This window comes from Paenibacillus sp. YYML68 (genome assembly GCF_027923405.1).
In the GTDB taxonomy this organism is placed as follows: Bacteria; Bacillota; Bacilli; order Paenibacillales; family NBRC-103111; genus Paenibacillus_G.
Window position 1 is genome coordinate 4,167,550 of sequence record NZ_BQYI01000001.1, and the last position, 57,671, is coordinate 4,225,220.

50 protein-coding genes (1 of these 50 running past the window's edge) are annotated in these 57,671 nt (G+C 54.1%); 22 read left to right on the forward strand and 28 right to left on the reverse strand.

The window, feature by feature from the left end; translation table 11 throughout:
• Window positions 1–67: 67 nt before the first annotated feature.
• Window positions 68–448 carry a globin domain-containing protein gene (locus PAE68_RS18585; protein WP_281889448.1) on the reverse strand — a complete coding sequence of 127 codons (381 nt, stop codon included), beginning with the start codon at window positions 446–448 and terminating at the stop codon, window positions 68–70.
• 560 nt (window positions 449–1,008) lie between these two features.
• Between PAE68_RS18585 and ylbJ the strand changes: the two genes are divergently transcribed.
• The 3 genes from ylbJ to PAE68_RS18600 all read left to right on the forward strand — a co-directional run bounded on the left by ylbJ (window position 1,009) and on the right by PAE68_RS18600 (window position 5,863).
• Complete coding sequence (gene ylbJ, locus PAE68_RS18590; RefSeq protein ID WP_281889449.1) at window positions 1,009–2,268, forward strand: sporulation integral membrane protein YlbJ; 1,260 nt, start codon at window positions 1,009–1,011, stop codon at window positions 2,266–2,268.
• Window positions 2,269–2,369: 101 nt separating this feature from the next.
• Complete coding sequence (gene glgP, locus PAE68_RS18595; protein WP_281889451.1) at window positions 2,370–4,940, forward strand: alpha-glucan family phosphorylase; 2,571 nt, start codon at window positions 2,370–2,372, stop codon at window positions 4,938–4,940.
• 110 nt (window positions 4,941–5,050) lie between these two features.
• Entirely contained in the window at window positions 5,051–5,863 is an 813-nt protein-coding gene (locus PAE68_RS18600) for an NAD kinase (RefSeq protein WP_281889453.1), read from the forward strand.
• Between the two features lie 96 nt (window positions 5,864–5,959).
• Here PAE68_RS18600 and PAE68_RS18605 read toward each other — a convergent pair whose 3' ends face one another.
• The gene (locus PAE68_RS18605) at window positions 5,960–7,204 is read right to left on the reverse strand and encodes a YutD-like domain-containing protein (protein WP_281889456.1); all 1,245 of its coding nucleotides are present in this window, start codon (window positions 7,202–7,204) and stop codon (window positions 5,960–5,962) included.
• A 17-nt stretch (window positions 7,205–7,221) separates the two neighbouring features.
• Window positions 7,222–8,097: a lipoyl synthase gene (gene lipA / locus PAE68_RS18610; RefSeq protein ID WP_281889458.1), complete on the reverse strand. Its 876-nt coding sequence runs from the start codon at window positions 8,095–8,097 to the stop codon at window positions 7,222–7,224.
• 222 nt (window positions 8,098–8,319) lie between these two features.
• Here lipA and larB point away from each other — a divergent pair, with 222 nt between their 5' ends.
• Window positions 8,320–9,219: a nickel pincer cofactor biosynthesis protein LarB gene (gene larB / locus PAE68_RS18615; protein WP_281889460.1), complete on the forward strand. Its 900-nt coding sequence runs from the start codon at window positions 8,320–8,322 to the stop codon at window positions 9,217–9,219.
• The gene (larC, locus tag PAE68_RS18620) at window positions 9,216–10,301 is read left to right on the forward strand and encodes a nickel pincer cofactor biosynthesis protein LarC (RefSeq protein WP_281889463.1); all 1,086 of its coding nucleotides are present in this window, start codon (window positions 9,216–9,218) and stop codon (window positions 10,299–10,301) included. Before larB ends, larC begins: the two co-directional genes overlap by 4 nt.
• 155 nt (window positions 10,302–10,456) lie before the next feature.
• Here the strand turns inward: larC and larC2 are convergent, their stop codons facing one another.
• The gene (larC2, locus tag PAE68_RS18625; RefSeq protein ID WP_281889466.1) at window positions 10,457–10,945 is read right to left on the reverse strand and encodes a nickel pincer cofactor biosynthesis protein LarC2; all 489 of its coding nucleotides are present in this window, start codon (window positions 10,943–10,945) and stop codon (window positions 10,457–10,459) included.
• 169 nt (window positions 10,946–11,114) lie between these two features.
• Here larC2 and PAE68_RS18630 point away from each other — a divergent pair, with 169 nt between their 5' ends.
• On the forward strand, window positions 11,115–12,143 hold the full coding sequence (locus PAE68_RS18630; protein WP_397379517.1) for a M23 family metallopeptidase: 1,029 nt from the start codon (window positions 11,115–11,117) through the stop codon (window positions 12,141–12,143).
• Window positions 12,144–12,247: 104 nt separating this feature from the next.
• On the opposite strand, the gene PAE68_RS18635 is transcribed toward PAE68_RS18630, so the two are convergent.
• Window positions 12,248–12,613, reverse strand: coding sequence for a metalloregulator ArsR/SmtB family transcription factor (locus tag PAE68_RS18635; RefSeq protein WP_281889468.1), 366 nt, complete (start codon window positions 12,611–12,613; stop codon window positions 12,248–12,250).
• On the opposite strand from PAE68_RS18635, the gene PAE68_RS22850 reads away from it, so the two are divergent.
• Window positions 12,613–12,945 (forward strand): hypothetical protein, encoded by a 333-nt coding sequence (locus tag PAE68_RS22850; protein WP_397379061.1) that lies wholly within the window; start codon window positions 12,613–12,615, stop codon window positions 12,943–12,945. The genes PAE68_RS18635 and PAE68_RS22850 overlap by 1 nt on opposite strands.
• Before the next feature lie 25 nt (window positions 12,946–12,970).
• Here PAE68_RS22850 and PAE68_RS18645 read toward each other — a convergent pair whose 3' ends face one another.
• The gene (locus tag PAE68_RS18645) at window positions 12,971–14,335 is read right to left on the reverse strand and encodes a DUF445 domain-containing protein (protein WP_281889472.1); all 1,365 of its coding nucleotides are present in this window, start codon (window positions 14,333–14,335) and stop codon (window positions 12,971–12,973) included.
• 2 nt (window positions 14,336–14,337) lie between these two features.
• Here PAE68_RS18645 and PAE68_RS18650 point away from each other — a divergent pair, with 2 nt between their 5' ends.
• Window positions 14,338–15,234, forward strand: coding sequence for a hypothetical protein (locus tag PAE68_RS18650; RefSeq protein ID WP_281889474.1), 897 nt, complete (start codon window positions 14,338–14,340; stop codon window positions 15,232–15,234).
• Here the strand turns inward: PAE68_RS18650 and PAE68_RS18655 are convergent.
• The 8 genes from PAE68_RS18655 to purU all read right to left on the reverse strand — a co-directional run bounded on the left by PAE68_RS18655 (window position 15,189) and on the right by purU (window position 22,521).
• On the reverse strand, window positions 15,189–15,497 hold the full coding sequence (locus PAE68_RS18655; RefSeq protein WP_281889475.1) for a GIY-YIG nuclease family protein: 309 nt from the start codon (window positions 15,495–15,497) through the stop codon (window positions 15,189–15,191). The genes PAE68_RS18650 and PAE68_RS18655 overlap by 46 nt on opposite strands.
• A gap of 134 nt (window positions 15,498–15,631) precedes the next feature.
• A complete protein-coding gene (locus PAE68_RS18660) occupies window positions 15,632–16,435 on the reverse strand; it encodes an alpha/beta hydrolase (RefSeq protein WP_281889477.1) in 804 nt (267 codons plus the stop codon).
• Between the two features lie 115 nt (window positions 16,436–16,550).
• Window positions 16,551–17,816 carry an MFS transporter gene (locus PAE68_RS18665; protein WP_281889479.1) on the reverse strand — a complete coding sequence of 422 codons (1,266 nt, stop codon included), beginning with the start codon at window positions 17,814–17,816 and terminating at the stop codon, window positions 16,551–16,553.
• Window positions 17,817–18,067: 251 nt separating this feature from the next.
• Window positions 18,068–18,784, reverse strand: coding sequence for a HoxN/HupN/NixA family nickel/cobalt transporter (locus PAE68_RS18670; RefSeq protein WP_281889481.1), 717 nt, complete (start codon window positions 18,782–18,784; stop codon window positions 18,068–18,070).
• 77 nt (window positions 18,785–18,861) lie between these two features.
• Window positions 18,862–19,722 carry a CPBP family intramembrane glutamic endopeptidase gene (locus tag PAE68_RS18675; protein WP_281889483.1) on the reverse strand — a complete coding sequence of 287 codons (861 nt, stop codon included), beginning with the start codon at window positions 19,720–19,722 and terminating at the stop codon, window positions 18,862–18,864.
• Between the two features lie 100 nt (window positions 19,723–19,822).
• Window positions 19,823–20,698, reverse strand: coding sequence for an ATP-grasp domain-containing protein (locus PAE68_RS18680; RefSeq protein ID WP_281889485.1), 876 nt, complete (start codon window positions 20,696–20,698; stop codon window positions 19,823–19,825).
• Entirely contained in the window at window positions 20,692–21,621 is a 930-nt protein-coding gene (locus PAE68_RS18685) for an ATP-grasp domain-containing protein (protein ID WP_281889487.1), read from the reverse strand. The genes PAE68_RS18680 and PAE68_RS18685 overlap by 7 nt, the downstream gene beginning before the upstream one ends.
• A 39-nt stretch (window positions 21,622–21,660) precedes the next feature.
• Complete coding sequence (gene purU, locus PAE68_RS18690; RefSeq protein ID WP_397379066.1) at window positions 21,661–22,521, reverse strand: formyltetrahydrofolate deformylase; 861 nt, start codon at window positions 22,519–22,521, stop codon at window positions 21,661–21,663.
• Between the two features lie 384 nt (window positions 22,522–22,905).
• On the opposite strand from purU, the gene PAE68_RS18695 reads away from it, so the two are divergent.
• Window positions 22,906–23,067: a glycoside hydrolase family 113 gene (locus tag PAE68_RS18695; RefSeq protein WP_281889491.1), complete on the forward strand. Its 162-nt coding sequence runs from the start codon at window positions 22,906–22,908 to the stop codon at window positions 23,065–23,067.
• Window positions 23,068–24,189: 1,122 nt separating this feature from the next.
• Here the strand turns inward: PAE68_RS18695 and PAE68_RS18700 are convergent.
• Window positions 24,190–25,068 (reverse strand): substrate-binding domain-containing protein, encoded by an 879-nt coding sequence (locus tag PAE68_RS18700; RefSeq protein WP_281889493.1) that lies wholly within the window; start codon window positions 25,066–25,068, stop codon window positions 24,190–24,192.
• Between the two features lie 218 nt (window positions 25,069–25,286).
• Between PAE68_RS18700 and PAE68_RS18705 the strand changes: the two genes are divergently transcribed.
• Complete coding sequence (locus PAE68_RS18705) at window positions 25,287–26,111, forward strand: pentapeptide repeat-containing protein (protein ID WP_281889495.1); 825 nt, start codon at window positions 25,287–25,289, stop codon at window positions 26,109–26,111.
• Window positions 26,112–26,121: 10 nt separating this feature from the next.
• Complete coding sequence (locus PAE68_RS18710; RefSeq protein ID WP_281889497.1) at window positions 26,122–26,481, forward strand: hypothetical protein; 360 nt, start codon at window positions 26,122–26,124, stop codon at window positions 26,479–26,481.
• A gap of 170 nt (window positions 26,482–26,651) precedes the next feature.
• On the opposite strand, the gene PAE68_RS18715 is transcribed toward PAE68_RS18710, so the two are convergent.
• Window positions 26,652–26,912: a hypothetical protein gene (locus PAE68_RS18715; protein ID WP_281889499.1), complete on the reverse strand. Its 261-nt coding sequence runs from the start codon at window positions 26,910–26,912 to the stop codon at window positions 26,652–26,654.
• Between the two features lie 113 nt (window positions 26,913–27,025).
• Between PAE68_RS18715 and PAE68_RS18720 the strand changes: the two genes are divergently transcribed.
• Window positions 27,026–27,352: a hypothetical protein gene (locus PAE68_RS18720; protein ID WP_281889500.1), complete on the forward strand. Its 327-nt coding sequence runs from the start codon at window positions 27,026–27,028 to the stop codon at window positions 27,350–27,352.
• A gap of 95 nt (window positions 27,353–27,447) precedes the next feature.
• On the forward strand, window positions 27,448–28,461 hold the full coding sequence (locus PAE68_RS18725) for a helix-turn-helix domain-containing protein (protein WP_281889502.1): 1,014 nt from the start codon (window positions 27,448–27,450) through the stop codon (window positions 28,459–28,461).
• 19 nt (window positions 28,462–28,480) lie between these two features.
• Here the strand turns inward: PAE68_RS18725 and PAE68_RS18730 are convergent, their stop codons facing one another.
• From PAE68_RS18730 to PAE68_RS18760, 7 genes are all read right to left on the reverse strand, one after another.
• The gene (locus PAE68_RS18730) at window positions 28,481–30,004 is read right to left on the reverse strand and encodes an alpha/beta hydrolase (protein ID WP_281889504.1); all 1,524 of its coding nucleotides are present in this window, start codon (window positions 30,002–30,004) and stop codon (window positions 28,481–28,483) included.
• A gap of 179 nt (window positions 30,005–30,183) precedes the next feature.
• Window positions 30,184–31,716: a sulfatase-like hydrolase/transferase gene (locus PAE68_RS18735; protein WP_281889506.1), complete on the reverse strand. Its 1,533-nt coding sequence runs from the start codon at window positions 31,714–31,716 to the stop codon at window positions 30,184–30,186.
• Between the two features lie 45 nt (window positions 31,717–31,761).
• Entirely contained in the window at window positions 31,762–33,324 is a 1,563-nt protein-coding gene (locus PAE68_RS18740) for a sulfatase family protein (RefSeq protein ID WP_281889507.1), read from the reverse strand.
• 47 nt (window positions 33,325–33,371) lie between these two features.
• Entirely contained in the window at window positions 33,372–34,490 is a 1,119-nt protein-coding gene (gene dgoD / locus PAE68_RS18745) for a galactonate dehydratase (protein WP_281889511.1), read from the reverse strand.
• Between the two features lie 66 nt (window positions 34,491–34,556).
• A complete protein-coding gene (locus tag PAE68_RS18750; protein ID WP_281889512.1) occupies window positions 34,557–35,390 on the reverse strand; it encodes a carbohydrate ABC transporter permease in 834 nt (277 codons plus the stop codon).
• 13 nt (window positions 35,391–35,403) lie between these two features.
• Window positions 35,404–36,357 (reverse strand): carbohydrate ABC transporter permease, encoded by a 954-nt coding sequence (locus tag PAE68_RS18755; RefSeq protein ID WP_281889513.1) that lies wholly within the window; start codon window positions 36,355–36,357, stop codon window positions 35,404–35,406.
• Window positions 36,358–36,369: 12 nt separating this feature from the next.
• The gene (locus PAE68_RS18760; protein WP_281889515.1) at window positions 36,370–37,869 is read right to left on the reverse strand and encodes an extracellular solute-binding protein; all 1,500 of its coding nucleotides are present in this window, start codon (window positions 37,867–37,869) and stop codon (window positions 36,370–36,372) included.
• Window positions 37,870–38,057: 188 nt separating this feature from the next.
• On the opposite strand from PAE68_RS18760, the gene PAE68_RS18765 reads away from it, so the two are divergent.
• Window positions 38,058–39,827, forward strand: coding sequence for a sensor histidine kinase (locus PAE68_RS18765; protein ID WP_281889517.1), 1,770 nt, complete (start codon window positions 38,058–38,060; stop codon window positions 39,825–39,827).
• Window positions 39,824–41,113, forward strand: a complete 1,290-nt coding sequence (locus PAE68_RS18770; RefSeq protein ID WP_281889519.1) for a response regulator transcription factor — start codon at window positions 39,824–39,826, stop codon at window positions 41,111–41,113. Before PAE68_RS18765 ends, PAE68_RS18770 begins: the two co-directional genes overlap by 4 nt.
• 89 nt (window positions 41,114–41,202) lie before the next feature.
• Here PAE68_RS18770 and pckA read toward each other — a convergent pair whose 3' ends face one another.
• Complete coding sequence (gene pckA / locus PAE68_RS18775) at window positions 41,203–42,792, reverse strand: phosphoenolpyruvate carboxykinase (ATP) (RefSeq protein WP_281889521.1); 1,590 nt, start codon at window positions 42,790–42,792, stop codon at window positions 41,203–41,205.
• Window positions 42,793–43,125: 333 nt separating this feature from the next.
• Here pckA and PAE68_RS18780 point away from each other — a divergent pair, with 333 nt between their 5' ends.
• Window positions 43,126–43,575 carry a hypothetical protein gene (locus PAE68_RS18780; RefSeq protein WP_281889523.1) on the forward strand — a complete coding sequence of 150 codons (450 nt, stop codon included), beginning with the start codon at window positions 43,126–43,128 and terminating at the stop codon, window positions 43,573–43,575.
• A 107-nt stretch (window positions 43,576–43,682) separates the two neighbouring features.
• Here PAE68_RS18780 and PAE68_RS18785 read toward each other — a convergent pair whose 3' ends face one another.
• Together PAE68_RS18785 and PAE68_RS18790 are read right to left on the reverse strand one after the other, a co-directional pair.
• Window positions 43,683–43,808 (reverse strand): sporulation protein YjcZ, encoded by a 126-nt coding sequence (locus tag PAE68_RS18785; protein ID WP_281889525.1) that lies wholly within the window; start codon window positions 43,806–43,808, stop codon window positions 43,683–43,685.
• 137 nt (window positions 43,809–43,945) lie between these two features.
• A complete protein-coding gene (locus PAE68_RS18790) occupies window positions 43,946–46,171 on the reverse strand; it encodes an ATP-dependent helicase (RefSeq protein WP_397379520.1) in 2,226 nt (741 codons plus the stop codon).
• A 392-nt stretch (window positions 46,172–46,563) separates the two neighbouring features.
• On the opposite strand from PAE68_RS18790, the gene PAE68_RS18795 reads away from it, so the two are divergent.
• From PAE68_RS18795 to PAE68_RS18820, 6 genes are all read left to right on the forward strand, one after another.
• On the forward strand, window positions 46,564–47,970 hold the full coding sequence (locus PAE68_RS18795) for a sensor domain-containing diguanylate cyclase (protein WP_281889531.1): 1,407 nt from the start codon (window positions 46,564–46,566) through the stop codon (window positions 47,968–47,970).
• A gap of 145 nt (window positions 47,971–48,115) precedes the next feature.
• The gene (locus tag PAE68_RS18800) at window positions 48,116–48,787 is read left to right on the forward strand and encodes a hypothetical protein (protein WP_281889532.1); all 672 of its coding nucleotides are present in this window, start codon (window positions 48,116–48,118) and stop codon (window positions 48,785–48,787) included.
• 372 nt (window positions 48,788–49,159) lie between these two features.
• Window positions 49,160–49,831, forward strand: a complete 672-nt coding sequence (locus tag PAE68_RS18805) for a hypothetical protein (protein WP_281889534.1) — start codon at window positions 49,160–49,162, stop codon at window positions 49,829–49,831.
• A 395-nt stretch (window positions 49,832–50,226) separates the two neighbouring features.
• Window positions 50,227–50,898, forward strand: a complete 672-nt coding sequence (locus PAE68_RS18810; protein WP_281889536.1) for a hypothetical protein — start codon at window positions 50,227–50,229, stop codon at window positions 50,896–50,898.
• A gap of 170 nt (window positions 50,899–51,068) precedes the next feature.
• The gene (locus tag PAE68_RS18815; protein WP_281889537.1) at window positions 51,069–54,050 is read left to right on the forward strand and encodes an EAL domain-containing protein; all 2,982 of its coding nucleotides are present in this window, start codon (window positions 51,069–51,071) and stop codon (window positions 54,048–54,050) included.
• 271 nt (window positions 54,051–54,321) lie between these two features.
• A complete protein-coding gene (locus tag PAE68_RS18820) occupies window positions 54,322–55,179 on the forward strand; it encodes a methyl-accepting chemotaxis protein (protein WP_281889539.1) in 858 nt (285 codons plus the stop codon).
• A 597-nt stretch (window positions 55,180–55,776) separates the two neighbouring features.
• Here the strand turns inward: PAE68_RS18820 and PAE68_RS18825 are convergent.
• A complete protein-coding gene (locus PAE68_RS18825; RefSeq protein ID WP_281889540.1) occupies window positions 55,777–56,937 on the reverse strand; it encodes a hypothetical protein in 1,161 nt (386 codons plus the stop codon).
• Window positions 56,930–57,671 carry the final stretch of an AAA family ATPase gene (locus PAE68_RS18830; protein ID WP_281889543.1) on the reverse strand. Its footprint extends 1,193 nt past the window's final position, so 742 of the gene's 1,935 nt are visible here — the last part of the coding sequence; its start codon lies off the right edge, out of view — the gene reads right to left on this strand; it ends in the stop codon at window positions 56,930–56,932. The genes PAE68_RS18825 and PAE68_RS18830 overlap by 8 nt, the downstream gene beginning before the upstream one ends.

Genomic DNA, 57,671 nt, shown 5'->3' on the forward strand with positions numbered 1-57,671 from the left:
TTTCCAGTAACACCGAGCGTACCGTGAATGATCTAACCTGAAATTGCCGCGCTAGCCGTATAATAGTCTAACTATTAATAAAATGATAAGCCGGCCCTCGAAGCCGGTCCAGCGCCGCCAGCCGAACCGCCCCAGGCATCCCGACCTCCTCCATCGCTTCCTGCATGCAAGCGAGCCACGCCTCAGCGCGTGCTTCTGTCACCGGGAATGCCAAGTGGCGCGCCCGCATCATCGGATGTCCATATTGCTCCGAATATAACGCCGGTCCACCGAAAAATTGACTCAGAAACATGTACTGCTTATCGATGACGGGGCGTATATCTTGTGGAAAAAGCGGCCCTAGCAGCGGATGAGCCTGCACCCTTGGGTAGAACGCCTCAACTAGACGGCGAATACCTGCTTCCTCCCCCAGCGCTTGATAAAAGGTAATCGGCTCCTTCTCTTCCATTGAACGACCTCCTCTCCCTGCTGTCTATTATCGGCCCATCCATGTTCATTTATCAAGATGTATGTGAGCTATTTCGACAAAATATAACGAAAAAAGATGCTGGACGACGTTCGCCAGCATCTTACGAATAAAATGAGCCGGGCAAGCATGTCTATGCTGCTCGTCTGCAATGAAAAATAATAGTGGAGTCAACTAGACGTCTTCCTCACCAGAGGTCATCAACGTTTCCCTTATGACATATACGAACGCACATACGAGAATACCAGCAATAACACCCATCATAAGGATCACCCCTGTTCTCATATTGAACGCCTGTGAAGCAACGAAGCAAGACGCTGTAGGCTCTTGCGGTATTGCCTTCGGCTCCGCACTATTGCTGTTGATTCGAGCATCACATGAATAGTGGGTTAGTTCTATTGTAGCATAAAAAAATGAAACATCCAGTGGTTTTGTAAGCCCTACCAAAATTTTTAGACTCATTCCCGCGATTTCCAAAGCATGTCTTCGGGATGGACCACATATACAAGAATGACAAGCTTTTTGGGAAAGGATGTGAGCCGATGCGCATGAATCCCGCCCTGCCGCTGGCTGCGCTGACTGCCGCTTTGCTCGCCGGCTTGATGCTGGTGTTCCCTCAGCCCTCGCTTGAAGCCGCGGTCAAAGGCATTGCCATCTGGTGGGATGTGCTGTTTCCTGCGCTGTTTCCGTTCTTCGTCATATCGGAAATGATGCTCGGCATCGGTATCGTTCACTTCTTCGGAACATTGCTCGACCCAATGATGCGCCCGCTGTTCCGCGTGCCCGGCATCGGCGGCTTCGTCATGGCGATGGGCTTCGCCTCCGGCTATCCGATCGGGGCCCGCCTCACCTCTCAGCTGTGGGATCAGCGCCTAGTGACTCGCGAGGAGGGGGAGCGTCTAGTCGCCTTCACCACGAGCTCCGACCCGATCTTCCTGATCGGTGCGGTGTCGGTCGGCTTCTTCCATGATGTGCAGCTGGCGGTAGTGCTCGCCACGGCACATTACGGGTCGGCCATATTGCTCGGTCTCTTGATGCGATTCCATGGCGGCAAGCATGCAGCTAGCACGCAATACCAGCAGAAGGCCCTCAGCACGAGGGCTACTGCCATCGATCAGAAGCCGATCTGGCAGCGGGCATTCGAAGCGATGCATGAAGCGCGGCTCAAGGACGGACGCACGCTCGGCGTCATGCTGACACAGGCGCTCTCCTCGGCGCTCCAGCTCGTATTCGTTATTGGCGGACTCGTCGTCTTCTTCTCGGTCGTCATGGAGATCATGTCATCATCAGGCGTCATGGCCATCTTCTATGCAGCTGTACAGACGATGCTGCAGACAGTCGGAATACCGCCTGGGCTGTCTGAGGCTGTCGTCAACGGCTTCTTCGAGGTGACACTCGGCGCGAAGGCTGCAGGCAGTGCAGCAGGACTTCCGCTTGTGTATAAAGCAGCAATCGCCGCATGGGTGCTGTCGTGGGCAGGCTTATCGGTGCATGCGCAAATTGTTAGCGTGCTGCACAGCACCCCGCTCCGCTACGGCCCATTCCTCGCAGCGAGAATCATTCACGGGCTGCTTGCTGCGGTGCTCGTGCTTGTACTGTGGGAGCCGCTGGCCCACACGGCGGCCAGACTGGAGCCGCTCGCCACGCTAGCCCGCATCGATATGACAGAATCGGCAGAGACGTGGCTGCGCTTCACCTGGCCCAGCATCGGCTGGACCTTCAGCGTCTGCCTTGCCGTCATGCTGGCGATTTCCAGCTGCATCTTGTTCATACGCGCATGTATGAACCGCCTCCGAACATAGGATACTAGCTGGGTATACAACAGGGTGAGCCCTTGACGCTCGAACGAAGACAGTCATTTTGTAATGGATGGAAGATGAAAATTCATGAGTAGAGGTGACCTATGCACACGACATTCCCTGTCAAGTCGATCCCGCTGCCGAACGCAATCTCCCGATTATCCGATATCGCCATCAACCTATGGTTCAGCTGGAACGACAGCGCCAAGTCGCTGTTCGCGAGCATTGACGAGCCGCTGTGGCATCAGGTGCAGCACAATCCGGTCCGATTATTAATGGAGACGAAGCAGGAGACGCTTACCCGCCTCGCAGAGGACGGCGGCTTCCTTCGCCGCTACCAACAAGTCGTGCAGCAATATGACAGCTACATGCAGGGTGAAACGTGGTTCAAGCGTAACTACCCGCAGCATGGTCATCAAGCGATCGCTTACTTCTCCGCCGAATTCGGCTTTCACGAATCGCTGCCGATCTACTCGGGCGGCCTTGGCATCCTTGCCGGTGATCATTGCAAGTCCGCCAGCGATCTAGGCATACCGCTCGTCGGAGTCGGTCTCATGTACCGTAAGGGCTATTTTAAGCAAAAAATCGACACTCACGGCAATCAGATTACCGAGAACGTCGCCTACGACTTCAATAAGCTGCCCATCACTCCGGTGCTCGTGCCGTCCGACACTACGGGTGATCATGGCCAGCCGTCCTTCGAGGAGCTGTACATTACGGTTCCGGTTGCCGATCGTACGGTGCGCCTGAAGGTATGGCTCGTTCAGGTCGGCCGTAACCCGGTCTACTTGCTGGATGCAGACCTCCAGGACAACAGCCCTTGGGATCGACAGCTGACCGAGCAGCTGTACGGCGGTACGCAAGACGTAAGAATTGCGCAGGAAATATTGCTGGGCATGGGCGGACTTCGCGCACTGCGAGCACTCGGCATACCGACCGGAGCCTTCCATATTAACGAAGGACACGCGGCCTTCCTCTCGTTCGAGCGACTGCGCGAGCAGCTCGATCAAGGGGTGCCGTTCCACGTCGCACTGGAGATCGTACGGGCCAGCACCGTATTCACGACGCATACGCCGGTGCCTGCCGGACATGACGCTTTTCCGATGCCGATGTATGAGTACTACTTCAGCCAATTTTTCAACACGTACGGGGCTCATAAGGATGCGATGACGAGTCTTGGCTATGATGAGAAGAAGCAGCTGTTCAATATGACGCATCTGGCGCTCCATACGGCGGCACTGCGCAACGGTGTGAGCAAGCTGCACGGTCACGTCTCGCGAGATATGTTCCGAGAGCTGCATGGACATATCGATGTGAAGGAGGTACCGATTGAGCACATTACGAACGGTGTCCATATGAGCACGTGGCTCGCGGCCGAGCTGAAGGAGCTGTTCAGCCGCTTCATGCCTGGCTACTGGCTCGAGCAGCAGACGAACCGCGATCTATGGCACTCCGTGACTACCATTCCGGATGCTTCGCTGTGGGGCACGCATGAGGCGCTGAAGGAGAAGCTGATCCGTGAAGCGCGCGCGAACCTGCGTGAGCAGCGCCGACGCAACGGAATGTCTGCTGATCGCATCGACGAGGTGAAGCATTATTTATCGAAGGATGCGCTGACGATCGGCTTCGCCCGCCGGTTCGCGACGTATAAGCGTGCGACGCTGCTGTTCAACAATCTGGACCGTCTGGACCGAATCGTCAACAACCCGGAGCGTCCTGTTCAGTTCATCTTCGCAGGCAAGGCGCATCCGGCCGACATGCCGGGACAGGATATGATTCGACACATTCATCATGTGTCCCAGATGGACCGATTCCGCGGTAAAATTGTCATGCTCGAAAACTACGACATGGATATCGCCCGTGCCTTGGTGCAAGGCGTAGATGTGTGGATGAACAATCCGCGCAGACCGTACGAGGCGAGCGGAACGAGCGGTCAGAAGGCGGCGATGAACGGCGTCATCAACTTCAGCGTGCTCGACGGCTGGTGGGAGGAAGGGTACGACGGCACGAACGGCTGGAGCATTCTTGCCAATCCGGACGGAGACGACTCCGCGCAGGATCAGGAAAATACGGAATCGATCTACCATGTGCTGGAGCACGAGATTGTCCCTCTCTATTATGATCGGCACAACGGCATTCCGAGCCGCTGGGTGGAAAAGATGAAGCGGTCCATCGAGACGCTCGCTCCGGTATACAATACGGACCGCATGGTCATGGATTACACGAACGGCACGTATATTCCGACGCTGTCCCGCATTCAGCGGCTAGTCGCCGACCAGTATGCAGAAGCAACGCGGGTCGCCGACTTCAAGCAGTTCATCCGCAGCAACTGGCATCAGGTGCGTGTGCTGGAGGTGAACGACGGACTGTCCAATGGCAAGCCGAACGCTCGTCCGATGGATATGATGAAGGAAGTGACCGCAACGATCTCGTTCGGCCCGGTCTGGCACCGCGATGCGGCTGTCGACTTGATCTATTACGAGGAAAGACCGGAGGGCTGGGAACAGGTGACCGTTCCGATGGAGCCAGCCAGACAGCTCAGCGAAGGAACGTTCCTCTATCGCGCGCAGATTCCGGCTCATCTCCGTCATGGCGCCCACTTCTCCGTGCGTGTCCATCCGATCAGCGATAGCTTCGCACATCGATTCGAGCTGCCTTTGATCAAGCGTTTCTAAATAACGATCGACGAGCTGCCGTCCCCTTCGGGGGGCGGCATTGTTTTATGCTCCCAGATTGATTATGATGAATAATAATGTATGCGAATGAGCTTGAGGAGGACAACCCGTTGAACTATAATGTGGTGAACCGCGGAGACGAAGTATCGATTCAGCTGATGAATACGTTTCACGATTTAATCCAACGGCAAGGTCTGACGCTGGAGGAGAACAATCCGGACATCGTATTGTCGATCGGCGGAGACGGCACGATGCTGCATGCCTTCCATAGGTACAAGGAGCAGCTCGATCATATCGCATTCGTTGGGATACATACGGGGCGACTGGGCTTTTTTGCGGATTGGAAGCCGGATGAGGTGGAGCTGCTGGCAGAGCTGATGGGCGAGAGCGCCCGACAGAACGACTTGCGGATCGTCAAGTATCCGTTGGTCGAGATTCAGATTATGACGCCGCATGGCATTGAGACGCAGCTGGCGCTGAATGAATTCACGCTGAAGGGTGCGGACGCCACACTCGTGGCAGAGCTGCATATCAATGACGAGCTGCTGGAGACGTTCCGCGGCGACGGCATCTGCATCTCGACTCCGTCAGGCAGCACAGCGTACAACAAGAGTCTCGGAGGCGCTATCGTTCACCCTTCTCTCGATGCGATCCAGATCGCAGAGATTGCTTCCATTAACAACCGCGTATATCGGACGCTCGGCTCGCCCATCCTACTTCCGAAGCACCATCATTGCGACATCTATCCTCGGGCGGGACAGAACATTGTGCTCACCCTTGACCATATTTGCCTGCAGCGCAGCGACATCGTCTCGATTCGAAGCATGACCGCCGCCGGGAAAAAAGTAAAGTTCGCCCGCTTCCGGCCGTTCCCGTTCTGGAGCCGCGTACGCGAAGCCTTCATCGGCTACGAAAGACTGTAGCGGCGAACGACGACAAAGACCCTTTCCTCTCACCATACTCTGTTAGACGACAGAGCCAATTGGAGGAAAGGGTCTTTATTATGGATGATGAGTCGGCTACGCCTCGACACGAGAAGATTCCGAGCCTCTCGGCTTCGAGTTGCCGCGCCCTTGCTGCTGGCCTTGACCGCCACTCTTCGGCGGACGGGACTGACCGCTGTGCGGACGGCCGCCTTGCTCGCCGCGCGGTCCGCGGTCGTGCCGTTCGCCCCGCTCGTGCGGCTGGCGGTCCTGACCTTCGCCGCGGTCGTGGCGGCCTTGACGCTCGCCGCGAGGATGCTGCTGGCGGTCTTGACCTTCGCCGCGGTCGTGGCGGCCCTGACGCTCGCCGCAGCGATCGTGCGGCTGGCGGTCCTGACCTTCGCCGCGGTCGTGGCGGCCCTGACGCTCGCCGCCGCGATCGTGCGGCTGGCGGTCCTGACCTTCACCGCGGTCGTGGCGGCCCTGACGCTCGCCGCCGCGATCGTGCGGCTGGCGGTCCTGACCTTCGCCGCGGTCGTGGCGGCCCTGACGCTCGCCGCCGCGATCTTGACGCCCTTGACGCTCACCCCGATCGTTACGGCCCTGACGGTCACCGCGGTCATGCCGCTCCTGACCTTCGCCCCGCTCTTGACGCTCATTGCGGTCTGGACGCCCTTGGCCTTGGCGCTGCTCGCCGCGTTCCTGGCGATCATTTCTCCCTGAGCCTTGCTGCTGGTAGCCGCCGCCTTGCCTGGATGAGCCTTGCTTGCCGTCCTTGGACTTATTGTAATAGCCGCCGCCCTGCTGCTTGCCGCCTTGATATGGCTGGTGCTGCCGCCCCGTCGACGACTCCTGCTGTCCACGGCCTTGCGGACGTCCACCCCCGCTCTGCGAGCCGCGCGACGATTCCTGTCCTCTTGCCTCTGCCGCAGATAGAAGTGCTGCTTCACGGGCAGCCAAGTAATCCTTACGCTCCTGTGCCCGGTACTCGCGCACACCGCCTGACTTCTCATACTCCTCTTCGGCCAGCTTCCCCTCGTCTACGCCTTCCGCCGGCGGAAGCTCACGGGTTGCCACCTTCTCGAGTATGAAGTAGGCACAGCCGAAATTGCAATATTCGTTCAAGTAATCCTGAATGGTCGAGATAATCGAATCCTTACTCGCCTTCGGATGGTTGTCCTTGAAGAAGCCTCTCAGACGCAGCTGGTTGTAGCCCCAATCTCCGACGATATAGTCGTATCGATCGAGCACCTCACTGTAACGCTCACGGAAGGCGTCCGGCTTCCAGCCGTTCCGATGGTCGGCCAACACCTCGTACGATTTGTTCGCTAAATGAATCACGTTAAGCGCCTCCTTCATTACGACTGCTGCGCTGATTGTACCTGCGTCTCCGCATGGTAGGAGCTTCGCACAAGCGGACCGGATTCGACGTGGCTGAAGCCACGCTTCAGTCCCTCTTCCTTCAGCTCCGCGAATTGCTCAGGTGTATAATAAGCGGATACTGGCAAATGCTGAGGTGTCGGCTGCAAATATTGACCGATCGTCATGATGCTGCAGTCGATCGCACGCAGATCGTCCATCGTCGTCAAAATTTCGTCCCACGTTTCCCCGACGCCGAGCATAATGCTCGACTTCGTCGGAATGCTCGGCGCAATACGCTTGGAGCGCTCCAGCAGCTCTAACGAGCGGCGGTACTTGGCCTTCGCCCTAACCTTGTCCGACAAGCGCTCAACCGTCTCCAGGTTATGATTCAAGATGTGCGGCTTCGCCTCCAGCACGATCCGCAGCGACTCCTCATCCCCTTGGAAATCCGGGATCAGCACCTCGACGCCGGAGAGCGGCAGCCGCTGCTTAATCGCCGTAATCGTCGCCGCGAAGATCGACGCCCCACCGTCCGCAAGATCGTCCCTTGCCACCGACGTGACAACGACGTGACGCAGACCCATCTGCTCGGCAGCCTCGGCTACGCGCTCAGGCTCCTGCAGATCAAGCTCCGTCGGCAAGCCTGACTTCACTGCACAGAAGCGGCAGGCCCGAGTGCAAATGTCGCCCAGTATCATAAAAGTAGCTGTACGGTTTGTCCAGCATTCGTGAATGTTCGGACATTTCGCTTCCTCGCATACCGTATGGAGCGACTTGCCGCGCATCATATTTTTCAGTTCTTTATAAGAATCGCCGTCAGCCAGCTTGATCTTAAGCCACTCTGGCTTACGCGTTATCGTAGAAGACTTCATCTGTATCCCTGCTTTCCTGCGAGTATCCGCACCAATTGCTGTATTGTGCTATTATAGCACAATACACACGCATGACACACCGCTCAATTTCACTTGACAGCAAAATATGCTAAACTATCTTGTACATTGCAACGTACCATTCCACACTGAGCATTCGTCGATTGAAGGTGCCGTGCAAGCGGCGCAATGGTCCAATCGTTAAATATGGAGGGAATTGTTCGAATGATGAATATGGAGCACATCCTGAAGCTCGTCCAATCCGGCGATGTGGACGTTAGTGAAGCGAAGCGTCTACTAGAAGAGGCAGCCGAAGCGGCGCAGCAGCAGCCGGACCTAGCGGAGAAGGCCGTCATCGCAGAGACGGTGATGAATACAGGGCAGCCATCGGCTGCCATCGTGCCTCAACAAGCAGCTCTGAACGTCTCCGGGATCGACGACACGCTCGGGTACGCCCAGCTGGACGTGAACCGCAGCGCGCGTACCGGCTTCCCTGAGGTCATATTCGGCGAAGGGAAGACGGCCGAGCAGATCGCCGCCATCATGGAGCGGCTCGCTCTGCATAACGACAGCGTCCTCGCGACGCGTGTCAGTCCCGAGAAGGCCGTAGTCGTCATGGAGCGCTGGCCGGGCGCGATCTACCGCGAAGACGCGCGCGCGCTTCTGTGGAGCCGTAGCGGCCTCCCGTCAACGCCAGCTGATCCAGCGGCGCCGTTCATCGCCGTCGTCTGCGCAGGCACGTCGGACGTGCCAGTCGCCGAGGAGGCGGCCGTGACAGCGGAGCACTTCGGCGCGCGCGTCGAGCGCATCTACGATGTCGGCGTGGCCGGCATCCATCGGCTGTTCCGCAGGCTGCCGCTGATCCAGCAGGCCGACTGTGTCGTCGTATGCGCAGGCATGGAAGGCGCGCTCGCCAGCGTGCTCGGCGGTCTCGTCTCCGTGCCGGTATACGCAGTACCGACCAGCATCGGCTACGGCGCGAGCTTCCAGGGTGTTGCCGCTCTGCTGGCTATGCTGAATGCGTGCGCTCCTGGCATCTCGGTCGTCAATATCGACAACGGCTTCGGCGCGGGCTATAACGCCGCCCTGGTGCTCAAATCAAGAACGAAGAGGGATGAGTCATGAAGATCTTATATCTGGACTGCTTCTCCGGCATCAGTGGAGATATGACGCTCGCTGCACTTGTTGACGCGGGCGCTGACCGCGATTATATCGAGGAGGAGCTGCGCAAGCTGCAAGCCGAGCCATTCAGCTTGCAGTGGAAGCGCGTCAATAAGCGCGGCATCTCCTCGCTGAAGGTGGACGTGGTGACAGACCCGGATTCGCCGCCACGTCATCACCGTCACTACTCGGAGATCGTTAAGATGATTGAGCAGGCAGGCTACTCGCAGCAGGTCGTCAAGCTCGCGTTGAGCATCTTCGAGAAGATCGCCGTCGCCGAGGCCAAAATTCACGATGTGCCGATTGAACGCGTTCACTTCCACGAGGTAGGCGCGATCGACTCGATCGCCGATGCCGTCGGCGTCGCGCTCGCCGTCGATTATCTCGGTATAGAGAAAGTGATCTCGACCGCCGTCCCTCTAGGCTCCGGCACCGTCCACTGCGATCACGGCATCTATCCGGTGCCCGCTCCGGCAACGCTGGAGATGATGCGCGGTCTGCCGATTGCCCAGACGCCTTACACGCTCGAGATGACGACGCCGACCGGTGCTGGCATTATTGCCGGACTCGTGGACCAGTTCGCCAAGGGACTGCCGCCGATGATCTTGGAAGCGATCGGCTACGGCGCAGGCACGAGAGACTTGCCTAACCAGCCGAACGTGCTGCGCGTCATTGTGGGCAAGGCCGACCCTTACTTGAACCTGTATCACGTCCATCATGAGCATGCGCATCATGAGCACGGTCACCACCATCACCATCACGATGAGCACCATCATCATAACGATCACGATCATGGCGAGCATCACCATCATCATGAACACCATCATCATGATGAACACCATCATCACGATGAGCACCACCATCACGATCACGATCATGCACATCCGCATGAGCAATCTGAGCATAAGCATGAGTCTACGAAGGCGCGTCAGCTCAAGACTCAAGTAGAATCGCTTGAGGAGCACGACGAGGTGCAGCCTCATCTGCATGACGAGCTCGAGGACGAGCGAGGCTCAAGCGCTAGCAGTCACGACCATCGCCACTAGTCCACAGCCTTCTCGCTTCGATAAGATAAGCTCTATCCTGAAATAGCAGGTTCCAATGACGCCTTACACAAGTCTCATGCAACTCAAAAACAGCCATGCTCTCGATTCGCGTCGAGGCATGGCTGTTTTATTGTAAGATCACCATCATCTATCATCTATGAGCTGGATGTCATCTGCAGAAACAGTCGGCGCACCTCGTCATACACGTCCTTCAGTGGTACCTGATGCTCACGCGCGACTTGCTCGCAATGCTTGAATTCCGGCGCGAACTGCACCATTTGACCATTATGGAAGCCCGCCTTCACTTGAATCGGTCCCCAGCCTGTCTCCACCGTTACGAACTCCCGTCCTAGCCGGTGACAGCTTGCCCGCATGTAGCGCAGACCAATGGTCGTCGTCTCGGTGAACATAATACGCTCCATGTCAGGCGCCTTCGCTTCATCCACCAGCACGTTCAGCATGAGGCCGGGCCGCCCCTTCTTCATAATGATCGGAACCCAGAACACATCGTTCGCCCCCGCCTCAAGCAGCAGCTCCGTCACATAGGGCGTCCACTCCGGGTTCATATCGTCGATATTAGCCTGCAGCAGAAGCATGCCGTCATCCACATGCTCGGATCGATGATTAAAGTTACCTACACCCATCGCTCTCCCTCCTTCCTGCATCATAGCAAACTTCCTTCGGAATAAAAAGGCAGACCAACGAACAACCTATCCCTATATGATCAAGCAGCCTTATTGCGAACGGGAGGTAGCGGATTTGAGGACATGCAGCAACACCACGAAGATCGCGACAGCATCGCGGCGCTTATCCATATGGATATGCTCGACGCTGATCGCAGGTACACTTTCCGCTGCCGTCGGACTCCCGGCAGGCTCCGCCTACGCTGCAGCTCCTGCCAAGACGGAAGCGAAGAACGTTGTGAGCCATGTATATGCCGAGCGCAAAAGCATGTTCGAGCAAGTCGGCACGCTGACCAGCATCCCTTGGACTGTGCTCGCTGCCATCGACCAGTACGAGCGTACGATTCAGCTAACGAAGAAGCGCAAGACATCGGACCCGAATCGATTAATCGCTATCGATTTCAGCGAAGGGGATTGGGCCGGTAAGCTGAATCCAGACCAAGCAGATACGAACAGAACGAGCATCGCCTTCTTCGGCGGCCTCGGCCAAGACGGTGACGGCGACGGTCAGGCAAGCCGAAGCAGCGATCTGGACCGGCTCTACGCGATGGCTGCTCTTCTGCTCAAGCGCGGCTCCGCGGAGGAGGATCTTCGAACCGGGCTGTGGGAGCATTACCGAAGCTCACGAAGCGTCGAGCGCATCAGCCAATTCGCGCGCATGTACCAAACGTTCGATACGCTCGAGCTGCATGAGCATCGCTTCGTCATGCCGCTAGGCGCCGACTATTCGTACCGCAGCACATGGGGAGCGAGCCGCGGCTGGGGCGGTGCCCGCATACACGAGGGGACGGACATCTTCGCCCGGCACGGCGTCCCTGTCCGCAGCGCGACCTACGGCATCGTCGAGGTGATGGGCTGGAACATGTATGGAGGCTGGCGCATCGGGATTCGTGACTTGAACAACGTCTACCATTATTACGCCCACCTGTCCGGCTTTAACAAGAAGGATGTGCAGCAGGGCAGCATCGTCACCCCCGGCCAAGTCGTCGGCTGGGTCGGCAGCTCCGGCTACGGCAAGCCCGGTACGTCGGGCAAGTTCCCGCCGCATCTGCACTACGGCATGTACCGTGATAACGGCTCGATGGACTGGTCCTTCGATCCGTACCCGCATCTGCGCAAGTGGGAGCGCGAGGAGCGTCTGCGCCGCCAGAAGAAATAAGCTGCTAACCACTGATGCTTACGGCCAAACAAGACCGGCAATGCTGCCGGTCTATCTGTGTAGGTCTTTGTAGGGCCGCAAGGGAAGACATGGAGCTGTATGGACTACTCATGCTTGATATGCTGCAGCATTTGTGTAAATAGTTGTTCAATATGCTCATCGTCGAGCGAATAGTACACCGTCTTGCCTACCTTTCGCCTCTTGACGATTCTTAAATTACGCAAGTAACGAAGCTGATGCGATACGGCAGATTGCCCCATCTCCAGCACCAGCGTCAAGTCATGCACGCACAGCTCCTGCTGTAGCAGCGTATGTATGAGCTTGACCCGCGTCGGGTCTCCCAGCGCCTTGAATATTTCGGCAAGGCCCGCTGCCGTCGGCTCGGAGATCAGACTCCTCTTCAGCTCGTCGATTGAGCTCGTTCCGCTGCAGACGTCCTCGCACTGCTCGTTCGATTCGAAGTTGTTCAATGGTACAGCACGTCCTCTACTTCATCTTTTCAACCTATTATAGCAGAAAAAGCTGCGCTGACACGCGAACGAATTATCGATGCCTTCGATGCTCCGAGGCCGAAGGGCATCGATGCAGCGATAAGCTAACACTCAGGCTCGTCCGTGAAAAAATAAAACAAATCCAAGCCGCAGTCAGCGCCGACGAGCTGGCCGGCCAAGCCGGCATGAGCCATTCGACGGTAAGACGCTACTTGGAGTACATGGTCTCGATCCAGGAGGTCGAGGTCGATATTATATACGGCACGGTCGGCCGTCCCGAGCGGAAGTACAAATGGCACCGCCGCGCGTAACAGCGCGGCGGCCTGTGCCGATCCACTATACGAACATATGAAACGCGGCAAATAGCAGGCCGATCAAGAAGCCGCAGATCGCCCCGTTCACGCGAATCCACTGCAGATCTTGACCGATCCGATCCTCCATCAACGAGATGAGCGTCTGATCGTCGAACTTGTTCACGTTCTCCTCGATCAAGCGACCGATCAGATGATGGTTTTCCCCCACCCAATTGGTAAGCCCGTTGCGAATGAAGCTCTCCAGACTATCCATCGCCTGCTGATCGGCCTTCAGCTTGCCGAGCGCCTGACTCAGAAACGGAAGCATGTAGTCATCGGCGAAGCGCTCCTCACGAATGAAGCCAAGCAGGCGGCTACGTATATCGCTGAGCACCTGTGAAGCCTTCTCCGTCACATCAAGCCGATCCAGCAGATCGTGCTTCCAGTCTTCCAGCGCCTGACGCTGCTCTTGCGTCGTACCGAACGCCAGTACGTACTTGCGCAGCTCCTGCACGACCCAGCGACGGTTCGTGTCCTGCTCGCTCTTGAGTCTGGATAGCTCCCGGAGCAGCTGCTCCTGAATGATGCTGCCAAGCTTCTCTTCGCTTAAGAAGCCGGCGAGTGCGTTCATCGCGAACGACATGAAGCCGCCTACGTTCAGCTGTGATACGGCGTGCATCGCCATCGCGCCAAGTCGATCGCGCGTGTCAACGCGGCTTACGAGCTCGTAAGCGATGTCGAGCAGCCCGTTCAGCGCCTTCTCATCGTACTGGCGGTCTACCGCGTAGCGCACGCCCTGCTGCACGACCGCAGGCACGTCCACCTTGGCTGCCTGACGCTTCAGCTCCCGGTCGGCTAGGCGTGCCGCCTCGTCCCAAGGAATGTGGTCCAGCGCAGTCTCAAGCACTCGAACGAGCGCGGATTTCGCTTGCGGTGTGCGCAGATTCGACTCGATCAGATCGAGTAGGCGCGATGCGATACTGAGCGAGCCGAGCTTGCTCATGAGACTCTCCTTGCTGAGCAGCTCATTTTCAATCGTAGAGATGAGCGCCTTCGTCACGCGGTCGCGGTTTTTCGGCAATAATGCCGTATGCGGGATCGGTATGCCAAGCGGATGACGGAACAGCGCCGTCACCGCGAACCAGTCGGCCAGACCGCCGACGAGCCCCGCCTCGAAGCCGCTCTGCAGGAAGCGCACCCAAGGCACCTCCGCCGCCCACGGTATAGTCAGGACGAAGCCTGCGAACATCACAATCAACGACGTTGCCGCCGTATATTTCGCCTTCCCCTTCATGCTACTCTCTCCTTGTGCTACTGTAATTCGAACGTCTATGACGCCGGACGAAGCGACCTCTTGGAGCCGCCTCGTACTCGGTGAATTTTCGACAATGCGTCTGATGTTCATCATACTTGGAGCGACTCGTATTTTCAAGCGAGTCAGCGGCGGCGGGCGCACTGACGCTCATAGCGCACGCTTTGTGCGCTAAGCCCCGCGGCGGCGGGCTCCGCGTAGGCACGCTGCCGCCCATAGCGCACGCTTCGTGCGCTATGCCTCGCGGCGGCGGGCTCCGCACAGGCGCGCTGCTGCTCTTAGCGCACGCTTCGTGCGCTAAGTCTTGCGGCGGCGAGCGCCTTGCGGGCGCGATGCCGCCCTTAGCGCACGTTTCGTGCGCTAAGCCTTGCGGCGGCGGGCTCCGCACAGGCGCGCTGCCGCTCTTAGCGCACGCTTCGTGCGCTATGCCTCGCGGCGGCAGGCTCCGCGCAGGCGCGCTGCCGCTCTTAGCGCACGTTTCGTGCGCTAAGCCTTGCGGCGGCGGGCTCCGCACAGGCGCGCTGCCGCTCTTAGCGCACGCTTCGTGCGCTATGCCTCGCGGCGGCAGGCTCCGCGCAGGCGCGCTGCCGCTCTTAGCGCACGCTTCGTGCGCTATGCCTCGCGGCGGCGGGCGCCTTGCGGGCACGATGCCGCCCTTAGCGCACGCTTCGTGCGCTATGCCTCGCGGCGGCAGGCTCCGCGCAGGCGCGCTGCTGCTCTTAGCGCACGCTTCGTGCGCTAAGTCTTGCGGCGGCGGGCGCCGCGCGGGCGCGCTGACGCTCTTAGCGCACGGTTCGTGCGCTATGGGCTCGCGACGCCGCCGTCCTCGCACACGGCCCCTCACCTCTGGCGCACCGCTCACAGCGAGTGCACCGGCCTTTTTCACTAGCTCCAGCCATCACCGCGTAAAAAAGGCCAGCCGCTCCTACGCGACTGACCACTCTACGTTCTACTCCGTCTCCTTCTCCGCAAGCACCATCCATACATTAATGTGAATGGAGCGCACGCGTTCATCCTCCTGCACCGCGCCGATGTACAACCGAAGCTCCTCCGTGGCGCTAGTAATATGACGCTCAACCTGCTCGACCTGCTCCTCCGAGCGATTCGTGCGCCGCACCCAAACCGGGAAGTCGAACGGTTTCTTCCGTACACGGCTGTTACGTACCGCAAATCCCGACTCCATCAGCCAGTCCGACCATTCGCTGATCGTATGGCACCGCCCGTGGCTCTCGTCGCGCAGCTTCTCCAGCGTGTTCACGAAGGTGTCGATGTGGATGCGTTATGTTCAGTTATGTTGGCTTTCGTTGGGACACGCTCGGTTACGAATCGGTTACGATCGAAGACGTATAATCTCGGTGGTTACGATAAGCTGCGGCAAGCCATTTCATCGCATTAGAAGCCCCGGATGCGCAGCCATCGCTCGCACGCCTCAGTCCAAGGAGCGGCATACGGATGCTCCTCGGCGAGCCCGAGCCCGTGGCGACCGCTCTCGTAGCTGTGCAGCTCGAACGGGACGCGCTCGCGGCGCAGAGCTGCCGCATACAGCAGCGCGTTCTCGACCGGCACTACCTCGTCGTCAGACGTGTACCAGAGGAAGACAGGCGGTGTATCCGGTCTCACGTGCCGCTCGAGACTCATGCTGTGTGCCTGCTCCTCACTAGACTCTTCGCCGAGCAGATGACGTCGGGAGCCCTGATGCCCGAATGGCTCCGTCAGCGTAATGACCGGATAGCACAAGATCGTCACGTCTGGCCTCGAGCTGCAGCGCTCGATCGGATCCTCTGCCTCTGGCGCTCCCTCATCGAAGAATACGCCGGTCGACCCCGCCACATGTCCCCCAGCTGAGAAGCCGAGAATGCCAATGCGACTCGGGTCTATCCCCCAAGCTTCCGCATTCGCCCGCACGATGCGAACCGCCCGCTGCGCGTCGGATAACGGCGCCGGGTGCTTCGACGGGGCGACCCGGTAATCGAGCACGAACGCCGAGATTCCGATCCGGTTCAGCCACTGCGCGATCGGCTCTCCCTCATGCTGCGCGCACCGCGCATAGCCTCCGCCCGGACAGACGATGACGGCTGGCCGCGGTCCTTTTGCAGCGATCGTGTCCAGTAAGTAGGGCGTAAGTCGTGGACACTCCTCGTCTACACCTTCCTGTGCGCCAGGCATCGCGCCCGGCCATAGTTCTATCGCTTCCATCTTCTAGATCCTCTCCTTCATAAGGAATGTATGTACGGTCTTGCTCTCCTTATTGAAGGTTCGGCTCGAAATGTGTAATCCCTGCTGGGAGTGATGTATTCGACAATTTTTTCTTTTAGCCGCCCACCTTCACTCCCCTCTTCAGCCCCGAAGACACTACCAAATAATACACCGCAATAAACCCAAGCAGCACCGCGCTCGACAATATCGCCCCGCGAGGGCCGAACTGATCGGCGAGCCAGCCGCCTGCGATCGGGCCGAGCATGATGCCGACACCTTCGATGCTCGAGAGCAGTCCCCAGCCCATTCCCTTCTGCTCCTCGGGCACGTAGGCGGCGAGCACCGCATTCCATGCAGGCAACACAGCCGCATAGGCAAGACCGAGCACGGCAGCTGTGAGCACTGCAGGCCACAAGCTTCGGACGAGCGTCAGCGTATATAGCATCACCGCAAACACGGAGAAGCCGATAATGACGAACCACCGCTTCTCCTTGCTGTCGATCCATCGTCCCATCGGTATAAGCCCCCCGACCGTGAACAGCCCGGCTGCGACGAGAAGCAGCGAATATTGCGAGTACGTCAATCCAAGACTCGACGTCGCGAAGCTTGGCAGCACTGGCACCAGCATGCCCGCCGCCATCGTCTGCAGCACCATCGCAGGCAGCAGCACTCGCATCGACCGCAGCCGGTCGGCCAGCAGGCGTAGCTGCTCGCCGAGACCGAGCGTAGAAGAAGCTCCAGCATGTGTAGCTCGACTCAGCTGCTGCACCTGTTGATGTCCCTGAGCATGATGCCCACTCTCCATAAACAGAGAAACGATCAGCGCAGCCCCCCACAATCCGAGCATCAGCCAATACGCGAAGAAGTAGCTCTGGTCCAGTATGAAGTTGACCACGATCGGTCCAGCGCCAAGTCCCGCGAGCCAGCACGTGTACAGCACGCCCATGTGGGTTCCGCGATTGCGCGAATCGGCCCTGCTTAAGCCACTAAGCCATATCGGCGAGATGCCTATGCCGAACAGCGCAGCTGCCACTGCGAGCAGCCAGAGCGAGGAGGCGGTCTGCACGAGCAGCAGGCCGACGAGCGAGACGCCAAGACCGATCGGAGCGATAAGCCGCAGCGAGAATCGATCCAGCATGTAGCCGGCGAAGCTTTTGACCAGTGTGTCGGACACATAATGGACAGAGACCGCTACCCCGATCGCGGCCGTCGTCAGGCCGAGGTGCTGCAGCCCATAGGCGGGCAAGAACGAGATCAGGAACGCGCCACGAACGAATTCGATCAGGAAGAGCGCAACTGCATACGTGCGCATCGGGAAGCTCGGCTTCTGGACACTGGAGTCCCGGGTATGTTCAACAAGCTTGTGCTTCTTCGTTGTCATTCTTCACCACCTGCTGACTTGTAGCATTGTACCTATAGTGTTCGCAGGCAGCTTCTTCCTTATCCGAGCAGCACCTCCATCCATCCGCCCTAATGGAAAAAGCCGCCCAAACAGGCGGCCTCCCCCTCACATCTATTCCATTGTAAGCTCCAGCTCTACTGACAACCGTGCAGTCCATGTACCTCATGTAGCTCATGTAGCTCATGTAACCCGTGCAGCCCGGAGTGCCCCACTTCACGAATCTGCAGCGATCACTGCAGCCACAGCTTGAACAGCCCCTCGGTCACGCCGAGGTTATACATATAATACACGCCGAACAAGGCGCTGACCGCGCCCGTCACCTGCGTGAGCGCCCGATTCAGAACGCGCTTGCCTGTGCTGAGCACGAATGGGATGCCGATCACCGTCGTGAAGAACAGCATACCTGCAACTGTCCCCGCTCCGAACACCGCAATGTAGAGAGCAGCCTCCCACGCGGTGCTAACCGTACTCATCGTCAGCAGCACCATCGCGCCGCTGCCGGCCAGACCGTGAATGAAGCCGATCAGCATCGACTTGCCGTAGGAGCTGTGACGATGCGGCGTATGCGCATGCTCCCCATTGTACACATGTGCATGCACATGATGGTGGGCTTCCACCTCATCATGCTTATGATTGTGAACGTGAACATTGCGGAACGAGCGAATGGCCGCCACACCGAGATAGACCAACATAATGCCGACGAGGAATTCGAACGACATTGCCCATTTCTCCGGGATCTCGACCTTAAGCAAAATGAGCAATACGCCTGTTAAGAACAACGTCAGCGTGTGACCGATGCCCCAGTATACGCCTGCAAGCGACGAGCGCGACAGTCGACGGCTCTCGCTGGCAATCGTCGAGACGGCAATCACATGATCGGGCTCGATCGCATGCTTGATCCCGAGTATGAATCCGAACGATAAGATGGATAATAATGACAGATCCATGACAACCCCCATAAGTATGTAATACGCACATTATACATCGAACTATGTCATCTGTCCTGCCATGAAGCTATCATCAATCACCTAGGAAAAATAAGGCCGCTGAACGCAAACAGCACATTCATCACGATATGCATCAGCACGACCGGCAGCAAGCCGCCAGAGCGCACCGTTACGCCGCTCATGATCATGCCCGGCAGTGCGAATAGCACGCATATACTCCACGGAAACCCAATGGAATAGTGATACAAGCCGAAGGCGACACCTGCAGCAACCACCGCTAAGCGAGGACCGAGCTCATCAGCTAGACGACTTAACACAAGGCCGCGCCACAGCAGCTCCTCGAGCAGCGCATTGACGACCGCGAAGCCGAGCGCTGCGCCGAGCAGCGGCCCGATCCGTTCCGCATCGACGAAGAAGCTGAACGACACTGTCACAACGACAGCGAATATGAGCAAAAACCGCCACATCGGATCGCGTATCCCGTACCAGATGAACGGAAATTGGATCGGGGCGGTAAAACTGCCCCAAGCTATGTAATGAATGCGCGGCCGCTTCAGCACCATGAGGAGTGCAAGTGGTGTGATATAACCGAGCACGCTGAAACGAGACAGCACCACTGTCCATTCATGTGAAAGCTCCCACGCTTGCGCAGCGTCCAGCAGAAGCACCTTCAGCGGCACCGACAGCCCATAACCGCACGCGTAGGCGGCGCTCGTGAGCACGAGCACCTGCAGCGCTCTTGGCGCTGCAGCACCGACCGCTGCCAGCAGCAAGGCGAGCGCGAATGGCGTGTAGAGCGTCACGAGCGGCTGAAGCGCCGTGAAGGGCACGTTCTGCGCAAGCTGCTGTGACAGCTGCACGAGCACGACGACGACCAGTGCGAACAGCGCAGTAAGCCAGAGCTTGGGGCGTATGCTTTTTACCTGTAGATCCGCCATCTGCTACCTCCCGCCGTCCCCGTCGACTGATATATATGCCGATTCCGAGCTTAGCTGACCTGCACAGGCTAGTCGGATGCTACGGATTTACAGACGATCCTCACGAAGCCTCATCCGCATGAAGCTGCTCGATGATCCAGCTTAAATAGAGACGCACAATATTAACTTCACTGTGTAGCGACAGTGTCCGACTGCCGACCACGTCCTCCAGCTCGTTGAAGACGAATTGTCCGTGCTCATCGAACATGAAATCAATTCCAGCCATGCCGAGCTCGATCAGCCTTGTAATTCGATCCACCAAGCAGCGCTGTTCTTCATCCAGCTCATACAGAGACGAATCACCGCCGAGCGAATGGTTCGCCCGGAAGTCGTGCTGCGAGCTGCGGAGCACTGCCCCGACGATGCGCCTACCGATAACGAACACTCTCACGTCTCGCCCCGGCTGCGCCATGCGCTGCAGCACGTACGATCGGCCTCGCTCGCCCGATTCCACATAGTCTGTCAGCTCGCTCAAGCTGTCGACGCGGTGCACCTCCGTGCCGCCACGTCCGTCTACTGCCTTCAGCACCATCGGGAAAGTCAGCGACTGGAACGATGCCGCTTCATATTCATGCTGATGAATGAAGTACGTCTGTGGCATCGGAATGCCATGCTGCGCTAGCCATTGGTACGTACGCGCCTTGTGATTGGCGAGCTCCGACACGGCGGAGCTGTTGAACACCTTCACCCCGAGCAGCTCGCACTGCCTCGAGAACAGGCTGTCGATGTTGCGCATGATCACGAACGTCGGCAGCTTCGCCTCCACGCCATGTTCACGGATGAACAGCCCGCCACTGTGCGCGCCGAACACGAGTCGCTCCTTCAGCTTCAGCTGCAGCCGCAGGCCAAGCTGCTCCGCCTCATCCAGCATCCACCGTATGTAATCGCGGTTGCGCGCCGCATCTGCTTCATTATAGACGAGCCAGCCTGTCAGCATGGAGCATCCCCCTTGCGGCTGCCATCGGCGGCGTACAGCACCGAGCGAATGTACCGGAACATCGCCTCAGCTAGATCGACTCCGGTGCAGTCGAATATGTTTTTAAAATGCGCATTCGAATTAATCTCACACAGCACAGGCTCACCGTCAGGCCCGAACAGCAGATCGACCCCGGCGAAATCGGCGCCTACGAGCTCCGCGCACCGAACGGCGAACGCCTTCTCCTCGTCCGTCGGCTCGTATGGGAACATGCGCCCCCCTGCCGTTACGTTCGCCCGGAAGTCGGTCTCCGATCGGCGCAGCATCGCCGCTGCCGCCTCGCCACCGACGACGTTAATCCGTACGTCACGGCCGTAGCTCGACGCTACGAGCTCCTGCAGCACGTAAGGCTTAGCGCCTAGCGACTTCAGCCGCCCGATGAGCTCCTCCTCACTTGCGATCAAATACACCTGCTCCCCGAACGAGCCGTACGCCTCCTTCAGCACGAGCGGCAGACCGAGCTCAGCTACGATCGACGGCACACTCGACACGTCCTCCAGCTCGAAGCCTTCATATAGAAGCGGCCCTGTAACGGTCTTCGGCATCGTTACGCCGTGTTCAGCCAGCACCTCATACGTGCGCGACTTATCGTCGCATATTTCGATCGAGGAGGCGCTGTTGAACAGCCGGAAGCCCATCTTCTCCAGATGCCGGGCAAGCCGGATATCTTTATCCCAGAAGAAAAAGAAATCCGGCCTGTAGTCGGCATACGGTCCAAGCAGCGTACAGCGTCCATCGATCACCGCAGGGATGAGCCGATGATTGCCGATCAGCTCAGGCTCGAAGCCGTGTCGCTTCGCGGTGTCCGACAGCCAATGGAGCTGCACCATAAATTTATCAGATTGCAAATGTCCATTATATACGATGCCGCACTTCGGCTTCATCGTGCCACCTCCTGCAGCCGACAGCTGCCGACGGTACGACTAATTGAACACAACCGTCTTGTTCTCATGAATAATGATGCGATCCTCGATGTACCACTTCACCGCTCTTGCGAGGACGACGCGCTCGATCATGCGGCCGATCTTCTTCAGCTCGTTAGCATTCTCGTTATGGGTGACGCGCTGAATGTCCTGCTCGATGATCGGACCTTCGTCCAGCTGCTCGTTCACGAAGTGGGCGGTTGCGCCGATAATTTTGACCCCGCGAGCGAACGCGCGCTCGTAAGGCTTCGCGCCGATGAACGCTGGAAGGAACGAATGGTGAATGTTAATGATCCGATTGCGGTAGGCCGCAACGAAGTTCGGTGTCAGAATCTGCATGTAGCGGGCCAGCACGACGTAATCGACCTTGCCGTCCAGCAGCTTCAGCTGCTGCTCCTCGGCCAGCTTCTTGTTATCCTTATCTACCTGAATATGGTAATACGGAATACCGAACTGCTCGGCCAGCGCCGCCGAATCCGGGTGGTTGCTCACGATCATCGGGATGTCGACATCCAGATCGCCCGACTTCCACTGCCACAGCAGTTCGACAAGACAATGATCCTCCTTGGATACGAAGATCGCCATCCGCTTCTTCCGCTTCGCCAGCGAGAGCGTGTAGTCGATGTTCAGTCCGAGCGCCTCGATCTCTTGACCGATCTGCTGCTCCCGCTCCTCGATGCCCGGCATGTCGAACTCGATGCGCATGAAGAACATGCCGCTCGAAGGGTCAGTCGAGTATTGATCCGAGGACACGATATTCGCATTGTGCTGATATAACAAATTCGATATTTTCGCTACGATTCCCGGCTGGTCCGGGCACGAGATTAGCAGCTTCGCTCTTACGTTGTTCGTTTCGTTCATAACAGTAGCTCCCTCTTTCCTAGCACATATCTTCATATCATATTCAACCAACCGAAGGCTACGGCCGACACAAGAAAATAAGCATCCGATAGGAGCTGGATGCTTGAGCTTAAGCCACGTCTCGCCACGACGGCGAAGCCCGTTGATTTGCTATTAACTATACTTGTTTTTGCCCATTTTGTCTATCTTACTTCCTATTATATACCAGTAAATCATCGTCCTCAGAGATGTAGCTACAATCATTGATTGACCGATTGTTAGCATGAAGTTATTTTAAGTTATGTAAGTTATATAACAAAATTTATCACGTAAAAAAGAGGCGGTTCGAATGAACAAATCCTACGCAGCGGGCATGACTTGGGACTGGACCGGTATTCGCGGCGAATGGGGTCTTGCGGACCGCGGAGCGAATCCGCGCAAGCGGCCTACTACGAGGCCATGTTCAGCGACAAGCGGGACTGGGTCGGCGGCTTCATGCTGTGGGACTGGCAGGCACACCTGTATGAGCGTTCAAAGTCAGCGGCCGACGACGATTATTGCATGTAAGGCAAGAGCGCCGAGCGCATCGTACGCGAGTATTACACAAGCAAGCAGTAGGGGGAACTCGGAGGCTTTGATTTCAGGAGGAGATGACACGATGAAGGGGGTATCGTAACCATTCACCAACAGCTCCATTCCGATCCTCATATGCGGAATAGACTTTCAGATCAGATAGTTTCCTTAATGAAAACTCAGTGTCAAGGCTATAGTAACCATCTTTATCTCTAATCATCGTAGAAGTAAACCGATTACTTAGATGACTTTAGGATTACCAAGTTGTTTTTTATAGTTACTAGCTCCACGTCAGTAGCAACCAACTCTTGATTTAACCCATGCATATCACCATTTGCTTGAATAAGAGCAACTTGAGAGTAAATCCGAATAGAGCGACTAGGTGACCCTTCAGAATCACTCATAACCCAAATAGATCCATCCGATGATTTTATTATTCGTCTAGGAATCTGGCTTAATCCAGGCACTTGTTTAGCAATTCCATCTTTAACAACGAAGGTATAAATCCATATGTGCTATCCCATTGTGTTTCCCAAGAGAATTCATCACGAGTAAATCTCCAAGTTAAGGGAAAATACGTAATGTCCTTGTATACAATCAAAGGGTATGATTCTTTAGTGTTATCAAGCTTTTTACCATTCACTGTTACTGAAAAGGGTGGAATCGATGCAGCTTGAATTTTATCTATGGAACTAGAAGTGCGAGGTTTTACAGCTATTGCTTTGGGGGTTGATTTAGTAATTGTTAATCCTACATTTTCATTCCAATTTACGTCTAGCGCAAGGGTTGACAGTAATCCCATGTCATTGGAACATAGGTGATGTCTTTATATAGCAATAGAGGGTATTGAGCACTTTCGTTTTCAATAGTAACGCCATTCATTTGAATCGGAAATGGCACCTTCTCAACTGGAGTGGAACTTGTCGCGGATGTAACTGCATTGGACATTAGGGTTAAACTTACAGCAATCATGAGGGCCGTAGCTTTTCTTATCATTCTCACTTCGTCTCCTCCCGGAAAATAGATGTGCATCATAGACGAGGGGATCTTTATGTTAGTATTAAGCGCATCTGGATTAACCAACGATTAAAATATCCAAGAATTCTCCCTCACGCACTAAGACGATTGCTCCTGCGCCGTCATCGGGCCTGCCGTCGACTCGCGGTAGAACACCTCGCCTGACAGGAGCAGCTTCTCCATCGGAGTCTGCTTGCGCTCGATTCGACCGAGCAGCCGCTCCACCGCACGCTCACCGAGCGACTCCTTCGGCACGTGCACCGTCGTCAGTGCGGGCGACGTCTGGTACGAGCTCTCGATGTTGTCGAAGCCGGTCACGGATACGTCACCGGGCACCTTCACCCCAAGCTCCTTCAGCGCTTGCATCGCGGTCAGCGCAATCGTGTCGTTCGCGCAGACGAGCGCAGTCGGCGCTGGACGACCGCCACGGCCTGATTCCAAGTCTTCAATAGACTTCACACTCTTCAAGTCGTCTGATATATGCTGATGACCTCCGATGATCGCTCCGCTCTCATCGTATTGGAGCTTCCCTTGGTAGACGCCGAGAACGACGTAGGCTTCCTCCTGCGTAATAGGGCCGTTGTATGGTGCGAGATATAAGGCAACCTTGTCGTTTCTTCTCATTGCTCTGGAATGCTCATACGTATATTCCACGTTATTCATGATGCCTCCGGTTTCCAGAACCTGAATCGTATCCTGCTTATTCTTGTTGCCCTTCACCACTTTGCTGATGCTAACTGTTGAGATCGTGAAAGGCATATTCTTATATTTGAAGCTCTTGGTACGCTGTACCTCTGCGAGAACAATCAGATCCGCTTGATCATTGAGTTCTTGGATCGAACTGAAGTATTGAGATATTTCACCGTGGGAGTTGACGGTGTATATCGGAATTTGGAATGCATATAGAATCGATACTGCAGCTAACAAGACTAACAATAGCAGTCTAGGAATTGTTATTTTAATAGCGAAGTTAGACATAGGGGTTCCTTCCTGTTCCTTGTTTAGTGAAGTGAGAAACTCACGTGATATACTGATATTATACTGGCTTTAATCCCTAAACTTTTATAAGATTCAATTTACATCCAATATTACTATTGCTATCATAATGTATCAATATTTTCTTGCCTCCTCTAGAGTTTGAGATTTCAAGAACATTACCACGAATGGAAATAAGCGGAATATAGGAAGTGATGAGCATGTATAATGATTTCATATCAGATTGTACGAATTGCTTTGGATTATGCTGTGTAGCTTTACCTTACGGAAAATCAGCTGATTTTCCTATTAATAAAGACGCTGGTGATCCGTGCCGTCATTTATGTTCAAATAACTCGTGTGCGATACACAATAGATTAAGAGTAGAAGGCTTTCGCGGGTGTGTTTCATATGAGTGTTTCGGTGCTGGACAGAAAGTTTCACAATTAATATTTCATAATAAAGATTGGCGTGAAGATGTAGACCATGCCAACGAAATGTTTGCTGTATTTCCAATAGTTCAACAATTACACGAAATGCTTTACTACCTCAAACAAGCCTTAGCATTACGCGAGACTACATCCATTAAGCTCAGTCTGCAGAAGATCTATGAAGAAACAGTCGAGCTAACCATAAAGCGTCCAAAGGAAATTCTAGAAATTGATCTTGCAGCTCATAGAAGCAAAGTTAATGCTCTATTAACTGAGACAAGTAAGATGTATAGAAACGACAGGAATGATGCCGGTGAAAAGCAAAGGACCAAGAAGGATGTAGACTTCATAGGAGCAAACCTAGAAGGATTAACATTACGAGGCAAAGATTTTCGCGGAAAGCTGATGATCTCATCAAGCTTAAGAAACAGTGACTTGAGAAGGGCTGATTGGATTGGGGCTGACCTTAGGGATGCAGATTTAAGTGGGGCAGACTTAACAGATGCCCTCTTTCTTACACAGTCGCAGCTCAATTCAGCAATAGGGGATGTCCATACTAAAATTCCATGGTTCTTAGAGAAGCCAAGCCATTGGTTAAACAAAAATAACATGTGAGGTATCTCTTATGAGAAGAAGAATGACGATATGGAGCTTAGCCTTGGTTACACTGCTGTTGATTGGTAGATTTTTGTACACAGAATGGCTTGCACCGCCGGTAGATATAAAAGAAGTAGAACCGAAAGTGATAGAACACCTAGGACGTAAAGGCGAACCCGAAGATCGCTACGATCTATCGATCAAATATTCCTGGGAGAGTAGATGGCTTGGATATGACCCCTATGTTATTAAAGTAGTATTCAAGGATGAGCCTGATGCCATATATCACTATACTTATGATTACAAATCCAAACTAAAAGAGGTACGCCAAACGGGTATTGCTCCTATGAACGACAGAGACGATAAAAATTTCAAGCATATGGAATAACAATTCGATGCTGGACAATAACACCTTGCAATAAACAGACAACAATGCCTAGGAAGAGCTCAGTCTCCTCCTAGGCATCCACATCCCTCGTTCTATTGCTAATATGGCCACACCCTGCCCAGCGGCTTCTCCGCCTGCAGCATGCGCACGAGCAGCATATGCCGCAGTTGCTACAGCGCGTCCGCGTAAGCCGGGTCGGTAGCGACATTGCGGTACTGCATCGGGTCGCAGTCGAGGTCGTACAGCGCTTCGCGGCCGTCGGCCTCGCAGAGATAGCGGTAGCGGGACGTGCGGATGTTGCGCCAGCCCTTGAATTCCATTAAGGCGCAAGCCTTGCCGCTGGTCGCCTCGCCTCGCAGCACAGGAGCGAGCGACTGTCCCTGCAACTGCGGGTGCAGCGGGACGCCTGCGCATTCGAGCAGCATCGGCACGACGCTATGCTCAAACGATGGGACTTTAAAACCGACTCGCTCTTCTTCCGCGTGCTGCTCGGCTCCTGACCGTCATACTCGTGCTCATGTCCACCCACAGTCTGGAGCAAACGGTGACCCACTATGAGTCGCGGATGGAATTCATCCGCAACCAGATGCTCAACCTGTATTACAACGAGAAGCTGCGTCTGGTGCACAACCAGTTCGTGACGGGGCAAGGCAAGAACGTTAACTATTTACTCGTAAGCGAGGTGTGGACGACGATCCGCAGCATGAATGCGAACCCGCTCCTTCCGCTCGATAATACTTCGGCAGATGCTTCATGCGATCTCGCAGCAGAAGCCGCCGAAGCCAGGCAGCACGCGACCGATTGCCGAGCTCGACCGCATTCAACAGAAGCTGACCGAGTACATGTCCTCGATCCGTCATATGGATCTTGACGATTCATTCGAAGCAGCCTGTTCCGAGCGGAGGCGAGCTGACGGACAGCCCGTTCACGCTCATTCTGTAGCAGCTTCGTCTGCGCTCGAAGGCGATGCCGGAGACGACGATGTCGCCGGTGAAGGCGTCGTATTTTATACGCGAATATATTGATCTGGCCGTCGCTGAACGGTTCCCACAGTCGAGGACGCTGCAGCTGGAGCATGATGAGATCGTGACGGTGCTGTTCGGAGAGGCGGAGCCTAGCGTGCTGATGCCTAAGCTGAACGCGCTGAAGCAGGTGTTCGATCGCGATACGGATTACTATGTCGTGACGATTGCGGTTAGCAGTCGCTATGAGAAGCCGTCACAATTCCAGCAGGCGTATGGAGAGGTGCGGGGGCTGGTGCTACAGCGCAGTCTGCAGGCGGCTACCGAGATTATGACGGAGAAGCGTCCGTCTAGCGAGCATGCGCCCGTCTCCGCGCAGCAGGAGCAGACGCTCTACACCCACATCCGCGAAGGCAATACGAGGCTCACTCAGGAGCTGCTGACCGCCATCGTCGAGCAGATAGACAAGAAGGGCGCGACTGCGCACCAATTCCAGCAGCTCGCGCTGCGCCTGATAGAGATGCTCGGCGAATGGAGCAGCAAGCAGCAGTTGGAGCTCGCAGACGACTTCGACCTGACGGCGGCGCACGCGATCCGCCAGTGCTTCACGAAGGAGGAGCTGCTCGCCTACCTGCAGCGGACGTCCGCCGAGGCCGCCGAGCAGTTCGAGTCGGCGAAGAGCCGTAAGGATGTGCCGCTTGAGGTCGTCTTCCACTACATGGAGAGCCAGCTCGCCGAGGACATCTCGCTCGAGCAAGCCGCCGAGCGGCTGAGCTGGTCGAGCGGATATTTATCCAACTACATCAAGCAGAAGACGGGGCAGACGTTCAGCGAGCATCTGCAGACGCTGCGCATGAACCGGGCGATGGAGCTGCTGGGCAGCACGAACAAGCCTGTGAAGGACATCGCCGCCAGTGTCGGCTACTACAATGTGACGTCCTTCAATCGGCTATTCAAGAAGACTACCGGCTTGTCGCCGGGGGATTATCGGAAGCGGGTGAGCTTGGGGGTGGAATAACACCAAGAAGTCAGTTCTATTAAACCTGATTTTCCGATTTAAGAAATTGATACAGCTCAATCAATTTATCATAAACACTCTCATCATATGGCTTATACATTCTAGCAGTATCATAAAATCGGATTGCTCTTGAATATTCACCCTTTGACTTTTCTTTTTCGGCAACCCATAATGCTAATTCTGCTATACGTGTCATTGTTCGTTCCTTCAGTTCAATGAACCATCTGTCATACACTCCCGGCAAAAAGTTCGTCTCTGGAACTCTGCTTAATAGTTTTAACGCTTCAACGTATTTCGTATGGTCATTTTGTTGAGTGTCAATTAACTTCATATTTTCAATGAGATCCACGATATCTGACTGAAGCTCACACTTTAACATGACATGTTCATGATCTGTATGTAATAGCGTCACATGCGGCAGAGGCACGAACAAGAGCTTCTTCAAGTAATTCAAGTATACCTTCAAATTACGAAGTGCTGTCTTTAATGGAACGTCTGGGAACAGCGCGTCGCATATTTCTTCTCTCGTACAGGACGGGTGAAAGGTTAAGTAAATTAAGATGTTTTTGGAGTAACGTTGGTTCCATCCATCTATGTGCTCTTCACCGTTAATCTGAACTCGGAATGAGTGTATCAAGTCCACTCGTAATGAAATGGTCGATTCAAGCTTGACAGCAGCCTGATAAAATAACGTGCTAACGACTTTCGTGAGATCTATCCCGAGGGGTGGTGACTCTGAAGGCAGCATCGTTTCAGGATTGCTTAAGAAATTGTATATTGTTGTCGCCGTCATTTCCGGTTGGTCAACAAACGTCATATTACTTGAGCTGTTTATGACTCGAAATACACCATGCGGAGCAAGCTTTGACGCAATCTCGATGATGCTCGGTGGATAAAGCTGATCCTTCTCCCCAGCGATAAAAAGTGTAGGGTGCTTAATATTCGATACAAGCTGGAGCTGTTCAGATGCAGAGTACAGCTCCATGATACTAAAGTAGCATTCATAGGTTGTCCTGGAATAGCAACGTATGATTTTATTTACCTCCGGGCTATTAACAGGTTCTAATGTAATATGTTTTGCGATTTCTATACCAACTGGCACTAGTGAACCATTATCTGCAATTTTTTTCCGAAACTCTCTTCCTCTTTCTAGTACAGACTTTGGAAGAACGAAAGTCGCGCCGATAAAGGCCATCGATTTTACGTAATGTGGAAACTTAAGCGCTAACAAAGCTGATACATTAGTTCCTAGTCCATGTGCCACGATATTAAATGAAGTTAGTTCTAAAAATGCAACTAAGGCTCCGATATCCTCTACGAATCCATCAAATGTCGGTTTAGTTGCCAAGTCATCACTCTGACCATGTCCGCTTAAATCAAGAACTACGATGCGATAATATTTTCTAAGAATAGGAATCATGCGTTCCCAAAGCGTAGAATCTAGACCCATTCCATGAATAAGCAACAAAGTGTCTTCATTATATGTAATCGCTTCAAAGATTTCATAGTAAATTCGTCTATCATCCAACTTTAGGTAACTCACATAGACTCCCCCAGCTGTTATTCACAATGAAAGTAATATTTATATTGTATATGAAAAAACAACCAGTAACCAGTAGCCAGTAAGCAAAAACACCCCCTAGCGCGAATTCACTCCTCGCCATAGGGGGCATATTGGAACAAGCTCCATAGTACCATGCGACTGACTTGATCGGATCACCCTTACTTCCTCGTCAACGTCTTCACAATCCCTTCGTTCCTCAGTAGCCGCTGCAGCTTCGCCATGTTGTCCGCCTGCATAAGCTGGTAGCCCGTTACCGTGTACTCCGGCTGCTCCAGCTCCTCGTAGCTGATCTTCGTCACCTCCGACTGCCACGTCTTCAGACGCGAGAGCAGCTCGTCTCTCACCGCTCCATAGGCAGGGTCCGCGAACAAGTTATTCATCTCCTGCGGGTCCGTCTCCAGGTGGTACAGCTCTCCCTCCACGACATCATCGCGGAACATCGACGTATACTTCAGATAATGGTCATGAAGCAGCCGATCGTGGATGTCCTCCTGATTCGGGTACCAGGTGAGCTTCCACGGTCCCTTGCGAATCATCAGCGCGGGCTTCGTCTGCAGTCCTCCAGCGAAGAAGTGGGCGAATACCTCCGACTTCCCAGCACCCTCCTCCTTCTCCAGCAGCGGAAGCAGCGACCTCCCCTGCACACGGCCCGGCACCGCCATGCCTCCAGCATCCAGCAGCGTCGGCATAATATCTACGATTTCCGCGAAGTCGTCGTATGTGCCCTTATACTTGGAATGCGGGAGCTTGATCATCAGCGGGATCTTCATCACTTCCTCGTACATGACCCCCCACTTCTCGATGAAGCCATGCTCGCCCATCATGCTGCCGTGGTCCGACGTAAAGACGATGATCGACTGATCATAGAGACCCAGCTGCTTCAGCTTGTCGATCACCTGCCCGACTCGGTCGTCGACATGAGTGATCAGGCCGTAGTAGCTGGCGATTGATTGGCGGTAGTCCTCCTCCGTCAATCGGTCGAAGCCGCGGGCGTGGTAATAATAACGGTTCGTCAGAGGCTTCGTCCGCAGATCCTCATTCCAGCTCGCAGGCAGCGGCATGTCGGAGTACGCATACATCGAGGCATACGGCTCCGTTGGAAAATACGGCGTATGCGGATCGAGCAGCGACAAGCGATGGAACAACGGTCTATCGCTGTCCTTCAGCTGATCCAGTCGGCTCACATACGCCTCGGTCATGATCGAGTCAGGCGTATCCTCAGGCCGCATCGCATTGACACCGTGCATGACGAGCGAGATTTCCCCCTGATTCTTGTGAAACACGCTCCGATTCAGCGCCTCTTGATTGTCCGGTCCGAAGACGCTGGCTTGGACGCCTGGACGCGGATAATGCTCCTCGAAGCCGAAGCTGCCGGGCGTGTTGAAGTGAATTTTGCCATAATTGATCGTATGGTACCCGCCTCTGCTCATCACTTCATACAGGGACTGCTCATCCTCGATCGGCGCGAAGCCATTGTCCAGCACGCCATGACTGAAGCCGTATCGTCCTGTAGCCAGACTCGTACGAGCCGGAGCGCACATCGGACAATTCGTATAGGCGTTCGTGAAGACGGCGCAATCTTCGGCCAGCGCATCCAGATGCGGGGTACGTACAATCGGATGACCCATGAAGCCCAATGCATCAGCACGCAGCTCGTCCGTCATTATAAAAAAGATATGTGGCTTATGCATAATTCATACGCTCCTCTCCTCCATGCTCACGTGCGGCTCATGCGTCTACACGATCCACTGTCTACGCGGCAGCGGGTCCTCCGTCTCGATCAACGCATCCAGCATCATCTGGAACAGCCGTTCACGTACACTCGGCTTCAGCAAGTCCGGCCATAAGTTGTGCAGCTCCTCCGGGTCCTTCTCCAGATCGAAGCATTCGGCATAGGTGTAGCTAGGCATATAGGTGAATCGATATTGATCGGTAATGATCGATTTCATATGGAACTCGGTCGAGGTCTTGTTAATGACATTGGCTTCGCCCTCTATCTCCAAATTCAAGTGATAGGGCTCATGCCGATGCTCGATGAGCGCATAGCTGCGATTGCCCTTCGTCTCCCCTGCAGCTACATGACGAAGCGTCGTCCCCTGCACCCCGTACGGTAACGGGTCCGCACCCGCTGCATCGAGCAGCGTCGGTACCACATCGATGAGACTCGCGACCGAGCTGACACGGCGTCCTTCACTCGCCACACCCGGCCAGCGCACGATGAGCGGCACCCGTGTCAAGCCTCGCGTATGCACGGCTCCCTTCAGCCATAGGCTGTGATCGCCGAGCCACTCCCCATGATCGGAGGTGAAGACGATGATCGTATTGTCGTACAAGCCCCGCTGCTTCAACGCCTCGACGATGCGCCCGATACAATCGTCCACGAGCGTGACATTGCCGTAGTAGTGCGCGATAATCTCCCGCTCCTTCTCCTCCGAGATCGACGCCCAATGTCCACGGTTCAAGTAATGTCCAACATGACTCGGCGGCTGCTCCCCCCACTCCCCGGCTCGACGGACAGGCAGCGGCATGTCCTCTGGCCGGTACATGTCGCAGTACGGCTTCGGCGGATTGAACGGCTCATGAGGCTCCTGGAAGCCAACCCACGCATAGAAGGGCTGGTCCGCATCGCCCGATGCTCCGTCGATGAACTCGATCGTCTTCTCCGTAATCCATGTGGACGAATGCAGCTCTAATGGAACGGCCGACTTCCAGCTCGGATAGCGAGGGTCTGTCGGCTCCAGCGCAGCATCTTGGGCGAATAAGCGAACGTGCTCCGGATGCTCGCGATGCACCCACAGCCCGTAATGCCCGCCGTACATGCCGTAGCTGCCGTGTCCCATCGACATCTGCACGTGATCGAAGCCGTAATATGGACCCTGGAACTGGCTCCAATACGCCCAGCAGTCGTCGTGCGAGACTCCGTTGTTCACCTGTACCGCCTCTGGATGGAGCGCCGGATCTCCTGTGTACGGTGTGAAGTGCGCCTTGCCGATCAGGCCGGTCCGATAGCCGCGCTGCTTCAACAGCTCGGCTATCGTCGTCTCCTCCTCACGAAGTGGGATGCCGTTCCGATATAGCTTATGCGCTCGGTTGTATCTGCCGGTCAGCAAGGTTGCCCGAGAAGGCATGCACAGCGGATGTGTGCAATGCGCATTCTCGAACAGCACCCCCTCCTGTGCCAATTGATCCAGATGCGGCGTCCGAACGACACGGTTGCCATAGCAGGCCAAGCTGTCTGCCCGCTGCTGGTCGGTATGAATGAATAAGATGTTCGGCTGTTGCTGCCGTTGCTCCGTCATGACAGACTCCCCTTTCCTATGTAAAAATGACTGCTTTCACTCCGACCCTACCATTCTGCGAAGGAGCCGTCATCCTCGTGCCGCCACGTCGGCGATTCCCATTCCCCCGAGTAGCGAAGTGCCTCGACCTTTTCCTCATCCAGCTCAATGCCGAGGCCCGGCTTCTGCGACAGCTCGATATAGCCCTTCTCGCATACGAACGGCTCCTTCAGATAGTCCTGACCTAGCGTAACATGCTCCTGTGCCAAGAAGTTCGATGCATGGGCGGACACCTGGAGGCTGGCAGCCAGATTGATCGGCCCCAGCGGATTGTGCGGTGCGAAGCCCGCATAATACACCTCCGCCATCGCCGCGATTCTGCGCGCCTCGGAGATACCGCCGCAATGGGCAAGGTCGGGCTGAACGATCGCAGCCGCCTGCTTCTCCAGCACCTCGCGGAAATCCCATCGACTGTACAGCCGCTCACCCGTGGCGATCGGAATGGACGTCGAGCGGGCGATCGTCGCGAGCGTATCGACATTTTGCGGCAGACACGGCTCTTCAATGAACAACGGGTAACAGCCCTCCAGCTCCTTGGCAAGCCGGATCGCCATTGCCGGACTCACCCGACCGTGAAAGTCGATCGCCATGTCGATATCCGGTCCGATCGCATCCCGGATCGTCTCCATCCGTTGCAGCTGCTTCTTGACATAGGACATCGGCTCGAGGAAGTGCGCCTTCTCCGACAGTACCGTCTTCACGAGCGTGAAGCCTCTCTGCACGGCCCGCTGCGCCTGCGCGCGGAGCTCCTCCAACGATTCCCCATCGACGTGGGTGTACAGCTTGATGCGGTCCCGCACCTTCCCGCCCAGCAGCGTATAGACCGGCACGCCGAGCGACTTCCCGAGAATGTCCCACAGCGCTTGATCGATGCCGCTGATCGCACTGGTCAAGATCGGACCGCCGCGGTAAAAGGTTCCCCGGTACATCGTCTGCCACAGCCGCTCGATGTCTCTTGGATCTTGACCGATCAGATGCGGCTCCAGCTCCTTCACAGCCATCTCCACCGTTCTGGAGCGTCCCTCGATCACTGCTTCCCCGAGCCCGGTGATGCCCTCATCGGTATGAATGCGCAGGAAGGAGAAGCGTGGTCGTACATGAATGATTCCTAGTCTCGTTATTTTCAAGCTCAGCACTCCTTATCCATATTCAACGCGTTCGCTCGCCTGCTAAGCGGCAAGCCCCTTTACGCTTTACCCTTTAACTGCACCTGCCAGGCCTTCGATGAACGACCGCTGGAGCAGCAGGAATACAATCAGAATCGGCAGCACCGACAGCAGCGCGCCTGCCGCGAAGCCCGACCAATCGACGGAGAACTCGCCGAAGAACGAGTACATGCCGACACCAAGCGTTCGTAATTCGGGCTTGCTTAGAGTGAAGATCAGAGGCAGCAGGAACGAATTCCACGCCCCGATAAAATTAAAGATCGTCACCGTCCCGATGACCGGAGCCGACAGCGGGAACATCACCTTGACGAACGTGGTTAGAAATCCAGCGCCATCCATCCGCGCCGACTCCTCCAGCTCAACCGGCACCTTCGCAAAGAAGCCCATAAACAGTAGGATCGCCACGATATGAGCCGGTCCAGCCTCGGCAAGAATAATGCCCGTGAGCGTATTGTTCAGCCCCATCGCATGGATCAGCTTGAACACCGGGATGACCACGACTCCCTTCGGCAGAAACATCGTGGCGACCAGAATGCCGACGATCCACCTCTTGCCGGGCATATTCCCTCTGCCCAGTGCGTAGCCCGAAGTGGCCGAGATCAGTACCACCAGGGCGACAACCGATACGGAGATCACCAGTGTATTGAGGAAGTACGTATCGAAATTCGCCCGCTCCCATGCTCTGCCGAAGTTGCTGAGCGTCCATGTCTTGGGCCAGAGGCTCAGTCCGTCCATCAGCATTTCGCTGCTCGTCTTGAACGAGGAGGAGATCATCCAGATGAACGGATACGACCATACAAGCGTAAGCAGGATGAAGAGGATGTGCGTGCACATGCTTTTTAGGCGATGAATACTCGTCATAGCTGTTAATCCCTCACTTCCTTCTCAATGTGCGCACAACGACGCCTTGAACGAGCGTAATCAGCATAATCGTCAGACCGAACACCAGCCCGGCCGCAGAAGCGAAGCCATAGCGAGGCAGAGACATCTCCGGGTTGAAGGCGTATCGGTACACGAACGTATCGACGACGTCGGATGCATAGTTCGGTCCACCCTGCGTCAGAGCTTGAATCAGATCGAACGGATGCAGGCTCTGCATGAAGGTCAGCAGCAGAATGACCGCCCCGATCGGCGCGACCAGCGGCACCGTTATGGAGAAGAAGGTCCGCTGCCTCGACGCACCGTCGATCCTCGCCGCTTCATACAGATCCTGCGGGATCGTCTGCAGCGCGGCCAGCCAGTAGATCATGGTAATCCCAATGTTTTTCCATATCGAGATCCCAATCGCGGTCGGAAGCGCCAGCTTCTCCGAGCCGAGGAAGTTGATCGGCTCAGTCAGCAGGCCGCTGCCGAGCAGCGCTGCATTGATCGGTCCGCCTGCAGGATGCAGCAGCACGTTGAAGACGAGTCCGATCAGCGCCGTCGTCGTCACGACCGGGAGGAAGATCAGCAGCCGATACGCATTCCGTCCACGCAGCATCGCGTTATTCAGGACGATCGCAAGCAGTAGGGCTAGTGGATATTGGATCGCCAGATGGGCCAGTGCGAAGACGTAGTTATTCGTGAAGGCGTTCCAGAAGTAAGGATTGCTCACAGTCTCCCGAAAGTTATCAAGACCGACGTAATCGGTCGCAGGACCGACCCCGTCCCAATTGAAGAATGCGTAGTAGATGCTCCCGGCCATCGGCCACAGCGTGAACAGGACGAACAGAATGAGCATGGGCATGATGAACACGTAATGCCAGGCATGACGACGGATACGTCGGAGGAGGAAGGTCTTGCCCTCCAGAGCAAGACCTTCCGGCGCAGCAGTTGTTACAGCACTCATTGCAAGTCCCCCTTACTTCAAGTAGTTTTCCATCGGGTTCCAGTCGGCAGGGGCGATGAAGATGTCACGGCTCACACTGCTGCCCTTCCCTTTGTGCTCTGCAAGCTGCTTCTCGATCACTTGATCAACGAGCGCGTCGAATTCCTTCGCAAGCTTGCCATAGTCCTTGTTGCTGATGATCGACAGGTTGATTAATTCCTTCACATCTGGCTTCGGCACACCCGCCATAATGGAGGAGAGCAGCTTCTCGCCATCTGGATGTCGATTACCAGGGTTCGGCGCAATCCGCAGATCCTCATAGGCAAGGTCAAGCAGCTTCTTCGTCATAGGATGAATATCGTAGTCTCGCCATAGGACGGCCGGCAGGTTGGTCGTCTTCGACCAGCCTTGCTGGAATTCCTTCGTGCTGAAGAACTCGATCACCTTGAACGCTTCCTTCGGGTGCTTCGACTCCGACGTAATGCCGAAGTACGGATCAGCCGCACCGTACACCGCCTTATAGCCCTTGCGGCCCGTATCTGGCACAGGTGCGGTCGTCATACCGAGCTTCAAGCTCGGATTCAGCTTCATCATCTCATTGGCATAGAAGAACGGTCCGATGTACATGGCGACCTTACCGGAGGCGAACTGCGTGAATAACGTCTTGCCATCGACCGACTCCCAGCCAGGGACGTATACCTTCTTCGCCGCCATCTCCTGGAAGAGCTGCACCGCTTCGGTCAAGGCCGGATTGCTCGCGGCGGACTTACCTGTCTTCGTATCGTAGATCAGGTTGCCTTCCGTCACATGCGCATCGTGGTAGCGGTCGTTCGCCGTTTCGTACAGCTCGATCACCTGGATATGCGCGGCGTCCTTGCCATTCAAGGAGAATCCGTACACTTGACCCTTCCCTTGCTTCGTGATGCTCTCCGCCATCGTCGTCAGCTCCGACCATGTTCTCGGCGGCTCGTTATAGCCGAATTGCTTCAGAATGTCGATATTATAATAGAAGGGACGGAAGGCCGGCGTGTTCTGCTCCGTATACGGAATCGAGTACAGCTTGCCATCCAGATACAGCCCGCTATGCGGTGTGAAGAAGGTGGACGGGAAGCGCTGCTTGAACGAATCGGTGACGAACGCATCCAGCGGCTGAATCCAGCCCTTCTCATAGGAGATGCTCATCTTCGTCGGAAGACTCCCGCTCATCCGAATAATGTCAGGCGCCTCGTTCGAGGCGAACATTAGCGAGATCGTATTGCCGTACTGATCCGTTGGGACAAACTGCAGATCGACCTTAATATCTGCATGCCTCTGCATGAATTGCTTCAGCTGCTCCTTGTAGAACTCCTCTTCCCCGGATACTCCGATGGGGAGCACGACCTTGACCGTCTTGACCGCTTGCTGGAGCTCTCCAGCCTTCTCAGCGGTCGGAGTAGAGCCTCCGTCTCCTGAACAGCCTGTAACGGCTGCCGCGATCAAGGTGGCTCCTACTGCAGTAATACCAACCTTCGTTGTGATGGGCCATAGCTTCATATGAATGACCTCCCTTTGTGTGATGCTATAATCATTTCACATTTGGTCTGTCGCTGCATATCCCACAATATTACGAACGATAGCGTCAATTTTTATGAATGTCGGATCGGGAATTGATCCTCGCCCTCTGTGCTTGTATAGTGTGAATCAGAACAGCTGGCATCACCGACGAATAGGAGTGGAGGAAGATGAGTCGGATCTCTCTATTATGGAATCAGATTGGCTTCAAAATATTTGTAGCGAGCAGCCTCATCCCGTTCGCTGTCGTCTTCGTATTAGGGTCGATCGCCTACAGCTACTCGATTCAGACCTTAACGAACAATGAGCACGACAAGATCAATGCGCTCGTCAGCCGCACCGATGAGCTCATTAACGATTCCATCCTGCAATGGCGCTACGCCTTCAGCAATATGTCCTATGAGCTGACATCCGACGACTTCTCACCCGATGCGCTGCAGACTTGGGCCGATCAGCAGGTATATCCTCCTCATTCGCAATGGGCAGCATGGTACCTGCTCACTCCGGACGGCATGAAGTACGCGACGCAGCAGAGGCCGGAGGAATGGAGTGCGCATCACCGCAGCGTCTACAATGAGACAGTGGACTCCGCAAGAGATCTAGTGCCCACAGGTCCTTACATGAAGGCTCAGCGCGGGGCGACGATGACGATCTCGACGTCTATCGTGAGCACCACGGGGCGGATCGGCGTGCTTGCCGCTGAGCTGGACTTAGCTCGGCTCGCAGATGAGCTCACGAAGTGGAACCGAGACCCCGACATCTCGATGCTGCTGCTCAACCGAGAGCTGGTCCCGCTCGTTAGCCAGCTGAAGCTGCATCAGCAGGCGTACAATTCATTGCGGCCGGAGCTCAATGAGTGGCTTCGCTCACGCCCAACAGCCTCCGAGACGATTGCAACCGAGGACAGCCGCTATCTCGCTGTCAAGAGCGCGGTCGGCTTCCAGGACTGGACGCTAGTTTACTTTACCGAGGAGCAGCATTTCCTGGCGAAGATCCGTGCGCTGCAGCAGGGAACGCTCCTGTTCACCCTTGTGTTCGCGCTCGTCATGCTGCTGTATTCGTATCAGCTTGCCCGATATATTAATAAGCCGATCCGTATGCTCGTGCGCCAGACGCAGCATATTCAGAGAGGAAATCTTCAGGCAAGAGTGAGACTGCAGCGACGGGATGAATTCCATACGTTGAACGAGGCATTCAATCGTATGCTGGATCGCATTGAAGCATTGATCGAGGAGAAGACACGCATCGAGGTACAGAAGAAGCACTTCCAGCTGAAGGCGCTGCAGTATCAGATTAACCCGCACTTTCTGTTCAATACGCTCAATTCGATCACCTCATTGCTCGATCTGAAGCGAACGGAACAGATTCCGGTCGTCATCACGTCACTCGTTCGGCTGTTCCAGCATACGCTCAACAAGGACAAGGAGTGGACGACCATTGCGCAGGAGCTGGCTGCGCTACAGCAATATGTCGAGCTCCAATCGATACGCTATTCCGGTATATTCCGGGTGCAATATATGATTCCACAGGAGCTGTATCGCTATCGCATTCTCCGAATGACACTCCAGCCGATCGTCGAGAATGCGATCTTCCACGGTATACAGGAGGATCAAGCGGAGCCAGGCCTCATTACCGTCGGCGGCACGCTTCTTGAGGACGGGAGCCTACTGCTCTATGTAGAGGATAACGGCTGCGGCATGCCGCCTGAAGCTGTGGACAAGCTGCTGTCCCCGCAGGACAGCCCGTCACAGGCTTCGGAGCCCCGCAAGCGGCTTAGCGGCTTCAACTCAATCGGTCTGCGGAACGTCCATGAACGACTGCAGCTGCATGACGGAGCGGCGTTCGGTCTGCGCATACGTAGCGAGCTAGGGAAAGGGACTCGAGTAGACATTCGGTATCCCGCTATATTCATCGAGGTCGGAGAGGAGCACACACCATGAGTCATGAGCTGAATATGATTATTGTCGATGATGAGCCGCTGGCTCGGGAGCGACTGATCAGCACCTTCCCCTTCCGCGAGCACGGCTACCAGCTCATCGGTACGGCAGGAGACGGGGAGAAGGCGCTGCGCATCTGCAGCGAGCAGCCTGTGCACATCGTCATTACCGATATCGTCATGCCCCGTATGGACGGGCTGGAGCTGACGCAGAGACTGAAGGAGCTATACCCGCACATTAAGGTCATCCTGTTATCGAACTATCAGGAGTTTGAATTCGCTAGACAGGCTATGCAGTTCGGAGCGATCGGCTATCTCTTGAAGGTCACCTCCGACCATCAGGAGCTGCTGGGCTTGCTGGAGCGAGCGAGGCGTGAGATTATGGCGCAGGAGCATAGACAATCGGAGGAGATTCGGCAACGGCACCATTATCAGCAGCATCTGGGGGTGCTTCGACAACATTTCTTACAGGAGCTGCTGAATGAAGTCCCGTACTCGGAGCAGGCGATTCATGAGAAATTCGACTATATGGGCATGCCGCGCCCTAGTTATGCGCTGTCCGTCCTGCTCATCCGGATCGATCGATACGACTCTCTCGTCTCGATGTTCCCTCCGAAGGATATCGCACTATTGAAATATGCACTGTCCCAGATGGCTGAGGAGCTTGCCCATGCCTACACTCGTGCAAGCGTACTACCCAAGAATGAGCAGGATATCGTACTGCTCTGTCATTGGAGCGAGGAAGCGGTTCAGTCCGAAGCGATGCGCCAAGCGGTGTCTTCCTTGACAACCAGGATCGAGCAGAGTGTGCGCACGTACTTGCCCTTCTCGGTCACGGTAGTTGCGGACAGCAGCTATTCCGTTGTAGCGAAGAATGGCTTCGCAGCGGCCGTCCATCATGCGGTGGAGGCAGCGGAGTCCGTGCTCGCCAGTCACACGATGCCGGACGCCCTGATCACTGAGCCGATTGCCCGTGAGGATATGCAGCGTGCGCTCGATTACATCTCCGAGCACTACAACGAAGCGCTGTCGCTCACTGACGTCTGCGAGCAGATCGGCATCAGCCCCAGCTATTTCAGCCATCTGTTCAAGAAGGTCGTCGGGTTCAACTTCTCGGAATATTTGACCATCTACCGTGTTCAGCAGGCGAAGCTGTTGCTCACCGATACGTCGATGCAGGTTCAGGATATTGCGAGGAGTGTGGGGATTCCGGATTATAAATATTTCTCGAAAATTTTCCGTAAATACGCCCATGTGGCGCCTACTGAATTCCGCAATCGGTCGGAGTAAATGTGGCAATGGCAAAAAGCGGCCCCGGAGCACTCCGGTAGGCCGCTTGTTCAACTCACGCTTCGTATACCTCGTACTCGGCATCCCACCTACCCACTCACCCTCGGCCCGGCCGCCCGAATATTGTCAGCCACGTCTGAGAACTTCTCGAAGTTGCGGCTGAACTGCTGGGCCAGCTCTTGAGCCGCCGCCTCATACGCCTTGGCATCCGGCCACGTATGGCGCGGGACGAGCACTTCATTCGGTACACCCGGGATATAATCGGGTACGAGAACGCCGAAGATCGGGTCGGCTGTCACGGTCACATCCGCCAGAGCTCCAGCCAGCGCAGCCTTCACCATCGCCCGCGTGTAGCTGAGCTTCATACGGCTGCCCGTGCCATAGGGACCACTCGTCCAGCCAGTGTTTACCAGATACACCTGCGCGCGATGCTCATCAAGACGCTGACCGAGCAGCTCCGCATAGACGGTCGGCTGAAGCGGCAGGAACGGCGCTCCGAAGCAGGTCGAGAACGTGGCTACCGGCTGCGTCACCCCGCGCTCAGTGCCAGCGAGCTTCGACGTATAGCCAGACAAGAAGTAGTACATCGCCTGCTCCTTCGTCAGCCTTGCGATCGGGGGCAGCACCCCCGACGCGTCAGCAGTGAGGAAGATAATCGTCTTCGGATGACCGCCTACGCCGGGAATCATCGCGTTCGGAATGAAGTCGATCGGATACGCTGCGCGCGTATTCTCCGTCAACGTCTTGTCAGCATAATCCGGTACGTGCGTCTTGCTATCCAGCACGACGTTCTCGAGCACGGTGCCGAACCGAATCGCCTGCCAGATCTCGGGCTCCTTCTCAGGCGCTAGGTCGGCGCACTTCGCGTAGCAGCCTCCCTCGAAGTTGAATACGCCCTGCGGTGACCAGCCGTGCTCGTCATCCCCGATCAGGCTCCGGTTCGGGTCGGCCGACAGCGTCGTCTTCCCTGTGCCTGACAAGCCGAAGAACAACGCCGTGTCACCATCCGCTCCGATATTCGCCGAGCAGTGCATCGGGAAGACGTCCTGGAACGGTAGCAAATAGTTCAACACGCTGAATATCGATTTCTTCATCTCGCCCGCATATTCCGTGCCGCCGATCAGCACCACCCGCTCCTCGAACGAGATCGCCACGACGACCTCCGAGTTCGTTCCGTCCTCTGCCGGGTCCGCCTTGAAGCCGGGAGCGGATATAACCGTGAACGCAGGCTTGTGCGAGCGGAGTTCCTCCTGCATCGGCTTAATGAACAGCTGCTGCGCGAACAGATTGTGCCACGCATATTCACTCACGACGCGGACCGGCAGCCTATAGGCGGCATCGGCTCCGGCATAGCCGTCGAATACGAACAGCTCCCGCTGCTCCAAATATTGAAGCGCTTTCCGATATAACCGTCCGAATTGCTCCGTCGTCATCGGCTGATTCGTGCTTCCCCATGCGACATGAGATGCTGTTATCGAGTCACGAACGATGTATTTATCCTTAGGAGAGCGTCCGGTATAGGTACCCGTCGTCACTTGAAGCGCACCGGAATCGGTTAAGCTTCCTTCCCGACGATACAAGGCGGCCTCGATCAACTGCGGAACGCTTAGCTGAATAGAAGCACGGTCCGAGCGAATGATGTGATCCAGCGTCAATCCGTTAGCATGCCTCAAGCTCATGGTCATCTCTCCTTGTTCGTGAAATGGTAGTGAAACCAGCCAATTTAATAGTGTGTCTTATTTATAAATAATGTATAACATATAAAGACTCAGCTTTACAATAAATTGATTGATATTGGTCATATAAATCATTGTGATCACGAGAGTTTGCGACATTTCGTGTAATCCAACACCTCTATTATATAAATTTTGTAAATAAAAGTTTTTTACTGTAAATTACTCTATACAATTTATGGGATATAATGGTATAGTTTGTTATAGATCGCTGGCCAGCATCTACCGGAAGCTCATTCCTTTCCGATAAGTTCATTTCCAATTGAGGAGGATTTACCGATGTTCACACGTAAATTTCTAAAATTAACTGGAGTAACACTTATCGCCTCCATGCTTGCTGCATCCTCCGCGCTCGCGATGCCTGCCGAGCAAGATATTCTTGAGCCTGCGAACAACGCCGAATCGACGACGTACCAGATGTCCCAGAACGTGTGGACCTCTTATATTCAATACAGCAGCGACATCGACTTCATCACCTTCGTCTCGCCGAAGACGATGAACCAAGAGATGTGGTTCCTCCCGCCCTACGGCAAAAACTATGCGATCGGCATCTACGAGTACGGCAGTGGCACTCCGCTCGCGTACAAGCAGTCCTACGGCAACTATGTGACGATGAACGCTAATCTCGTTGCTGGCAAAAAGTACACGGTGCTCGTCTTCCCGATTGGCGGAACGTACGATACAGAGACGCCTTACTACATCGGATTCCCATACTTATTCCCGTACTAAGCGAAGCAACCGATTCATCACTGCTTCTAGCACCAACCCAAATAGGCTGCCGGGTCGCTCCGGCAGCCTGTCGTTCATCCGCTAATAAGTCGGACCTTCTTGTACCCTTACACCAATACCGTACGGGAGACGATAACCAGCAGGATGAACAATACCAGGATCGCACCTGTCGACGTCCACATACCTGCACCCGCACCTACTCCAGCACCTACACCTGCACCTGCATATGCCATGAATATCACGCTCCATTATAGATTTGTGAAAGTCACAGCGTCTGCTGCACTTCCTGATATCACTATATGTCGCGCTGTCCGCATCGGTAAGGGCGAATGTCTCGTAAGCGGTATGCTCGTTCATCCTGTCACAGCGTTCAACCTGACACAGCCATTGATGACACGTCCGTCTCAGCAGACTCGAGCAGCCCCATCTCCAGACACGTCTCGATGAGCAGCACCTTCACCCCGGCAGGAAACTGCACATACACCCGGTCCACGGTACGCTTCTCAATCGAGCCGATCCCGAATACGCGATGCTTCACCCGCTTGCCCGGCGCCAGCTCGGCGAGCTCGCGTATCGCATTCGGGTTACGCTGAACAGACTCCTTGCTAAACACTTGCCTCGATTTCAGACTCGTCTGTGACTTCGGCTCTGGATTCATAATACGGCGCACATCCGCGACGAACTCGGACTCCACCGTCTTCTCCCCATCGCGCTGGCTGTACGTGATCAGCTCGAGACACTTCTTCGCACGCGTCATGCCGACATAGAACAGCCGAGTGGCCTCCTCGAGCAGCGCCTTGCTCTCCTTCGCCTTCACATCGTCCTTGGACGGCAGGATGCCGTCGATCAGATCTATCATATACACCTGCTCGAACTCCAGCCCCTTCGCACTATGGAGCGTTGAGAACGTCACCGCGTTCTGCCCCTTACGATGTCTCGCTCCCCGCAGCACAGACTCCAGATATTTCAGCCTCGCGGCAAAATCCTCCATCGTCGCAAGTGAATCCGCAATCTCCTCCAGCGTGTTCAGTATGCCGATCAGGTACTCCTTGCGGAAGCCGAGACGGTCGCACATCTTCTCGATCGCCTTCTCGTAGCCGAGTCGGCTGCGAATCACCTTGATCGCCTGCTGTGGCGGCATCCCCTTCATCTCGCGCAGCGTATCTCGACACTCCTCGATCAGCTTCACCTGGTAATCGTGCAGCTTCACATGCTGCAGCAGGTTGTCGAACACCGACTCATTGTTCTGAATCTGCTTGACCGCCGCCATCTGCTGCTTGCTAATGTAACCGCTCAGCTTCAGATGAATTTTCTCCAGCAGCTCTGTCCGCTTATCCGTGAACGTCATCCGCATGAAGTTCAAGATGTCCTCCACCACCCAGTGGGAGAAAAACCGGTTATCCGCATCCTTCATATAGAAGGGAATGCCCGCGCGATCAAATTCGTTCATCAATCCGATCGACGACGAATTGTTCCGATACAGCACCGCGATCTCCGACAGCCTGCTGCACTTCTGAATCTGCTGCACCACATACTTCGCCTGCAGCTTGTAATCGGCCAAGCTCCGAATCGATATCGGCTCGTGCTTGCCATTCAGCGTGAACATGCTCTTATCGTACCGATCCTGATTGCGCTTGATGAACTGCGCCGCGACGTGTACGATGTCTTGGGTCGAGCGGTAATTCTGCTCCATATAGAGGATCGTCGCCTGCGGGTACACCTGCTTGAACTCGAGCAAGTAGGACGGCTCGGCACCGCGCCAGCTGTAGATCGACTGGTCGTCATCGGCCACGACGCACAGGTTGCCGTGCTGCCGCGCGAGCTTCTCGATGATCGCATGCTGCACGAGCGACGTATCCTGACTCTCGTCGGTCAGCACATAATCGTACCTGCGCTGGTATTTGCGCAGCAGCTCCGGCTGCTCCTCCAACACCGTATGGCCGATCGTCAGCATATCGTCGAAGTCGATGAGCAGGTTCGCAGTTCCCGAACGCTTGTACGCCTCATATTCATCTAGAATGCGCACCGCATGCGGGACGCTGCACGGGACGAGCTCCCAGCGATCGCGTGGCAGCAGTTTATTTTTCACATAGCTGATATAGGTCGTCAGCTCGTCCATCTGATCATCGGTGATGGTATCTCCAGTGATCGAGGCGAACAGCTTACGTAGAATAAGCTTCTTGTGCAAGGGCGGATTCGCATCCCAGTCGATCGTCTCCTGATCCTCGAGGTCCAGCTCCCCCTCAATGATCTGATAGGCCGTCCCCGTCCGGCGGTAATGCTCACGCATCACCTCATACGCCAGACTATGTATCGTCGAGAACTGCACAGGTGGCAGCTGCGGGAAGAAGCGCTCGTATCGCGCCTTCATATCTGAGGCCGCAGCCCGGCTGAACGTCACCGCCTTAATGCGCGAAGGGTGTATTCCCTTCACCTCGATCAAGGCGCCGATGCGCATGATCAGCGTCGTCGTCTTCCCCGAGCCGGGGGAAGCGAGCAGCAGCAGCGGTCCTTCGGTCTGCAGCACCGCCTGCTTCTGCACATCATTAAGGCTAACGCCGAGCTCCTGCTTTTTCCGTTCCAAAAAATGATCCATCTCCATACGGTCAAGCCTCCATACGACCAAAGCTTCTGTCATTATAGCACAGGGCGACCAGTCATTATGCAGGAGGAAAAAAGTAGAAGAGATTGACGCGCCGCTTCTCTCCCTTTCCAAATAACAAATAGAAGGAATATGTCAATTCGTGTCGAAGTATCTACATACGTAATCAAATTTCCGCTTGTCTGGGGCTGATTCGCATATACTACTACATCATCTATGACTTAGTTCCATTTGCCTTCTTAACGTATATGGCGGCCGAGGTGTATGTTCGCGACCCCCGCAACCGTCTGCATTGTATAACAGCTGTCTTGATTGGTCTATTCAGTCTCTTGTTTCTCGGCGGCTTCGTAAGTGATGTATTCCCTGAGCAGGAAGCGATGACAGGAATGAAGCTGCGATTAATTACCGCCTTCGCTATTATGTCGAGCGGCTTTTATTTTTTTTACTTCGTGCGCAAGTCTTATTCCGGTCGTTCATTGTCCCAGCATCTCATCGCGCTCATCCCGCTCGTTGGCATCGTTCCGCTGCTCGTACCTATTCCCATGCTGGAATTGCACCATCCCGGTACCGCTTACCAGCGTGAGCGACCATTCAGCCCGCTCTATGGGTATCTGATCGTCGTGATTATCGCCTATACGCTGTCTTGGTTCCTCTTCCATATTACGCGCGCCTATCGACAGGCGAAGAAGCGGCAATTCAGCAGGCAAGAGCTGCAGCGTCTTAAGCTGATCATGATCGGCAGCATCCTCGTCGGTCCTTGGGTACTGTTGTCCGAACTGCTCATCAAGCCTATGTTCGTCAACAATCCACTATTCCCGTACTCTGTATTCACTTCATATTGCGTCGTCATGTTCGCCTTCTTCCTGCGAGTCGCCATGGTCAATTACGACTTCCTATCTACCGCCTCCAAGCGGTATGAGCTGTTGTTCAGCTCCTCAACCGACGCTATCTTCCTTCTGAATGACAGGCTGGAGCTTGTCGAGATGAACTCGAGCGCGAAGCAGCTGCTGGCATTGACTGGAGATCATGCATGGAAAGGAAAGCCCGTCTTCCATTACGTCACCATTCACGATCAAGAGATCGTGCAACGTATTATGTCGGCGTTATCCAGCACGGAGCCGTTGCATATGCAGGCTCAGCTGGACAATCACAAGGGCGAGACGTACGACATCGAATTCAGCTCCGCTTACATCGATGTAGAGGGACGGACATGGACGTATTTTACCGTTAAGGATCTGAGTGGGCAGAAGGAATATGAACGCAAGCTGTACGAGCTCGCTTATCAGGATTCATTGACAGGTCTTGTCAACCGCAGACGATTGTACGAGGTGCTGGGCGATCAGCTGCAGGCCCATGAGAAGGAACAGACCGCCGGCTTCGCTGTGCTCTTGATCGACCTGGATCAATTCAAGTGGGTCAACGATACGTACGGGCACTCGACTGGCGATGAGCTGCTGCAGCGTGTAGCTGATCGACTGCGGGACACTGCTCCCGAGCATTGTACGCTCGCTCGCATGGGTGGAGACGAATTTCTACTGCTGCTGCCGCACGACGGTCATGAGCAGGCGGCCGAGCAGCTGGCTGCCCGACTTGTATCCGCCTTGAATAAGCCCATGTCGCTTAAGCAGACGAAGGCGCAGATCTCGGCCAGCATCGGCATATGCAATGTGCGGCAAGGAGACTCGCTGGAGCTGGAGGATCTGATCCGCTATGCGGATATCGCGATGTACGAAGCGAAGGCGAACGGGAAGAACGGCTATTGCTTGTTCGATGGGCAGCCGATTCGGGAATAGACGTAACGTTATAAAGGATTCCAAAGCGGTACGACCGCAGCGGAGTCCTTTTGGCATTCATTACTGCTGTAAAGCAGCCGTTTTGCAGATGGTAAATATATGGTAAGCTATATATAAACATACTGGATTCGGAGTTGTATTCCCCATGGACCAGCTGCTATATTTCATTCTTGGAGCATTGGATGTCCTTGCACTCCTGACGCTCGCGCTAAAAGCTTTTCGATTTCCACTGCGCACCTACATCGGCTCACTGGTGGTCATTGCAGTCTGTGCCTCGCTGCTGTCCTACACGAACCGAATGGTGCTTCTGATTCCGGAATGGGACTTACTTGCCCAGCTTATCCTGTTCATTGTATTATTAAGACTGTTGTTGAAGGTCCATTGGCATGAAGCCGCTACGATTGCGACCGTCGGGACATTGTTTATTTCACTTATAAGCTGTACCGCCTATGCAACCTTAGTAGCTCTGAAGATATTTGATCCATCAATTGCAAACGATAATATAGGTCTAGGCGTCCACCTGATTCAGATCACCTCCGAGGCCGCCTGCTTTCTTACCTGCTACTTCCTCCACCTCAGGAGGTACGGCTTCACATCCATCGTCATTCCGACCACCAACAAGATCGTGATGCATAAGACTTCCGCTCTAGATAGGCTGATCACAGGCGCAGCTGTTATCTCTTCCCTCCTCATCGTGCTCGGCATCAATTGGATCATGGTCAATTTTTATTCCGTCATCATCGTTATTCCATCTATTGCAGCAGCACTGATCATTCTCATCAGAATGTCCTACCAGAAGGAGCTGCAACAGCACTAGCTTGAGCCATTCCATACTGCGATTACTATTTCAAAAAAGACTGAAAGACACTCAGAGCTTCTTCCGAGCATCTTCCAGTCTTTTTCTATATCAAATCCGACTTCTCCAGCAATCGCTTCATGGTCGCCGACATCTTAGCTTTTATAATGCTCGCCACCCTCATCGTATCGATCTACGGCTCAGAGTATGTAGTCTCGTGATCTTGAACACTGCTCATTTGCATGTGCACAGTTTAGTACAGAACTGTTGAATAAAGTCGAATAATAGGTTTTAATGTACATTTTAAGTTCTCATTACCTATATAATCACAACACATACACGAAAAATGTGGTAAACTATTAGATAAAAACGAATTCTGGAGATGCTCGCCTCATGAATCATCTACTTTTCTTCATTCTTGGTGCACTTGATGCTATTGCTGCCTTAACCATCGCGCTTACAGTATTTCGGTTTCCACTTCGCCCGTATTTAGGCCCCATTCTCATTATCGCCGTGTCAGCTTCGCTGCTATCCTGCTTGAACCGATTAGTGCTCCATATCCCACAATGGGACATGCTGTCTCAGATCATCTTATTCATCGTTCTGCTTCGGCTGCTTGTTCGCGTTCGTTGGCATGAATCAGCTGCAATGACAGCGGTCGGCTTCGTGTTCTTAGTACTTGTCGTTAATCTAACCTTCATACTACTTACACCTCTGCAACTGTTTGAGCAGTCTGACATAGTTAGGAGTACAGGAGCAGACATATACTTGTTCCAAGCATTCATCCAGGCCGTCTGCTTTCTTACTAGTTATATTCTGCATAGAGGCCGATACGGGTTCACTTCTATCGTCATTCCGACCAACAATCACGTGATTGCCCAGAAGTCCTCTCCTCTGGATAAGTTGATCACTGGCGCTTCAATTATCTCATCGGTCTTAATTGTTCTCGCCTTCAACTGGGTCTGGCGTCACCATGAATCCATCACGATCGTGATGCCGATCATAGCGGTCGCACTTTTCATTCTCATTCGACTTACGTATCAGAAAGAACTGCAGGAATCCTAATTGCAACTGTTAGTCCAGACCTTTCTCTGGACTCAGTTGTCAAGTCACTTGCAACTGTTAGTCCAGATTTTTCTCTGGACTCAGTTGTCAAGTCAATTGCAACTGTTAGATCAGATGTATCCCCTTCGAGCTCGAAGGGGATTTCGTATCTACATCGAGCATCACTATTGTTATTTAAATATTACACGATATTGCTTTCAGATATTCCAGAAATGCGGCTGCGGAGCTGCGCACCGATCTGGTCATGCCCACAGTTTATCACCCAACCGTCGAAAAGCATCGAATGTCGATTTTTATCAAAAACTTATGATTCTAACTACCTATAAAATCACAGCAGTTCCGCGAAAAATGTGGTACCCTCTTAGTTAGAAACGAATATTGGAGATGCTCACCTTATGAATCAGCTACTTTACCTCATTCTTGGTGCACTTGATATTATTGTTATTTTAACAGTCGCGCTCAAAGTATTTCGGTTTCCACTTCGCCCTTATTTAGGCTCCATTCTCATTATCGCAGGGTCAGCTTCGCTGCTATCCTACTTGAACCGAATAGTGCTCCATATTCAACAATGGGACTTGCCGGCTCAGCATCTTTTAATTATTGTCATGCTTAGGCTTCTAGTTAAAGTTCGTTGGCATGAAGCGGCTGCGATGACAGCGGTCGGCGCGCTGTTCTTAGTACTTGTCGTTAACCTAACCTTCATACTACTTACACCTCTACAACTGTTTGAGCTGTCTACCATAGCTAAGAGTACAGGAGCAGACGCGTACATGCTCCAAGCATTCACCCACGCCGTCTGTTTTCTTACTAGTTATATTCTGCATAGAGGCCGATACGGGTTCACATCCATCGTCATTCCGACCAACAATCGCGTTATTGCCCAGAAGTCCTCTCCTCTGGATAAGTTGATTATTGGCGCTTCAATTATCTCATCGGTCTTAATTGTTCTCGCCTTCAACTGGGTCTGGCGTCACCATGAATCCGTTACGATCGTTGTTCCGATCATAGCGGTCGCACTTTTCATGCTCATTCGACTCACTTATCAGAAAGAACTGCAGGAAGCCTAGTTGCAACTGTCGCAACTGCTTGTCCAGCTAATAATTGCTAGTCCAAAATTATCCCCTTCGAGCTCGAAGGGGATTTTAGTATCAACATCGAATATGTATATATATCGAAGTCGCTAACACGCATCAGGAGAGAACAGGTATAATTCCCAGCCAGCAAGAGGTGTTAATGTATGGCGAAACGGACAATTGGAATTTTGACCCCGCTGATAGAAGGTTTCTACTTTAACGGCATGCTGCAAGGTATATATCAAGCGGCTGCAGAGCTGCGCACCGATCTGATCGTATTCCGTACATGTCACAACAACAACGAAATTGAATACAATCGTTACTTGGCATTCGACCGCATAGATGGCTGGATCATCATATTGAATGCCGTGCAGGAACCCGCTTACAAGAAGCACATTGAACAAACAGGCAAGCCCGTCATATGCACACCGGATGACCTAGGCATACAATCCGCTGTTACGTATACCGTCAGTAACGAACAGGGCGGCTACGAGGCCACGTTACATATGCTTGCGCACGGGCACCGCGACATCGCCTTCGTATATAGCACCAGTAATGAGGAGAGCGTGCTGCGATACCAGGGCTACTTGCGCGCACTCGAGGAGCATGGCATTCCAATCAATCCTAATCTCATTTACCAAACGCCGAACCTATGGGAAAAGCACGGAGAGGCGCTAGCCAGTCAGATGAAGGAACGGGGACTGTGCTTCACTGCTTGTATCGTTAGCTCGGATATGATGGCGATCGGGATTTTGCAATCGTTCAACACATTCGGCATTCGAGTGCCTGAGGATGTAGCGCTATTCAGCTTCGATAACACCGAATATGCCAAGCGGTTCTCGCTCTCCTCCGTTGCGCAGCCATTGTTCTCGAGGGGCCAATGTATGCTGCAGCATCTAGTTAGCCAGATCGAACATCCGGAACCCCCCTCAACCTATACGATAGTCCAGCCGATTCAGCTTGTAACAAGGCGCTCCTGTGGGTGTCAGCCAGAAGAGCCGAGTCCAGATATGGAAACGCTTTACCATGAAAATCTGAAGGTTGTTGAATATTTAACCGATATTGTAAGGCGCAACCAAAACATCGGGCACAATCTGATTCAAGTTAACAATGATACATTGCGCAGTCTGGACTGGCTCACGTACACCACCTATACGTGGGGCTGCGTTGCATTGTGGACTCGTGACGGACGTCTTGTTGTCGATAACGTGTACAGCACGAAGCCGCACCCGATGCTAGTCATCGGGGACGTGTACGAGGAGCTTGCCTTCCCTCCTCCTATGCTGCATGAACTCCTTCAGGATGGGGAAATGATGACCATTCAATCGTTGAAGACGGCGAATCGTGACATTGGCTTCCTTGTGCTGATCGGGGACTTCTTCGATGTGCAGCTGACGCGAAGCCTCGGACCGTTCGTCCACTCCATCACACATCCAATCAACCTGCTCGCCTATGCACTGGAGAGGGAGATGCTGCATGAGGAAGCGCGCGAGCGAGAGAATCGTCTGGAAATTGTGTCCAACACGACCAATGACGGCATATTCGATTGGGATCTGACGACGGGGCGGATGGTGTGGAATAAGCAAATTCATCACATCCTGCAACGTGAGGAGCTCGAGATGGGCGCCGATGAATTCATCGAGCGTGTACACCCCGACGATGTTCCCGCGCTATGTGATGCATTGCAGAATCATTACGAGCACGGCGCGCCGTTCCAGATCGAGTTCCGCATGCTGAAGAACGAGACCGAGCAGATCTGGATTCAAGCGGCGGGCGAGGCGATCAAGGACTCGCACGATACACCTTTTCGCATGATCGGTTCAATCGTCGATATTACAGCCCGCAAGCGAGCAGAGGAGCAAATTCATCGGATGGCGTACACCGATACGCTTACGCAGCTGGCGAACCGCCGCTTCATCTACGAGCGCATCGCCGAGCTGACGATGAAGGAGGAACGCGCTGCCCTCATTATGCTCGACCTGGATCGATTCAAGGTGATCAACGACAGCATGGGGCATCTCGTCGGAGACGAGCTGCTGCGGCAGGTTGCGTCGCTCCTGCAGACGGCGGCGGGACCCTCAGAGATCGTGGCCCGACTGGGCGGCGACGAATTCATCATCGTCTGTACGAGACTCGACAATGCCCAGCACCCGGAGCAGCTGGCAACCCGCATCTTAAGGGCGCTCAATGCGCCGCAGGAGATTAATGGGCATACGGTGTACGCCACTCCGAGCATGGGGATCTGCTTCTACCCGGAGCATGGCAATAACCGTGAGCAGCTCATCCAGAACGCCGATCTGGCAATGTACCAAGCGAAGGAAGCAGGCAAAAACCGATACCGTATCTACCATCCGAGCATGAGCTTGAATTCGATGCAGAAGCTAACTATGGAGAGCTGCTTGCACGGCGCACTCGAGGCTAAGCAATTCGAGCTTCACTACCAGCCGCAAATCGATATGCATACGAATGCCATCGTCGGCATCGAAGCGCTGATCCGGTGGGTGTCGCCCGTGTTCGGACGTGTATCGCCGCTCGATTTCATTCCGCTTGCCGAGGAGACGCGGCTGATCATTCCGATCAGCGAATGGATCGTGCGCCGAGCGTGCGAGGACACGAAGCTGCTGCTGGAGCAAGGCTTCGGGGCGCTCAAGATTTCGGTTAACATATCCGCTCTGCACCTGGCCGAGCCACATTTCGCGGATAGCATCTCAACGATCGTGCAGCAGACCGGGCTAGCGCCAGAGCAGCTGTGCCTCGAGATTACCGAGCGGATAGCGGTCCAGCAGTGGAGCACGTCAGCCGAGCAGCTGAACGCCTTGCGCCAGCTCGGTATCCGCATCGCGCTCGACGACTTCGGCATCGGCAACTCGTCCTTATCGTTCGTCAAGACGCTGCCGCTCGATATGATTAAGATCGATCAGATGTTCGTGCGGGACATCTCGCACAACGAGATTAGCCGCGCCATCTTTACGACGATCCAGAACTTGATTGATGATCTGAAGCTGGATAGCTGTGTCGAAGGAATCGAGACCGACGAGCAGCTCGAGTTCGCGAAGAAGCAGCGCTGCCACATGGCGCAGGGGTATTACATCAGCCGGCCGATGCCTTATGCGGAGCTGGTGGAGTTTTTGCGGGGACGGGGGTAAGGTATGACGAACAGCGACAGTTCTGGACAATGGTACAAGTCCTTGACTGCCGCTGTTTATTGAGCTAACTTCCACATCCACCATGATTTTCAGTGAAATTCCATATTACGAAGATGATCATCAAAAAACAGCTCCTGCATTTACCATATTTGTTCACGTAACTTTCCTTTCCCCATCTTTGATGTAGGAACTCCTGTTTCAAAAATGTTTCAAGTGGTGGGTATATAATAAAGCTAAAGTCCTATTTACAGAGCTGGAAGGGGAATAGTGGGTGCAAACTATTGTAACAATCAACCAATTAGCCATTCTATCAACTATTCAAGAACATCTTGCTATGATTGTTTTTGATACACAAGGGCATGTCATATGGGTAAATGAGAATTTTGCTATTCCTATGGGCTACACAAAGGATGAACTGTTAAGCATGCATCATAGCAAGTTCTGTTTGCCGGAGTTCGCCTCAAGTCAGGCTTATCAAGACCTTTGGGCGGGGTTACGTCAGGGGAAGGCTTTCCAGGACAAGATTGTACGGCTCACAAAAAACGGAAACACTATATCTTTAGAGGCTAGCTACATGCCGGTATATGAAGATGACCGTGTAGAAGCAATCGTCAAAGTAGCAACTGACATTACCGAGCGTGAGCAGCTTCTTCAGCATAGCACCTCGGAGCTTATGGCGATGGTGCAGGAAATGACCGCGAATACAGATGACGTATTGGATTCATCCCAGCGTATAGTGAAGGATATGAATACATTAAACGCTGAATCGGGAAAAGTGAGCGCTCATATTCACAGTGTTCAGTCTATAATCTCTGTAGTAAAAGACATCGCTTCCCAATCCCACTTACTCGGACTTAATGCAGCAATCGAAGCTGCAAGAGCTGGTGAGCATGGTCGAGGCTTCGAGGTTGTTGCAGTTGAAGTTAGAAAAATGGCAGACTCCAGTAAACAATCAGCAGAGGAGATGTCTGCTCAATTAAATGAAGTAACCCATTCTGTTATTTCGATGACAAAACGTATAGACGATGTAACGAAGAAGATTTCGGTGAACTCACAAGCGATTAGTGAGCTGAAGAAAGCCTACGATCATATCGCAGTTACGACGGATCACTTAGCTTCCAATATTTGATTTGAAAGTAAAGCTGATTTCGAATAAGCAGAGAAATAGGCTGGAGCAATGGTTGGGCAAGCGTCAACCAGGTTCCAGCCTTTGTATAGTTTGAGAATGACTACAATTGGAACTATCGAGGCCCCAATTACCATGCAGAAAAGTGTTTCTTACATGACTTTGTTTACGCTCTGACGAATTTATTTGCTTGGCTACATGTGAGTTATAAGATCAGTTGAGACAAAAAAAGCTCATTTAAGGCAGTTTTTATAAGATTTGCTTGAGACAGTTTATATCGTTCGATGAGATTAACCACTTGTTTTTATATGATTTTTTTAGACAATCAACGTTCAGCATAACCGCGGCGCATTTAGAGAAATATTTGATATAAGAAATTCTGATCACCTATGTGGATATCCTCGCTTTTCTCAGACGATTTCCGCCTCCTTTCCGAAAAACGGAAATCCAAAAATGCATCATCAGATCCACATTATATTTTAGTTCGTCTCATAGTCATAGGCTTTATATGTAGATATCAGTGAAAAGAACTCAAACCGTCTTGTTAGCCACACCGCTGCAAGTCCAATCTGCCTGTCCGATTCACTTTCCTGGTCAATTCTACATTTGTCGGATCACATCGTAAGCCAGCTTGGATAGCGGTCTTTTGCCGAAGTCCTCGGGATCGAGAGTGTAGCCGTATTGGAACAGATTCATTTCATGCTGCGTTAATTGATCCAGCCCCATCTGCTCCAGCAGTTTCTGCAGATCGTCCTGATAAGCTTTGCCATAGGCCTGTTTTTTGTATAAAATCTCCCGGACGCATTCCTTGTGGCTTTGATACAGCTTCTCCAGCTTGAACATGTCGACGCCGTTCTGTAGTATCCGGTGGAGCGCTCCCGTTCCGCTCATTTCTATCTCAATATCAAAATCCGTATTGCCTCCGATAATCGAATCAATCGAAGCTCCGGCCGCTAATACATATTTGAAGCGGGCGTCATCCATAAAGCCCCGATCATACGGATACAAAATCTCGACGCCTTTAGCGAGCTTGCAGCGTGAATTGCAAATATGGCAGGAAGGGACAAAATTGAACAACGATAACGAGAGCAGCATAAAGACCGATTTCGGATAAAAATGATCTAGGTCCGCCGTCGTTTTGAACTTGATTCCGTCATGATATTGCGTGATGTACTGCCTATTGCAGTATGGGCATACCTCAACCCCCATACGATTCATAATGCTATGCCTCTGTTCGTCCGGCAGCATGCTATAATTGACGATCCGCCCAATCCCCTCATTCAGCTTAATCAAATCGGCTTCCACGGCATCGGTGAATGCATCAAAATACTCATCGTTTTCCATATAATTAGGATGGGCCGCCTTGATCCGGTCGAACCAACTCGATGAGTAGCGAGCTGCATACCGTTCGCGAAATCTTTCCCGCTCTCTTTGCGTCCTAGGGAGTCCTAGCTTATCTAACTCATAATGAATCTTAAAGGAGCTGTAATAGACCAGCCCACACGTCTGGATGTAATCCTGGAGATCCGCATATCTGGATGTCATATCGCTGAAGGTTCCGGTTAACAGCGTTTCCAGCAGCGTCTCGTCCAATGCGCTCCCTCTCTCGAAGAGCTCAGTAACGCGCCGCCCGGTGAACGGATTTATAGCAGGACTTGGTGAGGCACACTCTTCCAGGTAACCGCGCTTAATTATATTCTTCATCTCATTCAGGTATTCGGTAACCTGCCTGGTTATATTGGTTGGATCCAACTTAATCACGAGAACGTTCCCTCCGCTTCTTCAGTGCGGCCAATTCCTTTTCCATCCTGACGATCTTGTCCTCCAACTCCCGTTGAGACGCAAACTCTTCCTGTCGAACCGCGAGCTCCGCCGCTCTGTCCTCTAGCCGCTCCCGCAGCCTCGATCGGATCACCGGCTCGTCAATAGCTGAGATCAAGCCGCTTACCCGTTCGATTTCCGTCCCATCGTACTCTCTCCACTCGTTGATCCGTTCCATGGTGCGCTTGAACAAGCCCTTAGCAAACTCGCCTACGGGCGAATCGAGGAAAAAATCGTTTTTGACGATATCGTAAAAGTTGCCCATTAATCCGAAGTCGGCTTTTTTTACGATTCTCTTCAAGTCATGCGACACATTGATACAAGTAATATGCTCCTTAGGAATGTCCGAGACGATAAATGGAGAATGCGTGGCTATCACAACTTGAAATTTGATGCCTTCGTTAAGCTCAGCAAGGCGTATGCATTCCGTCAAATAGTGGATATAGCGCCTCGACCACTCGGGATGGAAGGAGGCGTCCGGCTCGTCCAACAGCAGTAATATCGTATTCACTTGCTCATGATTGATGGCGACTTGTATCGCCCCGTACACGCTGACAAAACTATGAATAAACTCAAGCTCGCCGCTGCTCATGTGCCTGAACGAAACGTCCAAGGAACGCCGAAGCCCGTACTTATTGATGAATCGGTCATATAAGAGGAGCAGCTCGTGAACA

Excerpts from the sequence above, each read along its gene's own strand:
- PAE68_RS18675 (WP_281889483.1), bottom strand. The coding sequence starts at position 19,722 with ATGGCGGATCTACAGGTAAAAAGCATACGCCCCAAGCTCTGGCTTACT.
- PAE68_RS18670 (WP_281889481.1), bottom strand. The coding sequence starts at position 18,784 with ATGGATCTGTCATTATTATCCATCTTATCGTTCGGATTCATACTCGGG.
- PAE68_RS18660 (WP_281889477.1), bottom strand. The coding sequence starts at position 16,435 with ATGGAAGCGATAGAACTATGGCCGGGCGCGATGCCTGGCGCACAGGAA.
- PAE68_RS18685 (WP_281889487.1), bottom strand. The coding sequence starts at position 21,621 with ATGAAGCCGAAGTGCGGCATCGTATATAATGGACATTTGCAATCTGAT.
- PAE68_RS18815 (WP_281889537.1), top strand. The coding sequence starts at position 51,069 with ATGGCGAAACGGACAATTGGAATTTTGACCCCGCTGATAGAAGGTTTC.
- PAE68_RS18645 (WP_281889472.1), bottom strand. The coding sequence starts at position 14,335 with ATGATGAACATCAGACGCATTGTCGAAAATTCACCGAGTACGAGGCGG.
- purU (WP_397379066.1), bottom strand. The coding sequence starts at position 22,521 with ATGAACGAAACGAACAACGTAAGAGCGAAGCTGCTAATCTCGTGCCCG.
- larC (WP_281889463.1), top strand. The coding sequence starts at position 9,216 with ATGAAGATCTTATATCTGGACTGCTTCTCCGGCATCAGTGGAGATATG.
- PAE68_RS18695 (WP_281889491.1), top strand. The coding sequence starts at position 22,906 with ATGGGGTCTTGCGGACCGCGGAGCGAATCCGCGCAAGCGGCCTACTAC.
- lipA (WP_281889458.1), bottom strand. The coding sequence starts at position 8,097 with ATGAAGTCTTCTACGATAACGCGTAAGCCAGAGTGGCTTAAGATCAAG.
- PAE68_RS18780 (WP_281889523.1), top strand. The coding sequence starts at position 43,126 with ATGTTCACACGTAAATTTCTAAAATTAACTGGAGTAACACTTATCGCC.
- PAE68_RS18750 (WP_281889512.1), bottom strand. The coding sequence starts at position 35,390 with ATGACGAGTATTCATCGCCTAAAAAGCATGTGCACGCACATCCTCTTC.
- PAE68_RS18805 (WP_281889534.1), top strand. The coding sequence starts at position 49,160 with ATGAATCATCTACTTTTCTTCATTCTTGGTGCACTTGATGCTATTGCT.
- PAE68_RS18765 (WP_281889517.1), top strand. The coding sequence starts at position 38,058 with ATGAGTCGGATCTCTCTATTATGGAATCAGATTGGCTTCAAAATATTT.
- PAE68_RS18800 (WP_281889532.1), top strand. The coding sequence starts at position 48,116 with ATGGACCAGCTGCTATATTTCATTCTTGGAGCATTGGATGTCCTTGCA.
- PAE68_RS18770 (WP_281889519.1), top strand. The coding sequence starts at position 39,824 with ATGAGTCATGAGCTGAATATGATTATTGTCGATGATGAGCCGCTGGCT.
- PAE68_RS18795 (WP_281889531.1), top strand. The coding sequence starts at position 46,564 with ATGAAGCTGCGATTAATTACCGCCTTCGCTATTATGTCGAGCGGCTTT.
- larB (WP_281889460.1), top strand. The coding sequence starts at position 8,320 with ATGATGAATATGGAGCACATCCTGAAGCTCGTCCAATCCGGCGATGTG.
- PAE68_RS18735 (WP_281889506.1), bottom strand. The coding sequence starts at position 31,716 with ATGCATAAGCCACATATCTTTTTTATAATGACGGACGAGCTGCGTGCT.
- pckA (WP_281889521.1), bottom strand. The coding sequence starts at position 42,792 with ATGAGCTTGAGGCATGCTAACGGATTGACGCTGGATCACATCATTCGC.
- PAE68_RS18705 (WP_281889495.1), top strand. The coding sequence starts at position 25,287 with ATGTATAATGATTTCATATCAGATTGTACGAATTGCTTTGGATTATGC.
- PAE68_RS18785 (WP_281889525.1), bottom strand. The coding sequence starts at position 43,808 with ATGGCATATGCAGGTGCAGGTGTAGGTGCTGGAGTAGGTGCGGGTGCA.
- PAE68_RS18760 (WP_281889515.1), bottom strand. The coding sequence starts at position 37,869 with ATGAAGCTATGGCCCATCACAACGAAGGTTGGTATTACTGCAGTAGGA.
- PAE68_RS18585 (WP_281889448.1), bottom strand. The coding sequence starts at position 448 with ATGGAAGAGAAGGAGCCGATTACCTTTTATCAAGCGCTGGGGGAGGAA.
- PAE68_RS18790 (WP_397379520.1), bottom strand. The coding sequence starts at position 46,171 with ATGGATCATTTTTTGGAACGGAAAAAGCAGGAGCTCGGCGTTAGCCTT.
- PAE68_RS22850 (WP_397379061.1), top strand. The coding sequence starts at position 12,613 with ATGGTACAGCACGTCCTCTACTTCATCTTTTCAACCTATTATAGCAGA.
- PAE68_RS18710 (WP_281889497.1), top strand. The coding sequence starts at position 26,122 with ATGAGAAGAAGAATGACGATATGGAGCTTAGCCTTGGTTACACTGCTG.
- PAE68_RS18725 (WP_281889502.1), top strand. The coding sequence starts at position 27,448 with ATGCCGGAGACGACGATGTCGCCGGTGAAGGCGTCGTATTTTATACGC.
- glgP (WP_281889451.1), top strand. The coding sequence starts at position 2,370 with ATGCACACGACATTCCCTGTCAAGTCGATCCCGCTGCCGAACGCAATC.
- PAE68_RS18810 (WP_281889536.1), top strand. The coding sequence starts at position 50,227 with ATGAATCAGCTACTTTACCTCATTCTTGGTGCACTTGATATTATTGTT.
- PAE68_RS18680 (WP_281889485.1), bottom strand. The coding sequence starts at position 20,698 with ATGCTGACAGGCTGGCTCGTCTATAATGAAGCAGATGCGGCGCGCAAC.
- PAE68_RS18700 (WP_281889493.1), bottom strand. The coding sequence starts at position 25,068 with ATGTCTAACTTCGCTATTAAAATAACAATTCCTAGACTGCTATTGTTA.
- larC2 (WP_281889466.1), bottom strand. The coding sequence starts at position 10,945 with ATGGGTGTAGGTAACTTTAATCATCGATCCGAGCATGTGGATGACGGC.
- PAE68_RS18665 (WP_281889479.1), bottom strand. The coding sequence starts at position 17,816 with ATGACAACGAAGAAGCACAAGCTTGTTGAACATACCCGGGACTCCAGT.
- ylbJ (WP_281889449.1), top strand. The coding sequence starts at position 1,009 with ATGCGCATGAATCCCGCCCTGCCGCTGGCTGCGCTGACTGCCGCTTTG.
- PAE68_RS18740 (WP_281889507.1), bottom strand. The coding sequence starts at position 33,324 with ATGACGGAGCAACGGCAGCAACAGCCGAACATCTTATTCATTCATACC.
- PAE68_RS18755 (WP_281889513.1), bottom strand. The coding sequence starts at position 36,357 with ATGAGTGCTGTAACAACTGCTGCGCCGGAAGGTCTTGCTCTGGAGGGC.